Origin of the sequence: Microvirga sp. GCM10011540, from assembly GCF_042650665.1 — a bacterium.
GTDB lineage: Bacteria > Pseudomonadota > Alphaproteobacteria > Rhizobiales > Beijerinckiaceae > Microvirga > Microvirga lenta.
The window spans coordinates 159,076-208,886 of record NZ_JBHSBQ010000013.1; the positions used below are offsets into that span (position 1 = coordinate 159,076).

Genomic DNA, 49,811 nt, shown 5'->3' on the forward strand with positions numbered 1-49,811 from the left:
GGCATCCTCCACCGGCTTCACGCTGGGCGAACACGCGGTGAATGGGTTCTTCGTCGTCTCCGGCTTTCTCGTCACCATGAGCTTCGACCAGCGCGGCTGGCGGGACTATGTGATCGCCCGCGCCTTGCGCATCGCCCCGGGGCTGATCGTGGCGACGCTCGTGGTCGCGCTGCTGTTGGGCGGCGCCATGACGAGCCTGCCGCTGACCGCCTATCTGGAAAGTCCGGATCTGCGCCGCTTCATCGGCATGACGCTTTCGAGCTTCAAGAGCAACATCGCCCTGCCGGGCGTCTTCGCCGACAATCCGTTCAAGTTCCCCATGGGAACGGTGTGGACGCTGAAATACGAAGTCCTGTGCTATGCGGGCGTCCTGGCCTTCGGGCTCGTCGGCCTGCTGCGGTCCCGCGCTGTCGCCCTGGCCCTGGTCGCGGGGCTCGCCCTGTCCCTGGCCAGTCTCGATTTCTTCCGCCCCGATGCGCCGAAGGGGCTGGAAACGTCGCTGCGCCTGCCGCTGATCTTCGCCTTCGGCGGCGCGCTCTATGTCTGGCGCAACCGCGTCCGCCTCTCGGGGCCGGTGGCGTTCGCGCTCATCGCCGCCACATGGCTTGCGGGCGGCACCTTCCTGTACAAGACGCTCCTGTTCATCGCCACGTCCTACGGGATCATGTGGCTGGCCCTGGCGCCGGTGCTGACCCGCTGGTCGTACGAACCGAGGGCGGACCTGTCCTACGGCACCTATCTCTACGGCTGGCCGGTGCAGCAGACCCTGCATGCCCTGTTTCCCGCGACGGCGGCCCTGGTGCTGCTGGCGCCTTCGCTCCTCATCACCCTCGCCGCCGGAGCCCTGTCCTGGTACGCGGTCGAGAAGCCGGCGCTCGCCGTCAAGGCCCGGACGCTGGGGCGGCGGACCCTCAAGACGATTGAGCCCGCAGCACCCTGACGGCCGCAACGAGCTCGCGGATCCGGTCGCTCTGCAGGAGCGGGATCAGGGTCGCGACCTTCTCCTTCGGCAATTCCCACCAGCCGGCCTCCAGCAGGGCCTGGATCGTCGCCTCGTCGAAGCGGTAGCGGATGATCTTCGCCGGATTACCCCCGACGATGGCGTAGGGCGGCACGTCCCTGGTCACCACCGCATGGGCGGCAACGACGGCACCGTGGCCGATAGTGACCCCCGAGAGGACGATCGCGCCCGAGCCGAGCCAGACGTCGTGCCCGATCGTCACGTCACCGCGGGACGAATGGTAATCCCCGGTCTGGGGCGCCGAGGGCCAGAGCTCCCGCAGGGCCGAGAACGGATAGGTGGTGCCCCAGTCGATCCTGTGGTTGCCCCCGAGCAGGATCTCGACCTTGTCGGCGATGGAGCAGTAGCGCCCGATGGTCAGCTTCTTTCCCGATTCCGGAAAGCGTACCTTGGGGCGGCCGTAGGAGAACTCCCCGATGTCGTAGCCGTAGCGGCCGGCCATGCGGGCGAGGTGGATCCGGGTCTGGTTGTGGGGATTGCGCCAGTTCTTCAGGCGGTGGCGCAGGTTCATTGCATGCCTCCCATGCCGCGACAACGGCGTTGACGGCAGGGGGCAAGACGCGCACAAGAGCCGCTCGAAATACAGCAACGGCTAGTGACGCAGGGAGCGTTTGGGATGGCTGACAACATCTCGCAGGATCTGAAATCGGGAGCGCTCTTCTATCACCAACATCCGCGCCCCGGAAAGCTCGAGATCCAGCCGACCAAGCCCCTCGGCAACCAGCGCGACCTCGCGCTCGCCTATACGCCCGGCGTCGCCGCCCCTTGCGAAGCCATCGCGGCCGATCCGCTGGAAGCCGCCAACTACACCTCCCGGCAGAACCTCGTCGCGGTCATTTCCAACGGCACCGCCGTGCTGGGCCTGGGCGATATCGGTCCCCTGGCCTCCAAGCCAGTGATGGAGGGCAAGGCCGTCCTGTTCAAGAAATTCTCCGGCATCGACGTGTTCGACATCGAGGTGACCGAAAAGAACGTCGATAAGCTCGTCGAGGTCATCGCTGCCCTGGAGCCCACCTTCGGCGGCATCAACCTGGAGGACATCAAGGCCCCGGAATGCTTCGAGGTCGAGGAGCGCCTGAAGGCCCGGATGAGCATTCCGGTCTTCCATGACGATCAGCACGGCACCGCCATCATCGTCGGCGCGGCCGTCACCAACGCCCTGGAGCTCGCTGGCAAGCGCATCGAGGACGTGAAGATCGTCACCTCCGGCGCCGGCGCGGCGGCGCTCGCCTGCCTCAACCTGCTGGTCTCCCTCGGCGCGCGGCGCGAGAACATCTGGATCACGGACATCGAGGGCGTGGTCTACGAGGGGCGCGAGAAGCTCATGGACCGGTGGAAGTCGGTCTATGCGCAGAAGACCGACGCCCGGACCCTCAACGACGTCATCGCCGATGCGGACGTGTTCCTCGGCCTCTCGGCCGGCGGCATCCTCAAGCCCGCCCTTCTCGCCAAGATGGCGCCGCGGCCCCTCATCATGGCGCTCGCCAACCCCTATCCGGAGATCATGCCGGAGGAGGCGGAGGCGGCCCGTCCCGACGCCATGATCTGCACCGGGCGCTCCGACTTTCCGAACCAGGTCAACAACGTCCTGTGCTTCCCCTACATCTTCCGCGGCGCGCTCGACGTCGGCGCGACGCAGATCAACGAGGAGATGAAGGCGGCGGCCGTGAAGGCCATCGCCGGCCTCGCCCGCGAGGCTCCCTCGGAGGTCGTGGCCCGCGCCTATGGCGGCGAGGCCCATCCCTTCGGGCGCAAGTCCCTGATCCCGAGCCCGTTCGATCCGCGCCTGATCCTGCGCATCGCCCCCGCCGTGGCCAAGGCCGCCATGGACACGGGCGTGGCGACGCGGCCCCTGGAGAATCTGGAGGCCTACGCGGATTCCCTGACCCGCTTCGTGTTCCGCTCCGGTTTCATCATGAAGCCGCTCTTCTCCCAGGCGAAGGCCAACCCCAAGCGGGTGATCTATGCCGAGGGCGAGGACGAGCGCGTGCTGCGCGCGGTCCAGGTCATCGTGGAGGAGGGCATCGCCAAGCCGATCCTGATCGGCCGCCCCAGCGTGGTCGAGGCCCGCATCAAGCGCTTTGGCCTGTCCATGGAGATCGGGCGCCATTTCGAGCTGGTGAACCCGGAGGACGATCCGCGCTACCGCGAATACGTGGCCTGCTACGTGGAGGCCGCCGGCCGCAAGGGCATCACCCCCGACGCGGCCAAGACCCTCGTTCGCACCAACACCACGGTGATCGGAGCGGTCGCGGTCAAGCGCGGCGACGCCGATGCCCTGATCTGCGGCCTTGAAGGACGGTTCCAGTCGCGCCTGAAGCACATCAAGGACATCATCGGCCTTGCGCCCGGCGTTCACGAGATGGCGGCCCTGTCCCTGGTGATCTCGTCCAAGGGCGCCTACTTCCTGGCCGACACCCACGTGCAGGCGGACCCGAGCGCCGAGGAAATCGCCGAGATGACGGTGGCCTGCGCCAGCCACGTGCGGCGCTTCGGCATCGAGCCCAAGATCGCGCTCCTGTCCCACAGCGATTTCGGGGCGGCGGACACGCGCTCGGCGGTGAAGATGCGCACGGCCCTGGAGATGATCCGCGAGCGCGCGCCGGACCTGGAGGTCGAGGGCGAGATGCAGGCGGATTCCGCCCTGTCGGAGATCGTTCGCGAAAGGGTCTATCCGGCATCGCGCCTGAAGGGCGAGGCGAACGTGCTCATCATGCCGAACCTGGACGCGGCCAACATCGCCTTCCAGTTCACCAAGATGCTGGCGGATTCCCTGCCCGTGGGACCGATCCTCATCGGCCCGGCCCAGCCGGCCCACATCCTGACCCCGTCCGTGACGGCCCGCGGCATCGTCAATCTGACGGCCATCGCCGTGGTCGAGGCCCAGGCCGCCGAGCAGGACCAGCCCACGCTGATCTGAGGCGTCTCCGGAGTGAGCTGGAGCCTCCTTCGACGCGGCTCCTCAGGATGAGGTTGGGAGTTGGCGAGAGGCCGTCGTGGATGTGGCTGTGATGGCACACCGCCGTTTCCCTCCCCCTTGTGGGGAGGGCCAGGGTGGGGGTGTGAGCGATAGCCTATGAAGGTGTGACGCCCACACCCCCACCTCCACCTCCTCCCCACAAGGGGGAGGAGAGCAGGTCGGCGTTTCCGGCGAGGCCCGAGACCTGTGAGGAGGAGAGCAACGCGGCGCTTCCGGCGCCAGCCTTCCGATGCAGAATCGCGGCGGGGAAGCCGGGCGAAGGCCCGTTCTCGCGCTACTCCACCTTGGCGGTGATGTTGAGCTTCTCGAGCGCGGCGGCCGGCTCCGTCAGGCCGATGAGGTCGGCGACGCCGAGGCCTCCCGGCTCCTTGGCCTCGGCGCTGATCGTCAGGCGTCCGGGCTTGGCGATGAAGCGGGCGACGGCCTGGCTCAGGGTCTTGGCCTGTTCGGAATTGCCGAGCATCGAGGGAATGGCGACGGCCGCAATGGTGCCGTAGCTCCGGCGCAACGCCTCGGGTGTCGTCTTCTGTTCCTCGGCGGTCTGGGCCAGGAATCGGTCGAACAGGCCCGTGTTCTGAACCGTCAGTTCGAGGGATTTCGCCCGCGCATCCACCAGGGCCACGGTGGCGACGGCCGTGTCCGGGTCGAAGACGTCCTTGCCGACATTGCCGAGGACCCCGGTGAGGGAGAAGCTTCCCATGTCCTCGGCCTTGGCCGAGACCTCGCGCAGGGTGAGCTGGCTCGTCGTCTCGTCCCATCCGGCCGAGAGCATGAAGGACAGGTCCAGGGTGGCGTAGCCGAGGGCGAGCAGATCCTTGATCCCGTCCTCCTGGCTGTTCGCCGGCAGGGCGATGGCGAAGTTCTGGAGCCCGACACGAATGTTGGTCGGCACGGAATTGAACGGATCGTCCGCCGTGAACTCGAATTCCTTGAGGGTCGCCTTGATGCGCTCCGGCGACTTGGCGTCGGAGTCCTTGTCCAGGGTATCGATGTCGACCCCCGAAATGCGCAGGGTTCCCAGGGTGGGCAGGAGTGCGCGCATGGCGGCCGGGTCGAGGTCCCGCAGGGCATCGGGGCTCGTGGTCCTGAGGGCCTCGATGGTCGGTTTCAGGGAAAAGCCCGTGAGGCTCATGGTCTCGATCTTGACCGAACCGTCCTTGTCCGTGACCTCGAAGCCCTCGGCGCGGGCGTCGGCGGGCTGGGTGCCCGTGGCGCCGGTATAGGCGAGGCGGCGGATGCGGCCGGTCGCGCCATCGTTCGACGGGTCCTTGAGCTCGAACCCGGTCGCCTCGATGAAGCCGATGTCGAAGGCGCCGAGGAAGTCCCCGAGGGTCGAGAGGAGCCGGGCCTGCTCGTCCTCGGTCAGGTCGTCGCTCCTGTTGCCGAGCGTGACGAACTGCTCGGTCGTTCCGGTCCAGGATTCCCGGGTCGGGCGCGCCAGGAAGTCCCGTCCGGCCAGGCGGGCGATCTTGATCGAGAGGCCCTGCTCGTCGACCATGTCGATGTCGTCGATGGAGAATGCGCCGTGGATCCGGGTCAGCGGGGCCGAGGCGGCGTCGACGGCCTTGGTCTCGTAGAGACGGGCGAAGGCCGGCATGTCGACATCGCTGATCGCCATCCGCCCGTAACTGATGGTAAGGCTGGTCTTCTCGTCGGATATCTCCACACCGGTCGCGCCGACCGTGGCCTGTCCGATGCGGCCCTGGAGCACGTCGGCGAGAAAGACGTTTTTGTAAACGGTCGCCTGGGTTTCCGGGCCGACCTTCTGGCGGACCTTGAGCTCCGGGATTCTGATCTCCCGCGCGCTGATGCGGGCCAATCGCTCGGCCAGCGGCTGGGACGACGCGGAGAGGAGGGCGTCAACCTCCGCCCGGGACGAGGCGACGCCGGAGAAATCGACCCGCTGCGCCTCGTAGGTCGTGGAACCGAAGGTCAGGCGGACGTTTTCCAGGCTGAAGGTCTCGGGCGACTGGGCCCGGGCGGCGGCCCAGAGCGGCACCCTGACGGCGCCGACGGCCATGCGATGACTGCCGTTGTCGAAGACCAGATCGCGCAGCACGGCGGGCTCGAACTGCAGGGCCGCGGTGCCGGCCACGAGGGCCAGGGCGCAGACGCCCGAACGCTGAAGTAGCCGCATGTCATCCCCCAAGGCCGAAAAGCCCTGGTGTCATAGCCGCTTTGGCGGGGCGAAGGAATATCGGTCGAAACGAAATCTCAGAGCGAGAACGACGTGCCGCAGCCGCAGGAGGCGGTGGCGTGGGGGTTCTCGATCTTGAAGGATTGGCCGATGAGATCGTCCACGAAGTCGATCACCGAGCCGTCCATGTACTGGATCGAGACCTCGTCCACGAGAACGGCGGCGCCGTCCCGCTCGATCACCAGGTCGTCGTCCTGCCGGGTCCTGTCCACGTCGAAGGCGTATTGGAAGCCCGAACAGCCGCCTCCGTTGACGCTGATTCTCAGCATCGAGCCTTCAGGCTCCGAGGCCATGATCTCGTTGATGCGGCGCGCAGCGCGTTCGGTCAGGGTGATTCCAGGCATTCGTCCATCCAGTCCGTGGTAGTCTTGGACAACCGTACAAGAGCAAGGTAAGTGCGCACCGACAAGGCTTCAACCCGAGGATGACCCGTGCGGCCCTTTGGCGAACGATGGCGTGCCCCTTATGCCTGCGATCCGTGGGGAAGCCGCGGTCGGCTCTATCCGGAGGCGGTCTCCCCGACCCGCAGCGAGTTCCAGCGCGACCGGGACCGGATCATCCATTCATCCGCCTTCCGCCGCCTGAAGCACAAGACGCAGGTCTTCGTCTACCACGAGGGCGACCATTTCCGCACCCGGCTGACCCACACCATCGAGGTCAGCCAGATCGCCCGGGCCCTGGCCCGGTCGCTCGGCCTCGACGAGGATCTGGCCGAGGCGCTGGCGCTCTCCCACGACCTCGGCCATACGCCCTTCGGCCACACGGGCGAGGACACCCTCGACGAGTGCATGGCGGAGTTCGGCGGCTTCGACCACAACGCCCAGGCCCTGCGGGTCGTGACCCGGCTGGAGCGGCGCTACGCCGAATACGACGGACTCAACCTCGCCTGGGAGTCCCTGGAGGGGCTGGTCAAGCACAACGGCCCGCTTCTGGACGCCGACGGCCGGCCGACCCTGCGCTATGCCGAACGCGGCGTGCCCCTCGCGATCCTCGAATACAATGCCCAGCAGGATCTGGAGCTCGCGACCTTCGCCAGCGGAGAGGCCCAGGCGGCGGCCATCGCCGACGACATCGCCTATGACGCCCACGACATCGACGATGGCCTGAGGGCGGGGCTCTTCAACATCGAGGACCTGCGGGAGGTCCCGTTCCTGGACGGGCTTCTGCGGGAGATCGACGCCCGCTATCCGGGGCTGGAGCTGTCCCGGCGCATCCACGAGCTGACCCGGCGGGTCATCACCCGGTTCGTGGAGGACGTGGTGGCGGAAGGGGAGCGGAGAATCGCAGCCCTCGCTCCGGAAAGCGCCGAAGCGGTAAGGCGCGCCGGCGAGACCGTCATCTGCTTCTCCAGGGACATGACCCAGGCGGACGCCGCGATCAAGCGCTTCCTCTATGCCCACATGTACCGGCACCCGAAGGTCATGAAGGTGCGGGCCGAGGCCGACGACGTGCTACGCGATCTGTTCCGCCGCTTCAGGGCCGAGCCGGAATCCATGCCGGAGGAATGGCAGGCGGACCTGCCGAGGGACGACGAGGCGCGTCTGGCGCGGCGGGTCGCCGATTATATTGCGGGGATGACGGACCGGTATGCGCTCCTCGAACACCGCCGCCTGTTTGACGTAACGCCAGACTTGCGTTAGGCGCGCCGAGGCCTTGGAGCGCCCCGGCGGCACGGTCCCTCATCCTGAGGAGCCGCGAAGCGGCGTCTCGAAGGATGGTCCAGCGCGCTCTGGAAACGCCCTCATCCTTCGAGACGGACCTTGCGGTCCTCCTCAGGAGGAGGGCTTCTGTTGCTATTGAGATGAAGTCGATGAACATCTTCGGTCTGTTTGAGAAGCGAGTGGCGGATGCGCTTGGCCGTCTGGCCGAGGCGGGCAAGATCCCACCGGGGCTGGACGCGAGCCGCGTCGTGGTGGAGCCGCCGCGGGATCCGTCCCACGGCGATCTCGCCACCAATGCCGCCATGGTGCTGGCCAAGGAGGCGCGCATGAACCCGCGCGCCCTGGCCGATCTGCTCGTGGGCGACCTCCAGGACGATCCGCGCGTCACCAAGGTCGAGGTGGCGGGCCCCGGCTTCATCAACATCCGGCTCGCCCCGGAAGTGCTGCATCAGGTCCTGCGCGCCGTCGTGATCGACAGCGAAGGCTTCGGCCGGAGCGGGCAGGGGGCAGGCGCCGCCGTCAACGTGGAATACGTCTCGGCCAACCCGACCGGCCCCATGCATGTGGGCCACGGCCGCGGCGCGGTCTTCGGCGACGCCTTGGCGGCCCTCCTGGCCTATGCGGGCTACAAGGTGGCCCGCGAGTACTACATCAACGACGCGGGCGCCCAGGTCGACGTGCTCGCCCGGTCCGCCTATCTCCGCTACAAGGAAGCCCTGGGCCAGGACATTGGCGCCATTCCGGAAGGGCTCTATCCGGGCGACTACCTCAAGCCCGTGGGCGAGAAGCTGGCGCGGGAGCACGGGAAGGGCCTTCTCGACAAGCCCGAGGCCGAGTGGCTGCCGCTGGTCCGCGAGCTGTCCATCAACGCCATGATGGACATGATCCGCACCGATCTGGCCGCGCTCAACATCCACCACGACGTGTTCTTCTCCGAGCGCTCCCTCCAGCAGGACAACGGCGGCGAAGTCGCCAAGACCATCGAGGAGCTTCGCTCGCGCGACCTGGTCTATATGGGCCGCCTGCCGCCCCCCAAGGGCCAGAAGGACGAGGACTGGGAGGACCGGGAGCAGCTCCTGTTCCGGGCCACCTCCTTCGGCGACGAGGTCGACCGGCCGCTCCTGAAGTCGGACGGCTCCTTCACCTATTTCGCCTCGGACATCGCCTATCACCGCTCCAAGTTCGAGCGCGGCTTCGGCCTGATGATCGACGTGTGGGGCGCCGACCACGGCGGCTACGTGAAGCGCATGCAGGCGGCCGTGAAGGCGGTCACCGACAACAAGGGCGAGCTGGACGTGAAGCTCTGCCAGCTGGTCAAGCTTCTGCGCGGCGGCGAGCCGGTGAAGATGTCGAAGCGGGCCGGCGACTTTGTGACGCTGCGTGATGTTGTCGACGAGGTGGGCCGGGACGCGGTCCGCTTCATGATGATTTTCCGCAAGAACGACGCCACCTTGGACTTCGATCTTGCCAAGGTCGTGGAACAGTCCAAGGACAATCCGGTCTTCTACGTGCAGTACGCACACGCCCGCTGCGCGTCGGTGTTCCGGCAGGCAGCGGAGGCGTTCCCGGATGCGAATTTCTCGCCCGAAGAGCTTGAAAAAGCTGACCTTTCGATCCTATCTGATGAAGCGGAGATGGACCTCATCCACCGGATCGCGCAGTATCCGCGGATGATCGAGGCGGCGGCGGAAGCGCACGAGCCGCACCGGGTGGCGTTCTATCTCTACGACGTGGCCAGCGCCTTCCACTCGCTGTGGAACAAGGGCAAAGACTTGCCGCAATTACGCTTTGTTAATCAAACTGATAAAGAGTCAACGAAAGCGAGGCTCGCTCTCGTGCATGCCCTGAAGGGCGTGCTCGCATCTGGCCTCGCCATCCTGGGCGTCACGGCTCCCAACGAGATGCGCTGACGGTTTTTGAGGCGGGGCGACCTGTTTCGAACCGCATGCGCCGGGTGCCGTAACGTCGTGCCGATGGAGCGATGGGCGTTCTGTCGGGTTACCGGAGGTCCGGCGCAATGAGCGAATCAGTAAAGCCCCGTTTTGCCGTCGATCTTGATGAGATCGAACGGCAACTCGCCCAGGCGCAAGGCGTCCCCTCGCAAGCGGCCCCTGCCACGCGGAACGACCCGCTGGCGGAGCTGGCGCGCATTGTGGGACAAGACGATCCTTTCCAATCCCTGCTGGCCGGCGACCAGCCTGCCCGTCCGCGCAACCAGGCCAATGCCGGCCTGGACGACCTTTTCGCCGTGCGCGAACCGGCCGCCGCCGCGCCCGCGCCCAGAGCCGCCCAGCCTCAGACCCCGCGGGGAGGGCAGGCCGCCGCGCCGGCCTACCACTACGACCAGTACCCGCAGGCCGAAGCCCGGCCCGACCAGTACGCCTATCATCAGGCTCCGGCACAGGGTCACGACGCCCACGATGCCTATGACCACACGGCCTATGGCCAGGATTACTACGATCCGAACGCGGCCCACCACGCGGATTCCGGCTACGATCAGGACGCGGACATGGGCTATGCGCCCGTGGAGAAGCCCCGGTCGCGCAAGGGCCTGATCCTCGCCGGAGCCGTTCTCGGCGCCGTCGTGATCGGCGGCGGCGGGGCCTATCTCCTGGGCGGCGGATCCTCGTCGCTGTCGGGCGGCGAGCCCCCGCTGATCGAAGCCTCGAACGAGCCGATCAAGGTCCAGCCGCAGAATCCGGGCGGGGTCGAGATCCCGAACCAGAACAAGCAGATCTACGAGCGCGCCAACACCGAGACCAAGGTGGTGAACCGCGAGGAGCAGCCGGTCGACGTGGCTCAGGCCGTCCGGATGAATTCCGGCGGCGCAGGCGACGCCACCGGAGCGACCTCGGCCGGACGTCCGGCGGGCGGTCTCGACCTCGGCGAACCGCGCAAGGTCCGCACCGTCACCATCCGTCCCGACGGCAGCGTGGTCCAGCCCGGGGGCGCTGCGGCGCCCCGGGCGGCGGGCTCGCCGCTGCCGACCATGTCGCTGCCCCCGGCGGCGCAGGGCAACGCCGCGCCTCCGCCCCCCGCCCAGGTGGCCGCGGCCGCTCCGCAGCCGGCGCCGAGCACTCCGGCACCCGCGCAGCCGGCTCCGGCTCCGGCTCCGGAGCCTGTCCAGGCGGCTCCTGCCCCCACGCCGGCGGCCTCGACACCCGCCAGCGGCTCTTCGCCGCAGCGCGTGGCCTCGGCCCAGCCGGTGGCGGTCGCCCCTGCGGAAACGCCGCCGCTCGTGACGCCGACCGGCGACTTCTCGGTCCAGCTGGGCGTCAGCAGCTCCGAAAGCGACGCGCAGGCCGCGTTCGAGCGCTTCCAGAAGAAGTATCCCGAGCTGGAAGGCCTGCCCTCGATCATCCGGAAGGCCGAGGTGAACGGCAACACGCTCTATCGCGTCCGGGTCGGACCGATGGCGCGGGACGAGGCTTCCTCCCTCTGCTCCCGGCTTCAGGGACAGGGCGGCCAGTGCTTCGTGGCGAAGAACTAAGCCTGGGCACGGCGCTCAAGACTTCTTGACCCTGCCGGACAGGGGACGTAAGGCGCGGGCATGACCCGCGCCTTTATTGCTGGCTGCTCCGGCCACGAACTCACCCCCGACGAGGCTGCCTTCTTCCGGGAGGCCGCTCCCTGGGGATTCATCCTGTTCAAGCGCAACATCGACAATCCGGCGCAGGTAAAGGCCCTCTGCGACGCCCTGCGCGAGACCGTCGGCGGCGCGGACGCCCCCATCCTCATCGACCAGGAGGGCGGCCGGGTGCAGCGTATGGGGCCGCCCCATTGGCCCAAATACCCGTCCGGCCGCACCTATGGCCTCGTCCATGCCAACGATCCGCTCGTGCGGCGCGAGATCACCCGGCTCGGCGCCCGGTTGATCGCCCATGACCTCCGGTCGGCGGGCGTCACGGTCGATTGCCTTCCCGTCCTCGACGTGCCGTCCCCAGGCGCCCACGACGTGATCGGCGACCGGGCCTACGGGCGCTCCGCCGAACAGGTGGCCGTGCTCGGCCGTGCGGCGGCCGAGGGGCTCCTTGCCGGTGGGGTCCTGCCGGTGGTCAAGCACATGCCGGGCCACGGCCGGGCAGGGGCCGACAGCCATCTCGCCCTGCCGGTGGTCGATGCCTCCCGCGAGGAGTTGGAGGCCCACGATTTCAAGCCTTTCCGGATGCTGACCGACATGCCGCTCGCGATGACCGCCCACGTGGTCTACACGGCGATCGACCCGGAGCGGCCGGCCACGACCTCTCCCACCGTCATCGGCGAGATCATCCGTGGCCATATCGGCTATGACGGCCTGGTCATGACCGACGATCTGTCCATGCACGCCCTGTCCGGCTCCTTCCGGGGCAGGACCGAGGCCGCCTTCGCGGCGGGGTGCGACATGGCTCTCCACTGCAACGGACAGATGGAGGAAATGACCGCCGTGGCCGAGGCCGCGCCCTCCCTGGAAGGGGAGGCCCTGCGCCGGGCCGAGGCGGCGCTGCAGCGCATCCGCCACGAGCCGGAGCCGCTGGATCCTGTGGATGCCCGAGCGAGGCTGGATGCCGCGCTTGCGATGGTGGCCTAGGCAGTGGAAGCTGCACGCCCACCGAGTTGAGTTCACCCATGGCACAGGCTCTCCCCTTCGAAGATGTCGCGCCCCCCGAGCGTGCGGAAAGCGAGCCCGCGCTCCTGGTCGACGTGGACGGCTTCGAGGGGCCGCTCGACCTGCTGCTGGAGCTGGCCCGGCGCCAGAAGGTGGATCTCCACCGCATCTCGATCCTGGCCCTGGCGGAGCAGTACCTGGTCTTCATCGAGGAGGCCCGCCGCATGCGCCTGGAGCTGGCGGCGGACTATCTCGTCATGGCGGCATGGCTTGCCTATCTGAAGTCCCGCCTCCTGCTCCCCGAGCCGCCGAAGGGCGAGGGGCCGAGCGCCGAGGATCTGGCGACCGCCCTGGCCCTGCGCCTGCGCCGGCTGGAGGCCATCCGCGAGGCCGCCAAGAAGATGGGTGAGCGCAACTGGCTCGGCCGCGACGTGTTCGCCCGGGGCGCGCCGGAGCCCGTGGTGGTCCGCAGGGATTCCCGCTATGAGGCGACCCTGTACGACCTGCTCTCGGCCTATGCCCGGCAGAGGCAGATCCAGTTCAATGCGAGGGTCTCCCTCCACAAGCGGACCGTCTGGTCCCTGGTGGAGGCGCGGGAGGCGCTGGAGCGCCTGGTCGGCCATCTGAACGACTGGGTCACATTGGATACCTATCTCGTGGAGTACATGGTCGAGCCCGCCATGCGCCCGACGGTGCTGGCATCGGCCCTTTCCGCCACCCTGGAGATGGTGCGCGAGGGCAAGCTGACCGTTCGGCAGGACGAGGCCTTCGCACCGGTCTGGGTGAAGCCCGTCACGGATCCGGCCGAGGCAGGAGCCTGATATGGAACCAAGCAACGACGACACCCTGGAAGCGCCGGCCCCCGACGAGAGCCGCGTGCCCGACCACGGCGAAGCCGTCCGCATCGCCGAGGCGCTTCTCTTCGCCTCGGCCGAGCCCCTGAGCGCGGAGGATCTGGCCGGACGCCTGCCCGAGGGCGCCGATGTGGAAAAGATCCTTGAGGACCTGAGCGCCTTCTATGCCAGCCGGGGCGTCAATCTCGTCCGGGTCGCCGGGAAATGGGCCTTCCGCACCGCCAGCGACCTCTCCTTCGTGCTGGCCCGCAACGTGGTCGAGCAGCGCAAGCTCTCCCGCGCCGCCATGGAGACCCTGGCCATCGTGGCCTATCACCAGCCGGTGACCAGGGCCGAGATCGAGGAAATCCGCGGCGTCGCCACTTCGAAGGGCACTCTCGATACCCTGATGGAGACCGGCTGGATCCGGCTGCGCGGCCGTCGCAAGGCGCCGGGGCGGCCGGTCACCTACGGCACGACCTCCCATTTCCTGGAGCATTTCGGCCTCGACGCCATCGACGACCTGCCGGGCCTGGAAGAGCTCAAGGGCGCCGGGTTCATCGAGGGCCGCGTTCCGTCCGACTTCTCCGTGCCGGTGCCCTCCGACGATCAGGCCCTGCGCGAGGACGAGGATCCGCTCGAGGGCGACGATCTCTTCCAGCCGCTGGAGATGGACCAGACCGAGACGGGCGAGGAATGATCCGCAAACCTGCGCCCGCGCATGACCGTTTCCGCCTGCCCCGCTGGGGCCAGCGCGGAACGGCCGGTGCGTCCATCCCGGCCCAGCTCGCCTTCGAGAACATCGGCCAGACCTACGGCGACACCACCGTGCTCGACGGGGTGTCCCTGACCGTCGAGCCGGGGGAGCTCGTGTGCCTGCTCGGCCATTCCGGCTGCGGCAAGACCACGCTGCTGCGCATCGCGGCCGGGGTCGAGGAGCCCACCTCCGGCCGGGTGCTGATGGACCGGTTCGAGGTCAGCGGCCCCTCCGTCTTCGTGGAGCCCGAACGGCGGGGCGTCGGGCTCATGTTCCAGGACTATGCCCTCTTTCCCCACATGACGATTCGCCAGAACGTCATGTTCGGCCTCAAGGACCTTTCGGCCAAGGAGGCGGATGTGGCCGCCCGCCGCGCATTGTCGCGGGTCGGGCTGGAGCACATGGTCGACGAGTATCCGCACACGCTGTCCGGAGGCGAGCAGCAGCGGGTGGCGCTGGCGCGTTCCATCGCGCCGCGGCCGGGCGTTCTCCTCATGGACGAGCCCTTTTCCAACCTCGACAAGCGGATGCGCGACGCGATCCGCGACGAGACCGTCGCGATCCTGCGGGAGACGGGCGCCACCACCATCGTGGTGACGCACGATCCCGAAGAGGCCATGCGCATCGCGGACAGGATCGTGCTCATGCGCTCGGGAACGATCATCCAGGAGGGGCGCTCCGAGGAGATCTACCGCCGCCCGGCCAACCTGTTCGCGGCCCGTTTCTTCTGCGATTTCAACGAGATCCGGGGCGAGGTCAGGAACGGCGTCGCCACCTGTCCGGTCGGAGTGTTTCCCGCGCCGCATCTCAGCGACGGGCCGGCCGTCATCTGCGTGCGGCCGCAGGGCCTGAAGCTCAAGCCGGCGGGCCTGTGCCTGCCCGGGCGGGTGGTCTCGCGCCGCTTCCTGGGGGAGGTCGAACTCGTCCATATCGGCGTGGAGGGTGTGGACAGACCGCTCCAGGCGCGCGTTCACGATCCGGTGGGCGCCAAGGAGGGCCAGGATGTGGGGATCGAGATCAACCCGAAGGATGTCCTTGTTTTCGCCGCCGCGGATGCATAGGTTGGCCGCAAGTCTAAGATTGAAGATCGTGCCATAACAGGCGCAGGAGGATTGCCGTGGGTAGCACTAGTATTTGGCACTGGATCGTCGTGGGTCTGATCGTCGTCCTGCTCTTCGGACGCGGCAAGATCTCCGACATGATGGGCGACGTCGCCAAGGGCATCAAAGCCTTCAAGAAGGGCATGGCCGAGGACGACACGCAGACGAAGCCTGTCCAGCCTTCGGAGCCTGTCAGGACGCTCGACCACCAGAACGGCACGCCGACGTCGAACGCGACGAGCGATCACAAGGTCGGCTGACCGGCAGCACGCCGCAGCGGTTGCGGCTTCAGGGTTGATGTAGGGGCAGGGTCAGGACCACGCCATGTTGGACATGAGCTGGGGCGAGGTGATGGTGATCGGCGCCGTCGCGTTGATCATTATCGGCCCGAAGGACCTGCCACGGGCGCTTCGGACGGTGGGAAACATCACCGGCAAGGTCCGCCGCATGGCGGCGGAGTTCCAGGGGCAATTCCAGGAAGCGATCCGGGAGGCCGAGCTTGACGACGTCAAGAAGCAGCTTCAGGGCGTGAACGATTCCGTTTCGTCGCTGAACAACACCAATTTCAACCCCATCCAGAGCATTCGGGACGAGTTGAAGGGCGCGGTGGAAGCCCCCGTGAAGCCCCAGGATCCGGCTATCCCCGCCGAGCCGGTGCGCGACGTCGCGATGGGCCGGGAAGAGGTCGATCCGCCTCCCGCCGCCGACATCGCCGTGCCCCTGCCGCCTCCGCCGATGGACGATCCGGCGGAAGCCATTGCCGAGTCCCTGAAGCGCGAGGCCGAAGCCGAGAGGCAGAAGGCCGCCGCAGCGGCGCCATCCCAAGAGAAATCGGACGCGAAAGCCGGATGACCACCACCGTAGACGACGATGAGGTCGAGGCATCGCGCGCTCCTCTGATCGAGCACCTCACCGAGTTGCGCTCCCGCCTGATCCGGGCGCTCATCGCCTTCGTGGTGATGTTCTTCTTCTGCTTCGCCGTGGCGAAGTACATCTACAACGCCCTCGTCTGGCCCTATGTCGTCGCGGTGGGTTCGCCGGAGAAGGCGCATCTCGTCTATACCCACGGCCTGGAATACCTGTTCACGCAGATCCAGGTCGCGGCCTTCGGGGCCGGCTTCCTGGCCTTCCCGATCATCGCCACGCAGATCTACAAGTTCGTGGCGCCGGGCCTCTACAAGAACGAGCGGCGGGCGTTCCTGCCGTATCTCGTGGCGACTCCCGTCCTGTTCACCGTCGGCGCGGCCTGCGTCTACTTCATCGCGATGCCGCTGCTGATGCGGTTCTCCGTCGGAATGCAGCAGCTCGCCACCGACAATGCCCCGGCCATCGAGTTCCTGCCCAAGGTCAGCGAGTACCTGTCGCTGATCATGACCCTGATCTTCGCCTTCGGCATCTGCTTCCAGCTTCCCGTCATCCTGACGCTGCTGGCCCGGGCCGGGATCATCGATTCGCAGTTCCTGAAGGACAAGCGCCGCTACGCCATCGTCATCGTGTTCGTGGCCGCCGCCATCCTGACGCCGCCCGACGTGATCAGCCAGTTCGCCCTTGCGGTCCCAACTCTGCTTCTTTACGAGGCGTCCATCTTCTCCGTCCGCATGGTCGAGAGGAAGCGCGCGGAAGCCGAGGCTGCGCGCGCGGCAGCCGGCTAGGGCAGGAGCCTTCCGGGCTGACCGCTTCCTTCGGCATGGTAAAGGAGGCGGTCGTGTTCTAAGGACAAGGCCGCATCTTCGCAGAACGGTCTTGATCCATGCATGACATCCGCTCCATCCGCGACAATCCCGCGGCATTCGACCAGGGCCTCCGGAACCGGGGCATGGAGCCCTTGTCCGAGCGCCTGATCGCCCTCGACGACCGCCGCAAGAGCGCCGTGTCCGCGCTCCAGAGCGCTCTCGAACGCCGCAACGCCATGTCCAAGGAGATCGGCCAGGCCAAGGCCAAGAAGGACGAGGCGCGGGCGCAGGAGCTGATGGCGGAGGTCGCCCGGCTCAAGGAAAGCGTGCCGCAGCTCGAGCAGGAGGAGCGCGAGGCGAACCGGGAGCTGGAAGCGCTCCTTGCCGCGATCCCGAACATTCCGAACGAGGAGGTGCCGGTCGGCCCCGACGAGACCGGCAACGTGGAGCGCCACCGCTTCGGCACGCCCAAGACCCTGAACAGCGCCAAACAGCATTTCGAACTCGGCGAAGAGCTCGGGCTGATGGATTTCGAGACGGCTGCGAAGCTGTCCGGTTCGCGCTTCGTGGTGCTCAAGGGCGGGCTCGCCCGTTTGGAGCGGGCGCTGGGTCAGTTCATGATCGACCTGCACACCTGCGAGCACGGCTACACGGAAGTGAGCCCGCCGTTGCTTGTGAAGGACGCTGCCATGTTCGGCACGGCGCAGCTGCCGAAGTTCGAGGAGGACCAGTTCTGGGCCTTCCCGGGCTCCGTCCTCGAGACGCTCGTGGCCTCGGCCACCGGCGGGGACGCGACGCGTGAAGCGCTGCAGCAGATCGTCAAGGAAAACCGCTACGGGCTCATCCCCACCGCCGAGGTGACGCTGACCAATCTGGTGCGGGAGCAGATCGTCTCCGAGGAAGAGCTGCCCATGCGTCTCACTGCGCTCACCCCCAGCTTCCGCGCGGAGGCGGGGTCGGCCGGGCGCGACACGCGCGGCATGATCCGCCAGCACCAGTTCGTGAAATGCGAGCTGGTCTCGATCACCACGCCCGAGACCTCGGCCGAGGAGCACGAGCGCATGCTCTCCAGCGCCGAGAACGTACTGAAGAAGCTCGACCTGCCGTTCCGCACCATGACGCTCTGCACCGGCGACATGGGCTTCGCCTCGGCCAAGACCTACGACATCGAGGTCTGGCTGCCGGGGCAGGGGATGTATCGCGAGATTTCGAGCTGCTCGGTCTGCACGGACTTCCAGGCCCGGCGCATGAACGCCCGCTACCGCCCCGCGGACGGCAAGGGCCCGCGCTTCGTCCACACCCTCAACGGCTCGGGCCTCGCGGTCGGCCGCACCATGGTGGCGGTGCTGGAGAACTACCAGAATGAGGACGGCAGCGTCACGGTCCCGGCCGTGCTCCAGCCCTATATGGGCGGGCTGACCCGCATCGAGCGGCAGGCTTAGACCATGCGCATCCTCTGCACCAACGACGACGGCATTCATGCTCCGGGCCTGAAGACCCTGGAGACCATCGCCCGCGCCCTGTCGGACGACGTGTGGATCGTGGCGCCGGAGACGGACCAGAGCGGCGTGTCCCACTCGCTCTCCCTCAACGATCCCCTGCGCCTGCGCGAGATCTCCGACCGGCATTTCGCCGTGAAGGGCACCCCGACCGATTGCGTCATCATGGGCATCCGCCAGCTCATGCGCGACCATAAGCCGGACCTCGTGCTCTCCGGCGTCAACCGGGGCCAGAACGTCGCCGAGGACGTGAGCTATTCCGGCACCGTCGCCGGGGCCATCGAGGGTACGCTGCTCGGCGTGCCATCCATCGCGCTGTCGCAGGCCTACGGCGCCGGCAGCCGCAACGCGCTGAAATGGCACTGCGCCGAGCATCACGGTCCCAAGGTGGTGCGCAGGATCCTCGAAGCCGGCATCGAGCCGGGCATCCTCGTCAACGTGAATTTTCCGGACTGCGAACCGGAGGACGTGGAGGGCGCCGCCGTGGTCAACCAGGGGCAGCGCACCCAGGAGCTGCTGCGCCTCGACGAGCGGCAGGACGGGCGCGGCAATCCCTATTACTGGATCGCCTTCGAGCGGAAGCCCTTCATCCCCGGCAACGGCACCGATCTCTGGGCCATCGCCAACCGGCGCATCGCCATCACGCCGCTCCGGCTCGACATGACGGACGAACCGACCCTGACGCGTTACGCGCAGGCTTTCGCCTGAGGACGGGCTGGAGAGATGAGCGACCGCGATCCCCGCGAAGGACAGTTCGGTCTGCCGCCTCTCCCCGACGAGGACCGGCGCGACGAGCAGGAGGCCGTGGGCGTCGCGTCCTTCCTCCTGTCCCTGCGCTCGCGCGGCATCCGCGACACGGCGCTCCTGCGGGCGATGGAGCTGATCCCGCGCGACGTGTTCGCGCCGCGCCGCTTCTCGGATCTGTCGCGGACCGACGTGTCCCTGCCGCTTCCCTGCGGGCAGACCATGACCGCGCCGCGCACGGTGGCCGCGATGCTCGTGGAGCTCGGCGTCCGCGAGGGGCAGCGGATCCTGGAGGTCGGCACCGGGACCGGCTATGTGAGCGCGCTGCTGGCGCGGCTCGGGGCCGAGGTCCATTCGGTGGAACGGTTCAATACCCTTGCGGAAAGCGCGGGCCAGCACCTGAAGATCGTGGAGGCGCGCGGCGTCCGCATCGAGGTCGGCGACGGCCTCGCTCCCCGGCCCCGGGAGCGTTTCGACCGGATCCTCCTCAACGGGGCGGCGGCTTCCATCCCGCCCGCGGTAACGTCCCTGCTGGCGCCGGGCGGACGGCTCGTCGGAGCGCTGGCGGTCGAGGGGGCGCCGCGTCTCGTCCGGATCGAGCGGCTGGAAGACGGGGAATTGCGGCAGGAGCTGGGGATCGGACTGCGCATTTCCCCGCTCGTGTCCGGGGTCGCCCAGACCCTGTGACCCGCCGCGAAAAAAACATCATCAAGGTTACGGGAAACCCAGCAACAGCAACGGTTGCTTAACCTGAATCGGTTTTTAATCACCTCATCAAGTTGCGTTCGGTTGGGGTTGAGTCATGCGTTTGCAAGTGTGTTCTGGGCATTGGATCGCGGTATCGCGGATCGCTCTGGTGAGCTTGATCGGCAGTGCTGCGGCGGCCTGTGGTACGGACACCATGCGCTTTGCGGAGAATCCGTTCTCGAACCCCTTCGCGGCGAGCGACCGGTTCGACACGGGCGCGGCTCCGGCCTCCGACCAGACCCAGGTTGCGGCCGTGACCCCTGCCGTTCCGACCCCCTCCGTCCAGGCTCAGTCGCTCCCGCCGGTCCAGTCTCAGCCCCTGGCCCAGCCCTCGCAGGTCGCTTCCGCTCCCGTCGCCCCCGTCGTCGGCAGCGCGAACGGCTGGTCCGCGGCCGGCGGCACCCAGATCACGGTCGGCGGCAACGACAACCTGAACACGATTTCCCAGCGCTACGGCGTGCCGGCCAGCGCGATCCTCGCGGCGAGCGGCCTCTCGAACGCCAGCCAGGTGAAGCCCGGCCAGCGCGTCGTGATCCCGGTCTACAACGCAGGCGGCAACACCCGGGTGGCATCCGCTTCGGCTCCGGCCCCGGTCCGCTCGACTCCTGCCGCCCAGCCTGCCGCTCAGCCCAAGTTCCGGCTGGTCGAGAATTCCAAGGCTGCGGCCACGCCGATCGAGCCGGTCAACAACTCCGGCCGCGCCCGCCCGGGCATCGCGACGGCGCAGGTCCAGCCCGTTGCGGCCAAGCCGGTGCCCGTCCAGGTGGCCTCCGCCACCGCCGAGCCTCTGGTCTCCGCTCCCAAGCCGCTCGTCGAGCAGCCCAAGGTCGCGGCGATTTCCGAGCCGCAGCCGGTGAAACCTGCCGTGGCCGCCCAGCCGGTTGCCCCGGCGCCCGCGCCGCAGCCGGTCGAGGCCGCCAAGGCTCCGGCTCCGGAGCCCGAGCAGACGGCAAGCATCTCCGGCGACTTCCGCTGGCCCGCCCGCGGTCGCGTCATCGCCGGCTTCGGTGCCAATGGCGGCAACGAGGGCATCAACATCGCGGTCCCCGAAGGCACCCCCGTGAAGGCCGCCGAGGCCGGAACGGTGACCTACGCCGGCAGCGAGGTGAAGGGCTACGGCAACCTCGTGCTCATCCGCCACGAGAACGGCTACGTCTCGGCCTACGCCCATAACGGATCGCTCAACGTGAAACGCGGCGAGCAGGTCAAGCGCGGCCAGGTGATCGCCACCTCCGGCCAGACCGGCAACGTGACCTCGCCGCAGCTCCACTTCGAGATCCGCAAGGGTGCGACCCCGGTCGATCCGATGAAGTATCTCGGCGGCTAAAATTCAGAAATTCCCGGTTCGATCAGCCCTCGAGACCCGTTGCTGATCAAGGAAGGGGACGGCGGAGCTCAGCCGCCGTCCCTTTGCCGTTTTGGATGCGTGCCACCCCCGGGTGTCGGCAGGGGCCAGGGTCCTAGATCGGCCGTCCCAGACGTCCCGCCAGATCCTGGATGAACTGCCAGGCCGTGCGGCCGGAGCGCGCGCCGCGCGTCGTCGCCCATTCCAGGGCCTCGGCGCGGAAGGCGTCCCGGTCTCCCTCGATCCCGAGGTGGTCGATGTAGCCGAAGACCATGTCGAGATATTCGTCCTGGCTGCATTTGTGGAAGCCGAGCCAGAGACCGAACCGGTCCGACAGGGACACCTTCTCCTCCACCGCCTCGCCCGGATTGATGGCCGTCGAGCGCTCGTTCTCCATCATGTCCCGCGGCAGCAGGTGGCGGCGGTTCGAGGTGGCGTAGAAGATCACGTTGTCGGGACGTCCCTCGATCCCGCCTTCCAGCACCGCCTTGAGCGACTTATACGAGGTATCGTCGGCATCGAAGGAGAGATCGTCGCAGAAGATGATGAACCGGTGCGGGTCGGACCGGAGCAGCGCCATCAGGTCCGGGAGGGTCTCGATGTCCTCGCGGTGGATCTCGATGAGCTTGAGGGGGCGCGATTCGGCAGGGCGCGTGGCGTTGATCTCCGCATGGACCGCCTTCACGAGGGACGACTTGCCCATGCCGCGCGCGCCCCAGAGCAGGGCGTTGTTGGCAGGCAGCCCCTTGGCGAAGCGCTGGGTGTTCTCGGCCAGGGTGTCCCGGACCCGGTCGATCCCGCGCAGCAGGCTCATCTCGACGCGGCTGACCTTGGGGACCGGAGACAGCCGTCGGGCCGCCGCCTGCCAGACGAAGGCGTCCGCGGCCCCGAAATCGGCCTGCGGCATAGCAGCCGGGGCCATGCGCTCCAGCGCATCGGCGATGCGTTTCAGAAGGCTCAAGGTCTCAGGCGGGGAGAGGGGAGGAAGGGAGTCCGAAGGCGTATGTGGCATGTCGATCTGCAACCCGTGACAGGGCTGCTTAGCGCGGAAGCGAGGGGGCGTCCATCGACGCAGCCTCTGGAAATCCCCGCAACTTCATTGATTTCGTGGAGTCGATGGGTATATTCCGCCCCGCTTCTAGTCCCCTATGGCGCGGGTGGGCGCTGCTTGCGCCCGCCACGCGCCTTTATCCATGGAGAGCCGCTTGTTCATCACACCCGCCTTCGCGCAAGGGGCCCCCGCCGGGGGCGGAACGGAGATGATTCTCCAGTTCGTTCCGTTCATCCTCATTTTCGTCATCATGTGGTTTCTCATCATCCGGCCTCAGCAGCGCCGGGTGCGCGAGCACCAGGAGATGATCAAGAACGTCCGTCGCGGCGACACGGTGGTCACCTCGGGCGGCATCATCGGCAAGGTGACGAAGGTTCTGGAGGATTCGGCCGATATCGAGGTCGAGATCGCCGAGGGCGTGAAGGTCAAGGTGGCCCGCTCCATGATCGCCGAGGTTCGCACCAAGAGCGAGCCGGTCAAGGCCTGATGACATGGCCTGCCCTCCGAGACTTCCGTCCGGAGGGCCGGTCCGCCGCAGCACGATGCGGCGAAGAGTTTGGGAAAGGTTGAGCTGCCGATGCTGCGCTTCTCGAAGTTGAAGGTTTTCACTATCATTGCGGCCGTCCTCATCGGCATGTACCTCGCCGTGCCGAGCCTGATGACGCAGGAGCAGCGCCAAGCCTTCCAGAACTCCATCCCCGGCTGGGTGCCGTCCTGGCTCGTCCCGACCCACGCCATCTCTCTCGGCCTCGACCTGCAGGGCGGCTCCCACGTCCTGCTGGAAGTGGACGCACAGGACCTCCTGCGGACCCAGGTCGCGCTGATGCGCGACGACGTCCGCCGCATCCTGCGCGAAGCCCGCGTCGCTCCTCAGGGCGGCATCCAGCTCACGCCGCGCGGAGTGCAGGTGCGCGTGCCCGATCCCGCCGACCGCGAGCGCCTCCTGCCGCGCCTGCGCGAGCTGGCACAGCCGACCGGCAACGCGGTTCTGGGGCAGACCGGCGGCACGGATATCGAGATTTCCACCACCCCCGAGGGCGTGATCGCGCTGACCTATACGGAAGCCGGCTTCAACGAGCGGATCCGCCGCGCCGTCGACCAGTCCATCGAGGTCGTCCGTCGTCGTGTCGACGTCACCGGCACCACCGAGCCCAACATCCAGCGCCAGGGCGCGGACCGCATCCTCGTGCAGGTGCCCGGCCTGCAGGATCCGCAGCGGCTCAAGGAACTCCTGGGCCGCACCGCGAAGCTCGAGTTCCGCCTTCTCGCCCAGCAGAGCACGGGCGATGTCGACATGCTTCCCATGCGTGAGGAGGGCGGCCAGCGAGTTCCGGTCGAGCGCCGGGTCATCGCCGAGGGCGCGGACCTGACGGATGCCCAACCGGCCTTCGACAGCCGCACCAACGAACCCATCGTGAATTTCCGCTTCAACATCCGCGGCGCCCAGCGCTTCGGACAGGCCACCTCCGAGAACGTGGGCCGGCCCCTGGCCATCGTGCTCGACAACGAGGTGATTTCCGCGCCCACGATCCAGTCGCCGATCACGGGCGGCCAGGGCCAGATCTCCGGCCGCTTCACGGTTCAGCAGGTCAACGATCTCGCCGTCCTGCTCCGTGCGGGCGCACTGCCTGCCAAGCTCACGATCATCGAGGAGCGGACGGTCGGGCCGGGCCTCGGGCAGGATTCGATCGAGGCCGGCCGGACCGCCGTCATCATCGGCTCCGTCCTCGTCGCGGCCTTCATGATCGCGAGCTACGGCCTTCTCGGCATCATCGCGGTGGCGGCCGTCGCCATCAACGTGGCGCTCATCCTCGGCGTCATGTCCGTCATGGGCGCGACGCTGACGCTGCCGGGCATCGCGGGCATCCTGCTGACCATCGGCATGGCGGTGGATTCGAACGTGCTCATCTACGAGCGCATCCGCGAGGAGGCGCGGCTCGGGCGCTCCGCCGTGTCGTCGCTCGACCAGGGCTTCGGCCGCGCACTCGGGACCATTCTCGACGCGAACTTCACCACCCTGCTTGCGGCAGGCATTCTCTTCTTCCTCGGCACGGGCCCCGTGCGCGGCTTCGCGGTCACCCTGTCCATCGGCGTGATCACCACCGTCTTCACGGCCTATACGGTCACGCGCCTCATGATTGCCGGCTGGTATCACTTCACCCGGCCCAAGGCGATCAACTTTTAAAGGATGGGCTCTCCCATGCTGATCCGCTATTTCCCGACCAATACCAAGTACGAGTTCATGCGCTACCGGCGCGTGAGCTTTCCGCTGTCCGCTATCCTGTCGCTTCTCACCGTCGTCCTGTTCTTCGCTGTCGGGATGAGCTTCGGCATCGACTTCAAGGGCGGAACGCTCATCGAGATGCGCGCCGTGAACGGCATGGCCGATGTGGGCTCCATCCGCGAGCGTGCGGGCGCTCTCGGGTTCGGCTCTGCCGAGGTTCAGGGCTTCGGCGACGGACGCGAAGTGTCCGTCCGGATCGAGCTGCAGCCCGGCGGCGAGCAGGGGCAGCAGATGGTGGTTTCGCGGATGCGCGAGACCTTCGGAAACGAGTACGAGTTCCGCCGCATCGAAGTCGTCGGCCCCCGCGTCTCAGGCGAGCTGGTTCAGTCGGGCACGCTCGGCGTCATTCTCGCGCTGCTCGCGATCCTGGCCTATCTCTGGTTCCGCTTCGAGTGGCAATACGCCATCGGCGCCGTGGTGGCGACGCTGCACGACATCGTCCTCACCATCGGCTTCTTCGCCGTCACGCAGATCCAGTTCGACATGACCTCGATCGCCGCGATCCTGACCATCATGGGCTACTCGCTCAACGACACGGTGGTCGTGTACGACCGCATCCGCGAGACGATGCGCAAGTACAAGAAGGTGCCGGTCGGAGTGCTGCTCGACCAGGCGATCAACGAAACGCTGACGCGCACCATCATCACGGGCTTCTCCACCGCCCTGGCCGTCATTGCTCTCGCGGTGTTCGGCGGCGAGGTGCTGAGGGGCTTCTCCTACACGATCCTCTTCGGCCTCATCGTCGGCACCTATTCGTCCGTCTTCATCGCCGCGCCGATCCTGGTCTATTTCGGGCTCAGGGAGGGCGCGGAGATCGAGGCTCCGGCCGCCAGCACGAAAGCCGCCGCGGAGTGAGGCCATGAGCGGCGGCCGCCTCTACGATGGGTTCGTGCCGGGGCGCTTCCCCATCGATGCCTACGGCAATGGCGGCTTCCGCTTCGCGGACATGTCCCATCGCGGCTCGATCCTGGTGCTGCCCTCCGGCGTCAGGGCTTGGCCCATCGACGCCATTACGGAGCTGACGACCGAGTCGCTCGCTCCCATCTTCGCGGAAGGAGACGCCCTCGAACTGCTCCTCCTCGGCACAGGCGCGGACATCGCCGCCATTCCGGAGCGGTTCCGCCTGCGTTTCCGCGAGGCCCGGATCGGTCTCGACGTCATGCAGACGGGTGCGGCCGCGCGGACCTACAACATCCTGCTCGCGGAGAACCGCCGGGTCGGCGCCGCCCTGATCGCGGTGCCGTGACATGGCGGAAAACGGCGGCGATTTCGCCTTCACCCATTGCGAATCCCTCGTGCGCGAGGGCGATCCCGACCGCTACTGGGCCAGCCTGTTCGCCCCGCCCGACAAACGTCCGCATCTTCATGCGCTCTATGCCTTCAACTTCGAGATCGCGCGCGTGCGGGACTCGGTGCGGGAAGCGATGTTCGGCGAGATCCGGCTGCAATGGTGGCGCGATGCCCTGCAGGGCGAGAGCCGGGGCGATGTCCGCGCCAATCCCGTGGCAGCGGCTCTGGACGACACCATCGTCAAGTTCCGCCTGCCGCGCCACGCCCTCGTCACGCTCATCGACGCGCGGATCTTCGATCTCTACGACGACCCCATGCCGAGCCTGAACGACCTGGAAGGCTATGGCGGGGAGACCTCGTCGAGCCTGATTCAGCTCGCGAGCATCATCCTCACGGACGGCTCCGATCCCGGAACGGCCGATGCTGCGGGCCATGCGGGCGTGGCCTATGCGATCACGGGTCTCCTGAGGGCGTTTCCCTGGCACGCCCGGCAGGGACAGCTCTTTGTTCCCGAGGAAGTTCTCGCCCGTCACGGGGTGGTTCGGGAAGACGTGGTGTCGGGGCGCGGCGGCCCTGGGCTGAACAGCGCCCTGGCCGACATGCGGGCCGTCGCCCGGCGGCATCTGGCGCAGGTCAGGACCCTGCGCCCGACGATTCCGGCCGCGGCCCTGCCGGCCTTCCGCCATCTGGCGCTGGTGGAGCCTTATCTGAAGGCCATGGAGCGGAAGGATTACGACCCGCTGCACAGCCAGATCGATCTTCCGCAATGGCGCCGGATTCTGGCGCTGTGGCGGGGAACGTTCTGACGGATCGCGATGGGAGAGACGCCGCTTTCAGCCGCTCTCCGCCGTCGTCACTCTGCCGCCTGCGGCATCGCAGTCCCGGCCAGCCATTCCGCTAGGTCAGCCCGCGCCCGGTCGGTCAACGCCTTCTTCTTGGCAATGGCCTTGGCCGGTCCGCGCAGGCGCTTGCCGTCCTCGGACTTGGGAGCGGTGGCGAGAGGCGGGAACAGGCCGAAATTGACGTTCATCGGCTGGAAGGAGCGCGGCCCCTCGTCGATGGTCTCGATGTGACCGCCCGTGATGTGGTTGATGAGTGCGCCCAGCGCCGTCGTGGAAGGCAGGGGCGGAACCGTGCGGCCGAGCCGCTCGGCGGCGGCGAAGCGACCGGTCATGAGCCCGACGGCAGCGCTCTCCACATAGCCCTCGCAGCCGGTGATCTGCCCGGCGAAGCGCAGGCGCGGCATCGCCTTCAGGCGCAGCGTCGGGTCGAGCAGCTTCGGCGAGTTGAGGTAGGTGTTGCGGTGAATGCCTCCGAGACGGGCGAACTCGGCATTCTCCAGTCCCGGGATCATGCGGAAGACCTGGGCCTGTTCGCCGTATTTCAGCTTGGTCTGGAAGCCGACCATGTTGAACAGGGTGCCGAGGGCGTTGTCCTGGCGCAGCTGCACGATGGCATAGGGCTTCACCGTGGGATTGTTGGGGTCGGTGAGGCCGACGGGCTTCATGGGGCCGTGGCGCAGGGTCTCGCGGCCCCGGGCGGCCATGACCTCGATGGGCAGGCAGCCGTCGAAATAGGGGGTGTTGGCCTCCCATTCCTTGAACTCGGTCTTGTCGCCCGCGAGCAACGCGTCGATGAAGGCCTCGTACTGCTCCTTGTTCATCGGGCAGTTGATGTAATCGGCGCCGGTGCCCCCCGGGCCCGCCTTGTCGTAGCGGGACTGGAACCAGGCCACGTCCATGTTGATGGATTCGCGGTAGACGATGGGCGCAATGGCGTCGAAGAAGGCCAGCTCCTTCTCACCGGTCAGGCCGAGAACCGCCTCGGCGAGGGCCGGAGAAGTAAGAGGGCCGGTGGCGACGATTACCGACGACCAATCCTCCGGCGGAAGCCCGGCCACCTCGCCGCGTTCGATGGTGATGAGGGGATGAGCCTCCAGCGCAGCCGTCACCGCCTCGGAGAACCCGTCCCGGTCCACCGCCAGCGCACCGCCGGCCGGAACCTGGTTGGCATCGCCCTTGGCCATGATGAGGGAGCCGAGCGTGCGCATCTCCTGGTGCAGAAGGCCGACCGCGTTGGTCTCGGCGTCGTCCGAGCGGAAAGAATTGGAGCAGACCAGCTCCGCAAGGCCGTCGGTCTTATGGGCATCGGTGCCGCGCACGGGGCGCATCTCGTGCAGGATCACGGGAACGCCGGCCTGGGCGATCTGCCAGGCGGCCTCGGATCCGGCAAGGCCGCCGCCGATGACGTGGATGGGGTCGATGGTGCTTGGATTTACGGTGCTCATGGGGACGGGTTATGCCAGAGCACGCCCTGCAATCAACAGGCTTTGGTGAAGCAGGGGCCGGACCGGGCCGGAAGACCTTTAAGGAGATCGCGCGGCTCCCGCCATGGCCTAGACATGCAAACGCCCGCCGAAAGGGCGGGCGAGGCATATGCTGCAATGCAGCAATTATTTACGCGGCAGCGTGCTCGCGGGCGATGTTCTCGATCTGGAAGCGCGAGATGCCGAGATCGTCGAGCTCGCGGTCGGAGAGCAGCGAAAGCTCACGGACCGTCTCCCGATAACGCAGGTAAGCGCGGACTTTAGACAGGATGTAAGACACGAACATGAGGAGCTCCTAACAGTTAACCGGCCCGGTCTGGCCGGTGGCCTTTGTTCTTGCGTGTGCAATGCAGCATATAAGTGCGGATATCGCCTGCGAGGAGCGGTAATAATGTAAGCCTGTTATGCTTTAGTAGCATGGCAGGCTAAGGCCGCGTTAACTCTGTTGCGGTGAGGACATGCTGGGGAGCAGGGTCGTCGTGGCCTTCTCCATTTCCAGGCGGGTCCGCGGCAGGGCGTGAGGGTAGGTCTCCTGGAGCCATGCGATCAGCTTCTCCCGGATCTCGCAGCGGAGGTCCCATGAGGTTCCGGCCGAGCGGGCGCTCATGAGACCGCGCAGCTCGATAGTGCGGTCGTTGGCGTCGGAAACGTGCATGACGGCGACCTCGCCGTCCCAGAGATGCGATTCCTTCAGCAGGTCCAGGAATTTCGCCCGCACCGCCTCGACGGGGGTGGAATAATCGACGTACCAGAAGACCGTGCCGATCACCGAGGCCGACTGGCGGGTCCAGTTCTGGAACGGCTTTTCCATGAAGTAGGAGAGGGGCACCACGAGCCTGCGCCAGTCCCAGAGGCGGATGACCACGTAGGTCGTCTGAATGTCCTCGACATTGCCGAACTCGCCTTCGACCAGGACCGCGTCCCCGAGCCGGATCGGCTGCGTGATGGCGATCTGGACGCCCGCGATGAGGTTGGACAGGACGGGACGGGCCGCCAAGCCCACGGCCAGACCCGCGACGCCTGCGGAGGCGAAAAGACTGACGCCGTACTGCCGCACGGACGGGATGGTCATCAGCATTGCGGAGAGGGTCAGGAACCCGATGACGATCACGACGACTCTCCGCAGCAGACGCACCTGCGTCAGGAGCTTGCGTGTGAGCACGCTGTCCTCGGAATCCTGCTTCGCCTGCCGCAGGTAAAGGTCCGCCGCGGTGTTCACGATGGTGATGGCGCTCCATCCCAGGAAGATGATGAAGCCGAAGAGCAGTCCCCATTCGACCAGGTCATAGCTGCTGCCACGGTTCGGCAGCGCCTGAATGATCAGGCCGAGCCCCACCACAAGGAGGCCGAGACGCGAGGGCGGACCGATTCGCCGCAGCAGTTTTCGCCCGAATTCCGACAGGCGGCCCTGCACGGCGAAGCGGACCAGGTGGAGGAGAACCGAATGGAGAAAGAGCAGCAGGAGGCCCGAGACCAGAAGGAAAACGAGGTTGACCAGCCAGTCGGGCCAAAGATCCTGCCACCGCGCCAATGCGTCGGTTATCGTCACCGTAATGTTCTGCATGGAGGCGCAACGCAACGTCGCGGCAGGTGTTCCGGCGGGCCGTCCGTGCCGGGAATGCCCCGTCGCGAGCGGGATTCCTTGCTCGGCGACGGGTCCGGGCATCAGGAAGCGTAGCGAGGCGGTGCTCTGCGGCGTCACGACGCAGACATGAGAACAGCCCTGGAGGCCAGGGCTGTTCGGGACCCGGAGTCGGGCGACAGGTCAGACGATGTAGAAGTTGTCGCTTGCCAGGGAGAGCCCGGCCTTGAGCTGGGCGAAGCGCACCGCCGAGGCGCCTCCGGCCCCGTCCGGATCGTAGAGCAGGGCGCCGGTCTGCTTGTTGTAGATGATCCGGTCGGAGGAATCCCGGGCCGCCGACCCGGTTGCGAAGGCGGCATCCGAAAGCCACCCGTCGGCCCCTGCCCGGGAGAACACGCGGCTGTCGAGCATGATGGTGTCGTCGCGAACGGAGAAATCGGTGATTTTGTCCACGCTTCCCGTCCGCGGCCGAACGTCGAAGACGAAATAGTCTTCTCCTGCGCCGCCCGTGAGGCTGTCGCTGTCGGCGCCCCCGCTCAGATAGTCCTTGCCGGAGCCGCCGCTGAGCGTGTCGCGTCCGCTGCCGCCGTAGAGATCGTCGTCTCCGAAAAGGCCGTAGAGCTTGTCCTTGCCGGAATCGCCATAAACGGTGTCGTCGCCGCCATAGGCCCTGACGATATCGTTGCCTCGTCCCGCCCGGATGAGATCGGCATAGTCGTTGCCGTAGAACCGGTCGTTGCCGCCGTTGAGCCTGATGAACCAGGCGTTGGCTTCCAGATCCGCGATCGTGGTCTGGAGATCCAGGTCCCGGATCGACAGAACCTGATAGCCGTCATCCTCGTAGATCAGGTCGTCGACGACGATATCGTAGCCGTCGCTCCAGTACCGGGCGCTGAAACGGTCGATGTAGTCGCTGCCGAAGACGTCGAAAATCGCGAGTTCGCCGTCGTCGAAGACCAGATCTGTCGTGACGTAGGGATCGGGTTTCATGAAGGCCCATCCGGAACTGCTCGTCGTCGACATGTCGAAGCCGATGCCGGCGGTATTGAAAGCCTGAAAAATGGCCATTGCAGCGCTCTTCTGAGGGGAACTGAAGTAACGCTATTCTATGAAGGTAAACGTGAACTCAATCTGTACACAGCCAAGTTCGCCTGTTCAGGATCGCCGCTTGGGAATCGGGCGGTGCTTGGCCGGGGCTAACCATGTCGCCGCCCGCCCCATTGCAGGAAGCGCGGCAAGGCTTCACAGTCCCCGCGAATAGCAGGCCGCATGACGGGAGGGGTGCACATGCAGCAGGTCATGACGTTTCTTTTCAGCAATTTCACGCTGACGCTCTTCGTCGTCGGCCTCATCGCTGCGACGGTGTCGCTCATGCGCCATCCGCGCCCCTGGAGCCGTGGCGTCGTGGTCGAGGCGCTGCTGTCGTGGTTCCTGTTCTTCTCCCTCGGCGTCAGCTTCCTCTACAACTTCATCATGCACGTCTTCTTCTCCGAGATGGCGGCCTCCTTCATCGGGTGGCAGACCAGTCCGTTCCAGAAGGAAGTCGGCTTCGCCAGCCTCGGATTTTCCGTGGTCGGGTTCCTTGCCTTCAAGGGGAGCTTCGGAGCGCGGCTCGCGGCGATCCTGGGGCCGGCCTGCTTCCTCTGGGGAGCCGCCGTGGGCCACGCGGTGCAGATGGTCGAGGCGCACAACTATGCGCCCGGCAATGCAGGGGTGATCTTCTATACGGATATCTTCATCCCGCTCATCGGCCTGGCGCTGCTCTGGATGCGGCGGGAGCACGGTCTCTCGCCCGCCGTCAGCGCATACCGATAGCCTCGCGGCAGCCTCTGGAAGGGCCGGCGTCCGGCCCTTCTCCGGTGGTCGGAGTCCGGCTCAGGCCATGCTGTCCATGGCCTGCCGGCAGGCCTGCTCGCAGCGGCGGCAGGCTTCGGCGCAGATGCGGCAATGCTCGTGCATCTCGGCATGGCGCTGGCATTCCTCGCCGCAGACGCGGCAGGCGGTCATGCAGGCATTGAGCATCAGACGGATGACCTCCTCGTTGGAGCCGGTCCGCCGGGTCGCGATCGTGCCGGTCGCGTTGCAGACATCCGCGCAATCCAGGTTCAGACGGATGCACTGGGTCAGGTTCTGGACCATCGACTCGCCCAGGCACGCATCGGCGCAGGACGTGCAGATCTGTGCGCAGTCGAAGCACTCTTCGATGCAGCGGATCAGCACGTCGTTCGTGCTGCCCTTCACGTGGGGATGCGTGCTGATCATCTCGTGAGCATGCATGAAAGTCTCCTATGTTGGCGGGGAAGGCTGCTCCGGCGCAAAGGACCCGCAGCCCTTGGACGCCAACCATGCGGCCTAGGGATGGTTCCTGGAGCCGCCGTTCGGGGAAAGCACGCCACTCGCCAGGGCGACCCCCATCGCCGCCGCCGCAATGCCCGCGACCGCCACCGCATCCGGTCTTTCTCCCAGCACGGGAATGGCGATCAGGGCGGCCAGGACCGGACCCAGCGGCGAGACGGCCGCGGCGCGGGAGGCGCCGAGCCGGTCGACGGCAAAACCGTAGAGCACGATCCCGAGCACTCCCGACATGAACCCCTGCAGGAGGGCCTGCAGCAGCACCGGGCCCGCGAGGCCGTTCGCGAGGGCAGTCGCCAGTTTCGGTGCTCCGAACGGCACGAGCAGCAGCAACGACCAGGTTCCGATCAGCGCGGCGGCCTGGAGGACCGACAATCCGCAGCGGCGATAGGCATGGGTGTAGATGCCCCACAGGCAGGCCCCGCTCAGAAGCAGCAGATGGCCGCGCCATGCGCCTCCCGCTGGGTCGAGCAGCCCGCGTCCGCCGATCAGGGCGACGCCGACGAGGATCAGCCCGAAGCCCACGATCCGCAGCCGCCCCAGGCGTTCCCCGAAGACGAGCCAGCCGATCAGGGCCACGAAGAGCGGCATGGTGCCCGGCAGGAGCGGGCCGATTTCCGCCGCCGGGGCGAATTGCATTCCCAGGGCGACGACCAGGAAGAACGGTGCCCCCGAGCCGAGGAGCGCAAGCCCTACGAGCGGTGGGAGCCCCTTGGGGAACAGGCCCGTGCGCCAGACGATGGGGGCGAGCACGAGAGCCGGTACGGCAAAGCGCAGCAGACCGACGACGACAGGCGGAAGGTCGTTGGTCACCGCGTGACGCGTGCCGACCATCCAGACGGCCCAGATGGTCACGGTGGCGAAGGCCGCGAGCCAACCGGGGAGGGAACTGCGGTCCCGGCCGGCGCGACCGGGGACGGCATGGACGGATGCGGATTCGGACATGGCAGACCTCCATTGCGGATGCTCCGAGCATACGATTGCAGGCCGGGGCATGTCCTTGCGAAGTCGTGCCTCATCGTGCTTCGATATTGGCAGGAAATTGCGCCTGATAGCCCCCGGACGAGCCGATGCCCTACATCAATCTCGATGCCATCGATCTGAAGATCCTGCGCGCCCTCCAGTCGGACGGGCGCCTTACCAACAATGAGCTGGCGGACCAGGTCGGCCTGTCGCCGTCCCCCTGCCTGCGCCGTGTCCGACGCCTGGAGCGGGACGGATTCATCCGCACCTACCGCGCCGTGCTCGACCGGGATTCGGTCGGACTCGGGCTGACGGTCTTCGTCGAGATCAAGGTGGAGAAGCACTCGCGCGACAACGCCAGGGCCTTGCAGGAGGCGCTGGAGGCCATGCCGGAGGTGGTGGCCTGCCACATGGTTTCCGGCACGGCGGATTTCATCGCCGAGATCGTGGTTCCGAACCTGAAGGTCTACGAGCGCCTGCTGACGGAAAGACTCCTGACGCTGCCCATGATCGGCGACATCCGCTCCAACTTCGCGCTCACGCGCGTGAAGTCGGACGGCCCCCTGCCGCTGACCCACCTCAAGCGCGAGGCGGGGGGCAGGGAAGCCGTGGTGGATTGCGACTGATCGGGCGGCCCGTCACAGGCGGCGGACGGTGGAATGTCCGGCGGTGTCGGCTCTGCCGACACGGTCCCGCTCGACCTCCACGTGGAACTGCTCGACCTTCGGGCTCTCGTCGCGGATTGCGCCGATCCGGTAGCGGTAGGCGAGCTCGCCTCCGAGCCAGCCGCTGAAGAACAGCAGCGCGGTCGTAACCCCGGAGATCGTCAGGCCCCAGTTCTGGATGCCTGCCGCGGGATCGTCCCAGCGAAGCCAAAGGTTGAGCGCGGCAAGGCCCACGACCACCAGGTTCGCGATCATGTGCGTCCAGGAAACCCAGATGTTGCGGACGCGGTCGATGGACATGAAGTCGATGAAGCCCGGAATGGCCGCGACCAGGGCGGTGAAGATGCCCGACAGGAGGAGCCAGAAGGACGCTCGTGCCCAGAACGTATCCGCCGTGCTGCGGAAGGCGATGTCGCTCGCAAAGGCGCCGATCAGGAAAGCGATGGGGAAGACGACGAGCATGTGATGGAGCGGATGCTTGGCGATGGACGCCGTGCTTTCAACCCCATGCCGATGAAACTGACCCATAGGAGCCTCCGTCTGCGATTTCCTGTGAAAATGCGGCGGTGAAGCTTTCGTTCCGGGTGGCATTCGGAGCACTCCCCACGGCGGGATTTCGACCATGGGGAGTGGCATGAGACATGCGTCAGTTGGCGTTCCTGCGCCTGATTCCCCGCAGATGACGCGCCCTGATCGAGGCGGCGGCCGAGAGGTATTCGCCCGCTGCGCAGGGATCGAAACGGGACAGGGCCTCGATGACGTCGTCGATCCGGGACCTCGGCGTCAGATCCGGGGCCGCGCCCTTGGACACCTGCTCGATGACCAGCTCGTCACGGACCCAGGAGAGCAGGATCGTGCGCTTCTCCTCGTCTGTGAACCAGGGGTGATCCACCACGTCGACCGGGTGACGGAAGACGGCCGCGGGGTCCAGGAGCGCGTCCAGGACCGAGGGACGGCAGAGGTCCTCCGGATGGCCGTGCCCGGTCATGTCAGGTCTTGCGTCGATGGTGCTCCCGATCTGTTCCAAATCATCCCTCCTCGTCGCGCAAGGTTCGTGCCCCGGGCGGCGTCTCCGCCCGGGGCCTGCAGCGGTTTCCTTAGTGCTTGGTCCGCTCGCCCCTATTGATGGCGATGCGCTTCACGTTCGCGCCGGCCTCGGCCGGTTTCGGCAGCTTCACGGTGAGGACGCCGTTCTTGAACGAGGCTTCGACCTTGTCCTCCTCCACATCCCAGCCCAGCGGGATGCGGCGCTCGAAATGGCCATAATACCGCTCGCTGAAGGTGTGGTCCTTGTCCTCCGTCTCGGACCGCTTCTCGCCCCGGATGATCAGGGTGCCGTCGGACATCAGAACCTCGACATCCTTCTCGTCCAGTCCCGGAAGCTCCGCCGAGATGCGCATGTCGCGCTCGGTCTCCGTCACCTCCAGGCTGGGCCAGTGGGCCATGCGGCCGAAGGGGCTCATGTCGAAGCCGCGGAAGACGTCGTCGAAGAGCCGGTTCATCTCGCGATGCAGGGTCATGAAGGGATCGCCCTCATCGCGATAGCGGGTCGGGGTCTGCTGGTTGCGACCCCACGGAATGAGATCGCGCATGTTCATGGTGTTCTCCTCCTTTCGTTCATGCGGATGCGCTCGGCGTCGGCCATGGGCCGGCGCCGTTCGGCATGGCAATGCCGCTGCGTGTTATGCCGCCTTGTTCTGCTCGGACTTGTCGTGCTCGATCACCTTCTGGCCGCTCGTGCCGTTGGTGATCGGGATGCGGCGCGGCTTCATCTCTTCGGGCACCTCGCGCACGAGATCGACGATCAGCAGGCCGTTCTCGAGGTGCGCCCCCGTGACGTTCACGTAGTCGGCCAGGCTGAAGGTCTGCTTGAAGGCACGGGTGGCGATGCCGCGATGCAGGAACTGGACGTTCTCCTGCTCGGCATGCTTCTGGCCCGACACCAGCAGCAGGTTCTCTTTTTGGGTGATCTCGATCTCGTCAGGGCCGAAGCCCGCGACCGCCATGGTGATGCGGTAGTGGTCGTCGCCGCTCTTCTCGACATTGTAGGGCGGCCAGTTCGGCAGGGGCTCCACCCGGGCCGTCTGGTCGATCATGTCGAAGAGGCGGTCGAAGCCGACCGTCGATCGGTAGAGAGGGGAGAGGTCGAAGGTTCTCATCGCCATATCCTCCAATGAGCAACATGGATCCGAGAGCGCCGGACACCCGCCGGCGCCCGCCTCGCCAAGCTCAATGAGCCTTGGCGAGCGCTGATATGGGAATCGACCCGGCGTTTTTCAAGGGGTGGTCGCGTTCCGGAAACCTCACTCGGAGAGCGGCGTGCCCACGCCGAGCAGGGCCTCGCCCTTGTTCACCGAGAGGCTCGTCAGGCGGTAGAGAACGAAGCCCTCCTTCTCCGAGCGCACCGTGGCGAGCACGGTGCCGAACACGTCCCTGATCTCGCCGAGAACGTCGTCGACGCAGACGATCTCCGACAGGTCCTTGGCCGGGTACCACAGGCCGTCGGCGGGCGCCGTCGGCACCCACATGGTGACGTAGGCCGGCACCTGCGGCGGCGGCGATACCGGCTCGTCGACCATGCCCAGGTAGTGCATGACGCGCCGGATGCCCGCCATCATCTCGCCCACAGTGTCCTCGCCCCAGAGGCCGTTGCCGCTCACCTCCGGCAGCACGCTCGGCACGCCCACCCGGTAGGCCGCGTTGATGGTGTAGCCCTCGCCGCCGGCCGCGACCGCCACGGGCAGCCCGAAGACGGTGGCGAGGTTCTTCGAGACCTCGCAGTCCTTGGGATAGAGCGTGAAGGGCGCGAGGCTCTCGTCCAGGTCGCCGCCATGGAGGTCGAGATAGGCGTCGGCCTGCGGATAGACCTCGGTCACGAGCCAGTGGGCGAGGCGCTCGCTGGTCGTCCCGTCGGGCTTGCCCGGAAACATGCGGTTCAGGTTCTCCCCGTCCTCCGGCATCACGTAGATGCTGCGCTTGCGGAAGCCTTGAACGTTGAGGATCGGTAGAACGAGAAGCGTTCCCTTGATCTCCTCCGGCGACATGCGCATGAGCCGCGCGGCGGACTCGATCGAGCAATATTCGGAGCCGTGCACTCCCGCGGTCACCAGCAGGAGCGGCCCTGGTTCCGCGCCCTCGACGAGGCCGAACGGAATCTCGACGCCCTCGAACGGGCGGATGTGGCCATGTTCGGTGCGGAGCTTACCCGTGCGCAGCGGGGGAAGTGTGTTCATCGGCGGAAATCCGTTCAGGGGCGTGAGTGCGGGGCTTGCCGAATAGGCAGCGTCCGACATTCGCAGATCGCGGCCACGATTCGAAGGCCCAAAGGGAGGGCTCTAGCGCCGGCGGGCCGGGTCAGCGCCGCACACCCTCGGCGCGGATGACCGCCCGCAACGGACCGTATTCCGTCTGCGTCCGGACATCGAGCTGAACGCGCCCGCTCGTCTGGGTTCCGACCGCATCGAGCGCGCGGATTCGGTTCGAGGCGACCAGCGCATCGGCCCGCACCCGGCCGCTGATGCGCACGCAGGTGGTCGAGTCCTGGAGCGCCGCGAAACCGGGCGGGCAGAGGGAGGCCTTCGGCGCCGGTCCGCGTGCGCTCTCGCGCGGGCCCGCATGGGCGGGAGCGACGAGGACGAGACCCGAAAGGGCGAGGGCGAGAGGCAGCGGCTTCATGGCTTTCCGGTCTCCGTTGCGGCGATGATAGCGCAAGTCGGCGCCGCTTGAGGAGAGGGGGGCGGCGCAGCGGGGCCCGGCGATCATACGTTCCCCGCGAGGGAGCGGGCCGAGAGCGAGCGGCGGATGCTGTCGTCGAGATCCGCCGCGTCGTAGGGCTTGCGCAGGATCGGGAAACCTTCGTCCATCGCCGTCTGGGCCATGCTGCTGTAGCCCGTCGTCAGGAGGATCGGCAGGCCGGGATACCGGTCGCGGATGGTCCGCGCGAGATCGACGCCGTTCGAGTCTCCCGGCATGACGATGTCGCTGAAGACGAGGTCGAACCGGGCGCCGCTGCCCAGCACGTCCAGGGCGCTGCGGGGATCCGCCGCCTGGGTCACCCGGTAGCCCAGTTCCTCCAGGTTGCTGCGGGTGACCTCGGCGATGTCCGCATTGTCCTCCACCAGGAGAATGTGGCCCTGTCCGTCCGGGCGCGGCGCGGGGGCTGCGCGGTCGGCGTCTTCCGTGGCCGGTTTCATGGTGGGCGGCAGGTAGAGCGTGATGGTCGTGCCGCGCCCCGGCTCACTCGTCGCAACCGCCGTGCCGCCCGACTGGCGGGCGAAGCCGTAGACCTGGCTCAGGCCGAGGCCGGTTCCCTTGCCGACCTCCTTCGTGGTGAAGAACGGCTCGAACACGTGCGGCAGCAGATCGGCCGGGATGCCGCTGCCCGTATCGGACAGGCTCAGGGCCACGAAGGAGCCGCCGATGTCGAGCGGATCGGCTCCGGACAGGGAGACGTTGCGAGCCTCGATGCGCAGGCTGCCGCCGTTGGGCATCGCGTCCCGCGCATTGACGGCGATGTTGAGGATCGCGAGTTCCAGCTCGCTCGGATCCACCTTCACGTTCCAGGTCTCGTCCGGCACCCGGACCTCGACCGCGATGTCGCCGCGCAGGGACGAGCGCAGCATGTCCTGCAGGCCGGAGAGATAGCGCGGCAGGTTCACGACGGCCGGTTCGTGCGTCTGCTTGCGCGAGAAGGAGAGCAGCTGGCGCGTCAGCCCGGCGCCGCGCAGGGCGGCATTCTCGATGGCGTCGAGGGAGCGTTTCTGCCGCTCGTCTGCCGGGAAGCGCCGGAGGCGGTCGACACTGCCCTTCACGACCATCAGGAGGTTGTTGAAATCGTGCGCCACGCCGCCGGTGAGATGGCCCAGAGCTTCGAGGCGCTGGGCCTGCTTGAGGGCGGCCTCCGCATTCTGGCGCCGTTCGATCTCGGCATGGAAGCTCTTCGTCTGCGCCAGCGCATAGAGGCTGAGGCCGAACAGGACCAGGGTGGTGGGAACGCCGAAGGCCAGGAGCCCCGCCATGGCGGAGCGGAGTTCGCGCCAGATGGCGGCGGTCTCGATGCCGACCTGCGCGTAGACCGGGAAGCCCGGCACCTTGCGGTAGCCGATCCGCCGCTCGATGCCGTCGATCTGCGACAGGGCCGTGAACTGGCCGCCCTCCGGCGCATCCCGGATTGCCTGGGCGAAGGTGCTCTGGGCGTTGAGCCGCATCGTCTCCGTACCGCGCGACGGATAGCGGGCGAGGAACTCGCCGTCGGCCCGGATCAGCCCGAAGGAATCCGCGATTCCCTGGGACATGCGGGCATAGAAATCGCGAAAATGCTCCGGCCGCACCGAAATCGCGATGATGCCGTCGAAGGCGCCGTCGGGGCTCGGCCTCCGCTGGCTGACCACGAAGAACTGGATGCCCCCGATCTTCGCCGTGATCGTCCGGCCGATGAAGGTCCCGGCGTCCTGCTCGGCCTGGGCCCTGAAGTAATCCCGGTCGGAATTGTCGAGATTGCGCGGGACGGGAAAGACCGTGCTCGAGACCAGCGGACGCCCCGAGCGGTCGAAGACCCAGATCGCCTCGATCTGGGGCAGGTGGTCCTGCGTCTGCCTGAGGCGGCGTTGAAGCCGCTCCTCCCCGGCGCGGATGTCCTCCGGCGGGAGATCGCGCAGGATCTCGTTGGTCTCGGCGATGGTCCGTTCGATGGTCTGGAAGGCCTTGAGGGTGTGTTCCTGCAGCACGTCGAGCGCACGCTCGATGCGCTCCTCCGCCTGCTGCTCGATCCGGCGGTGGTTGGCCCAGGCCGAATAGGCGAAGAACAGGGCAGGGCCGATCAGGCTCGCCACGACGAGGACATGCAGGGGCCACAGAATGCTTCGGCTCTTCTGCTTCACGCGACCCACGAACAAGCCCTTCCTGGCCCCGTCTTGCGAAAACTCTCGCGGCGGACCGTTATCCGCCGTCCGCAGGACACGCAAGCTCGGCCGTAACAACGTCCCGCCTCGGGTTTTGTTCCGGCGCTACGCCTGCGCCGCCGATTGAACCGGCGCGATGCCTTTGCCGTTACCTCCGTTTCCGGGAGGCGCGAGGGCCATGTGCCCCCTGCGTCTCCGGTTCCGGCACATCGGGAGGTTTGATGAACAACGCGGTCGAGCCGACCCTTCAGAAGATCGAACTCTTCGTCGAAGGCTTCTTCTGGATGCTGCCGAATCTCGGCATTGCCCTCGTGGTGTTCCTGGCGTTCCTGGCGGCGAGCTGGGCCGCCAAGCGGGCCGTCACCGGCGCTTTCCGCCGCCGCAAGCACGACGATCTGGGATCCCTGCTCGGGGGCTTCGCCCGATGGACGTTGATCTTCCTCGGTGTTCTCGTGGTGGCGACCATCGTGTTTCCGTCCGTCAAGCCGGCCAACATCATCTCCGCCCTCGGCATCGGCTCGGTGGCGATCGGCTTCGCGTTCAAGGACATTCTGCAGAACTGGCTCTCGGGCCTGCTGATTCTCTACCGGCAGCCGTTCAAGCCCAACGATCAGATCAAGTCCGGCGAGTTCGAGGGCACCGTCGAGCACATCGATGCGCGCGCGACCCTCATCCGCACCTATGACGGCCAGCGCGTGGTCATCCCCAACGCCGACATCTACACCCGGGCCGTCACGGTGCGGACGGCCTTTCCCAAGCGGCGTTCGGAATACGAGGTGGGGATCGGCTACGGCGACGACATCGACCGCGCCTGCGAGGTCATCCTGAAAGCTCTCGGCGATGTTCCCGGCATCGAGAAGGACCCGCCGCCCGAGGCGCTGCCCTGGTCGCTCGAAGGCTCGACCGTCAACATCAAGGTGCGCTGGTGGACCGAGTCCCGCCGCTCGAGCGTGGTGGCCGCGCAGGCGCGGACGATCGCGGCGATCAAGAAGGCGCTGACAGAGAGCGGCATCGACATGCCGTTCCCGACCCAGATCGTGCTGTTCCACGACCAGACCGAGGAGACCGACGGCCACCGCACCCGCCAGCGCGAAGGCTGGCCCGCCGGTGCCAACCCGCCGAAGGCGCGCCACCTCAACGAGGTCGAGATCGACCGCAGGGCGGCCTCCGGGGAGGAGGCGCCGCAGGAGGGCCGCGAAGGCGACGCCCAATCCCCGTTCCGGCGCCGTTCCGCGCGCAACCGGTCCGACTAGCCGCCCGCAGGCCATGCCTACCCCGAGGAGGGGCGAGGGGGCGCTTTGACCATCCATGCGCCCATGCTAAGCCTGACCGCAGAGCCGGACGCATCCGGCTCCGGGGCGTGAGAACCCCTTACGCAGCGGCAAGCATCTGCCGTGATGATGCCTTCCTTGCCTTAGGGCTGGGGAGGCGCTGTCGCATGTCCAGGGCGAAAGCCTAAAGGGCAGCGCGGTCGTCTGCGTACGGCTTCTCAACTCCCCGACCACCAGGGCTCCTGGTGGTCGTTCGCATCAGGGGAGTTTTTGCGATGGACCAGCCCTATTCCGTCTGGGCCGACCTGCTCAACAAGTTCCATACCTCGTCAGACGCCATCCAGGCGCTGTGGCTCCTCACCGTAGCGGTAACTGTGCTCGGCACGACATAGATCGTGATGCGCGGCTTGCGCGATATCGTGGCGGCACGGCGTGGCGGGGCGAGCCGCGCGGTCGGTTCATCTACGGCGTGATCGAGGATGCGGACGGACAGTTGATGGTCTGGCGTGATCAGGAAGTGAGGGCGGTGAAGATGCGCCCGCCCCTCATGCCATCCACCTCGTCATCCCCGGACACGTTCCGGGGTCCCATGTCTTAAGCCGCAAGGCACTCAAAAGACGTGGATCGCTAGGACAAGCTCGGCCATGACGGTACTTTGCCGTACTTGCAGGCCCTTTGACGACGGCTGAGAACGATCTCTAATCTTCGCCACCTGACTGACCTATTTTCTCAACAGCCACCGGAACGCCCGCCGCATTTGTTCCGTCCCGTCCCGGTCGAACCATTTTCCGTGGCTGAAGATGACCCGGGTGGGGGCGCGGGAGACGAGGTGGGAGATGGCATAGCGTGCGCCGCGGCGGCGGCGGCGGACGAGGAGGCGGAGATAGGCCGGGGCCTTTCCGTCCGGGGCCTGCACGCCGGTGAGCTTGGCGAAGAGGCGGGTGCCGAAGGGGAGCTTTTCCGGCTCCAGGTTCTGGATCAGGTCGGCGAGGATCAGCGTGCTCGTGGGCCTGTGGAAGAAGGCGATCTCGTGGAAGCCGGCGGCGCCGGTGATGACGGTCTGCTCGATTTCGTCGGCCCATTCCTCCGGCGGGGTCTGGCCGAGATCCCTGTCGAGGCGCAGGCCGGACGACTTCACCTGCGGCCGCTCGCGCAGGCCCGGCGCGGCGGTAACGACGGCCCCGGGGCAGGCCTGCTGCCAGTCCTTCACATGGGTCCAGTGCGCCACATTGGGGGCCACGAGGTGGCGGATGGGACCCTGAGCCTCGATCTCCCGCTGCAGTTCCGGATTGAACCGGGTCGGCGAGTGGAGCCACATGTCGCCCGAGTTCAGGCGGATCACGGTCATCCGCACCGGCAGGGAGAGACCCATCGCCTGCTGCGGCCCGCTGTCGACGATCCAGACGTTCTCGGCCACGGGCTTGAGCACGTCGATGGGAGGGTAGGTCACGTCCGGATCCGCTGCCATCTTCGTCTGTCCCTCCCGGCTCGATGAGGCGGCCCGCTATTCCGCCGCCTCTCTGGTAACCTTCTTGTCCTTCTTTGGTGCCGTCTTCTTGAGCGGACGCCGCTCCAGCACCTCTTTGAGGAAGCGGCCGGTATAGCTCTCCTTGACCTTCACCACGTCCTCGGGCGTGCCCTGCGCCACGATCTGACCGCCGCCGTCGCCGCCCTCGGGGCCCATGTCGATGATCCAGTCGGCGGTCTTGATGACCTCGAGGTTGTGCTCGATCACCACCACCGAGTTGCCCTGTTCCACCAGCTCGTGGAGCACTTCGAGCAGCTTCGCCACGTCGTGGAAATGCAGGCCCGTGGTCGGCTCGTCGAGGATGTAGAGCGTGCGGCCGGTGGCGCGCTTGGAGAGCTCCTTGGAGAGCTTCACGCGCTGGGCCTCGCCGCCCGAGAGGGTGGTGGCCTGCTGGCCCACATGCACGTAGTCGAGGCCGACGCGGGCGAGCGTCTGCATCTTCTCGCGGATCGACGGCACGGCCTTGAACAGCTCGCGCGCCTCCTCCACCGTCATGTCGAGCACGTCGGCGATGGACTTCTCGCGATACTTCACCTCCAGGGTCTCGCGGTCGTAGCGCTTGCCCTTGCACACGTCGCAGGTGACGTAGACGTCGGGGAGGAAGTGCATCTCGATCTTGATCACGCCGTCGCCCGAGCAGGCCTCGCAGCGCCCGCCCTTCACGTTGAACGAGAAGCGGCCGGCCTGGTAGCCGCGCGCCTTCGCCTCGGGGAGCCCGGCGAACCATTCGCGGATCGGCGTGAAGGCGCCCACATAGGTGGCCGGGTTCGAGCGCGGCGTGCGGCCGATGGGCGACTGGTCGATGTCGATGACCTTGTCGAGATGCTCCAGGCCCTCGATGCGCTCGTGCGGGGCCGGATGCTCCAGGGCGCCGTTGAGCTTGCGCGCCACCGCCTTGTAGAGCGTGTCGATCACGAGGGTGGACTTGCCGCCGCCGGACACCCCGGTGATGCAGGTGAACGTCCCGAGCGGGATCTCCGCCGTCACGTCCTTGAGGTTGTTGCCCTTGGCGCCGACGACCTTGAGCATCCGCTTCCTGTCGGGCTTGCGGCGCTTGGCCGGCACCTTCACGTTCATCTCGCCCGTCAGGTACTTGCCGGTGAGGGATTTCGGGTTCGCCATGATCTCGTCCGGCGTGCCCTCGGCGACGATCTGGCCGCCGTGAATGCCGGCGCCCGGACCGATGTCGAACACGTAATCGGCCTGCAGGATCGCATCCTCGTCGTGCTCCACCACGATGACCGTGTTGCCGAGGTCGCGCAGGCGCTTCAGGGTCACGAGCAGGCGCTCGTTGTCGCGCTGGTGCAGGCCGATAGACGGCTCGTCGAGCACGTAGAGAACGCCCGTGAGGCCGGAGCCGATCTGGGAGGCGAGGCGGATGCGCTGGCTCTCGCCGCCGGACAGGGTGCCGGAGGAGCGGGCGAGGGTGAGGTATTCCAGGCCCACATCCACCAGGAAGGTGAGGCGCTCGCGGATTTCCTTGAGGATGCGCCCGGCGATTTCGTTCTGCTTGGCGGTGAGCTTGTCGGAGAGCGCGCCGAACCACTCGTGCGCGTCCTTCACGGACAGCGCCGTGGCGTCGCCGATGTCGGAGCCGGCGATCTTCACCGCCAGGGCCTCGGGCTTGAGGCGCTTGCCGCCGCAGGCCTCGCACGGGGTCTCGCCCATGAAGCGGCCGATCTCGTCGCGGGCCCAGTCGCTCTCGGTCTCCTTGTAGCGGCGCTCCAGATTGGGGATCACGCCCTCGAACGGCTTCTTCACCTCGTAGGCGCGAAGCCCGTCGTCGTAGGACATGCGGATCGCCTCGGTGCCGGAGCCGTAGAGGATCGTGTCGCGCATCTCTTGCGGCAGTTCGGACCAGGGCTTGGTCATGGAGCCCTTGAAGTGCCGGGCGATGGCTTCCAGCGTCTGGCCGTAATAGGGCGAGGTCGACTTCGCCCACGGCATGACGGCGCCGCGCTTGAGCGACAGGGTCTCGTCCACGACCAGGTCGGGATCGATGCGCATCTCGTGGCCGATGCCGCCGCAGGTGGGGCAGGCGCCGAACGGGTTGTTGAACGAGAACAGGCGCGGCTCGATCTCCGGGATCGTGAAACCGGAGACCGGGCAGGCGAACTTGGACGAGAACACGATGCGCTTCGGCTGGCCCTTCTCGTCCTTCTCGTCGGCATATTCGATCACCGCGATGCCGTCGGCGAGGTCGAGGGCGGTCTCCAGCGAATCCGCCAAGCGCGCGGCGATGTCGCCCCGCACCACGATGCGGTCCACCACCACGTCGATATCGTGCTTGAACTTCTTGTCGAGGGCAGGGGCCTCGTCGATGGCGTAGTACTCGCCGTCGATCTTCAGGCGCTGGAAGCCCTTCTTCTGGAACTCGGCGATCTCCTTGCGGTACTCGCCCTTCCGGCCGCGCACCACGGGCGCCAGCAGGTACAGCCTCGTCTTCTCCGGCAGTTCCAGCACCCGGTCCACCATCTGGCTCACGGTCTGGCTCTCGATGGGCAGACCCGTGGCGGGGGAATAGGGGATGCCGACCCGGGCCCAGAGCAGGCGCATGTAGTCGTAGATCTCGGTGACGGTGCCGACCGTGGAGCGCGGGTTCTTGGAGGTGGTCTTCTGCTCGATGGAGATGGCGGGCGAGAGGCCGTCGATCTGGTCCACGTCCGGCTTCTGCATCATTTCCAGGAACTGGCGGGCATAGGCCGAGAGCGATTCCACGTAGCGGCGCTGGCCCTCGGCATAGATCGTGTCGAAGGCGAGCGACGACTTGCCCGAGCCCGACAACCCCGTGAACACCACGAACTTGTCCCGCGGGACCATGAGGTCGACGTTCTTGAGATTGTGCTCCCGCGCCCCGCGCACGGAAATCACGCGCGCATCCGGATCACCCGCCTTGGCGCGGTTGAAGAGTTCGTCGAGTTTGGCCATGGCCCGCCTAAGCCCTGAAGTGAGGAATTCCGGCCTCGTCAGACCGGCTCCGGGATATGTGATGCCTCACCCGCCCAGACAACATGCGGCAGATGATTCCAGGGATGTGACCTTAGAACAAAAAGGGTACGTTGGGCAATGGGGGCGGTTTATGAAACAGCGGGGAATAGCGCTACCGGCGCGAACGTTCATGGTCGCCGGCTTGCGAGGATATGGGTTATTTGATACTAAATATCATTGCAAAAAAGGGGTCCCGCCTTGCCGTCGCTTGTCATCCAGTCTTTCAGCCGTCCCGGAGCGTCGGCCTATATCGACCGTGTCTCGACGGGGGTGGGCGGCACGCAGGCCGACGGCGCGAGCCTCGGTTCCAGGCTCAGCGGAGACGGTCGATATCTGGTCTTCACGAGCGAGGCGACCAACTTGGTCGCGGACGACCGCAATGACGTGCAGGATGTGTTCCGGAAGGATCTCGTTACCGGCGAGGTGATCAGGGTATCTATCGGCCACGATGCCCACGGTAATGTCATTGACGGTAATATGGAAGTCTGCGGGGTCAGTGCAAATGGTCGCTATATCCTGATGAGCGGATGGGCGAGCAATCTGTCGGTCAATGATATCTTTCGCAAGGACCTCGTCACCGGGGAGTTGATCCGAATAACCACGGGACGCGACAGCCAAGGTAATCCGGTCTCGGCCGACCGCAGCACCTTCGATGCGGCGATCAGCGCGGATGGCCAGACGGTGGTCTTCTCGAGCAAAGCGACCAATCTTGTCGAGAACGACACCAATTCATCCAGCGACGTTTTCCGGTGGAGCGCGAGCACCGGTGCGATCACCCGCCTCTCCGTCGCGAAGGATGCCGCAGGAAACGACGTCGAATTCTTGCTCAACAGTTTTGACCCGACGCTGTCGGGCGACGGGCGTTATGTCTTTTTCCTGAGTGAGGCAAATATCCTCGGACCTGGCTACGTATGGGACATTAATCTCTATCGGATCGACCTGAATACAGGTGCTATTACGGACGTATCCTCACCCAAGGATGCACAGGGCAATTTGATCCGAGCATCGGACGACGTGTTCAGCCCTGCCGGCGTCTCGGAGAACGGCCGTTACATCGTATTCAGGAGCAAGGCGAACAACCTTGTTCCGAACGACACGAACAACGGGGGCGACGTCTTCTGGAAGGACCTGGAGACCGGCGAGACGCGTCTTGCTTCGACATCGTCCGCCGGCGTTCATTCAAGTGAGGATCTAGTTTCAGCGCCAACCGTCAGCAACGATGGCCGCTTCGTCTATTTTAACAGCACATCGGCCAATCTCGTCGACGGGGATACGAACGGCAGCGTTGACATCTTTCGAAAGGATATGGTGACGGGCGAGACGATCCGCCTGTCCGCTGCAGTGAATGGCGTCGAAGCGAATCGCAACAGCTCCGAACCGTTCCTGAGTGCGGATGGTCGCAAGCTTATCTTCAGCAGTTCGGCTATCAACCTCGTGACTGGCGATACGAACGAGACCAGCGACATCTTCGTGGTCAGTATGGACTATCTCCCGCACCGCCAAGCTCTCGTTGATGGCCGTCACGTGGAGGCGACCTTCGCAGTCGGAGCGGCTTCTAAAATGAGCATCGCCTGGGGCGGCGGAACCGTGGACTTGGTTACGCCCGCTGCAGGCAGTGCTGCTGTTCGCCATACCTACGCCTCCGCCGGCACCAAAGATGTGGTGATCACCGTCACCGAGGGGGAACAGACCTGGGCTGTTCCCCACACGATCGACATGGCGGCGGGCCGGATGGTGCGCAACACGGCCCTGTTCGACACGCTCTCCGGACTGTCAGGCCCGGACCGGCTGACAGGCGACGGCTTCGCCAACCGCCTCATGGGGCAAAAGGGGAAGGATGTGCTCAAGGGCTTGGCGGGGCACGATGTGCTGTGGGGTGGGGCGGACAAGGACACCCTCTATGGCGGCTCAGGCAAGGACGTGTTCGTGTTCGATACCAAGTCGAGCAAGAAGAAGAACCTGGACACGATCAAGGACTTCTCGGTGGCCGACGATACGATCTGGCTCGACAACAAGGTGTTCAAGAAGCTGGGCAAGAAGGGCTCGGAAGCCAAGCCGGCCAAGCTGAACAAGAAGTTCTTCAGCCTGGAGAAGGCCAAGGGCAAGGACGACTACCTGGTCTACAGCAAGAAGAAGGGCATCCTGTATTACGATGCCGACGGATCGGGTGCCGGCAAGGCGGTGGAGATCGCCAAGATGGCCAAGAAGCTCAAGCTCACCGCAAACGACTTCTTCGTCGTCTGAGAGTCGTTCAGAGCTGGCATTGGCGATGGCTTTACATGATTGCCGATGCCTTCTGATTCCAGCGAGCGGCCTAGCCCCGCCGAAGGCTGGGAAGGACCCTCAAACACGAGAGATTTGGGGCGCTTGCGCGCCAAGTCCGTTCATTGATCACCGATATAAATTGTTATAATATAACTTAAAATCGATCTGCTGATGCCGGTCAGACGAGGGGTGCGTTAACATGACTGTATCGAGTTCCACTTTGCTCCAGGGCCAGAACGCCAATCAGACGAGTGCTTCCTCGGGGGGCGCGGCCTCAACCCTGCAGATCACCGGATTGCATGGCGAGACTGTCCTTTTCAATTCCAGCGAACCAGTTCTTCTCGACAATGGTGGGAATGCGACAGTGGCGGCCGGTACGACCTTGAGCAGGCTCCATGTAAGCATCACCATAAATACGCCAAACGAGAAACTTGGAATCTCGACGTCAGGTGGTGTCGGACTTCCCGATGGAATGACCAATGGCGGCCAAGTTAGAGTTCAGGGAACCACGATCGGCACGCTTTCTATTTCTGAACAAGGCACACTGACGTTTTACTTCAACGACGAAGCCACAGCCGTACGCGTGCAGGAACTCATTCGCGCGCTGACCTTCTCGAACACGGCCCCAGCAAACGGGTTCGGCTCCCAAGGAGTCATCGAACTTCGTCTGTATGACAAGAACGGAACTCTGGCCCAAGCCAATGTCGCTATCATCGACCACATTACTGGCACAAACAGTGGCGACACATTCTCATGCACCAGCAGCAATCTGTCGACAGGCGACATCATCCATGGCGCGGACGGCAACGATACCCTGCTTCTGACCGGCGGTCGCACGTTCCAGATATCTGAGGTAGGAGCGATCACCAGCGTCGAGACGTTGCAGGGCTCGGCGGCCGACGACCTGATCCGGATCCATGGAAGTCAGTTGAGCGATGTGAGGACGATCGACGGCGGGGGACACGAAAACTGGAATGTTCTTGAAATTCTGGGGACCTCCATCGACTTGACCGGCAAAACCATCATCGACTTCGCTGTCATCCGCCCCTTGGATGACAACGCCACCTTCACGTTCGACGACAAGGAGGCGGCCAAGCTCCTCGAAGGAATCTCGACCGAGAACGATACGCTTATTCTGACGAGCGGCACCCTGTCGGACGCAGAGCGGCAGGCTCTGCACCGCAAGGGCGTAGACACGATCATCAATAACGGGGTCACCACCCGCTACGAAGCTCCCGTAATGATGGGTCTGAACGGTGATCGGATAGAAGCTTCCTTAGGGCACTCCGTCTTCATCGATGCCGGCAGAGACATGACAATCTCCGCCGATGACGCCCTGACATCGCTTACCGTTAGTCTATTGAACGATAACGATCATCTTGGGATCGACACGTCCGGTACCGTATCGCTTTCAAATGGCCCCAATAACGGCAGCAAGGTCAAAGTCGGTACAGTCGAGATCGGCGCGATTCAGACAGACTTCCCTTCTACCTCTTATCTCCGAATTGCGTTCAACGGGAATGCGACAGCGGATCTCGTACAGGAACTCGCTCGAGCCCTGACCTACACACACCATGGATCCATGGGCTCCCTTACTCCACCGTATGAGATCCGATTGTCTCTGCGAGATGGAGGAGGGCGCGAAGCAGTGGCCGTTGTTGTCGCCGAAGTGACTGACACTCCGGCTAACGCTCCAACCGGCATCTCGCTGAGCGGCAACAAGGCGGCGGAATATGCGGTGGCCGGCACGCTGGTCGGCACCCTCTCGGCGACCGATCCGAATGCGGGCGACGCGTTCACCTATACGCTACTCGACAATGCCGGCGGCCGCTTCAAGATCGAGGGCGACAAGCTTCTGGTGGCGAACGGCTTCAAGCTCGACTTCGAGCAGGCCGCCTCGCACACCGTCAAGGTGCAGGTGACGGACCGGGCCGGAAATACCGTCGCGAAGGACTTCGCGATTACGGTCTCGGACGTCAACCCGGAGGTCACCGCCGGTTCGGCCGATCACGACGTGTTCTTCGGCGGCGCCCTCAACGACCGGCTCTCCGGCGGCGGCGGCCACGACACCATCGGCGGCGGCGCGGGCAAGGACAAGCTCTACGGCGGCAAGGGCAAGACCAGCAAGGATGCCTTCGTGTTCGACACCAAGCTCACCAGCAAGAGCGTGGCCAACCGGAACAAGGACAAGATCTACGACTTCG

Annotated in this window: 44 protein-coding genes and 1 pseudogene (1 of these 45 running past the window's edge); 26 read left to right on the forward strand and 19 right to left on the reverse strand. The window is 66.2% G+C overall.

The annotated features are described in order from the left end of the window. Nucleotides 1–940, forward strand: partial view of an acyltransferase family protein gene (locus tag ACFOYU_RS06350; protein WP_377032908.1) — the 3' portion only. 155 nt of this gene lie to the left of the window's left edge; only the last 940 of its 1,095 coding nucleotides appear in the window; its start codon lies beyond the left edge, outside the window; it ends in the stop codon at nt 938–940. On the opposite strand, the gene ACFOYU_RS06355 is transcribed toward ACFOYU_RS06350, so the two are convergent. Next, on the reverse strand, nt 912–1,532 hold the full coding sequence (locus tag ACFOYU_RS06355) for a CatB-related O-acetyltransferase (protein WP_377032909.1): 621 nt from the start codon (nt 1,530–1,532) through the stop codon (nt 912–914). The two genes, ACFOYU_RS06350 and ACFOYU_RS06355, sit on opposite strands and share 29 nt — an antisense overlap. 105 nt (nt 1,533–1,637) lie before the next feature. Between ACFOYU_RS06355 and ACFOYU_RS06360 the strand changes: the two genes are divergently transcribed. Further along, a complete protein-coding gene (locus ACFOYU_RS06360; RefSeq protein WP_377032910.1) occupies nt 1,638–3,941 on the forward strand; it encodes an NADP-dependent malic enzyme in 2,304 nt (767 codons plus the stop codon). 334 nt (nt 3,942–4,275) lie between these two features. Here ACFOYU_RS06360 and ACFOYU_RS06365 read toward each other — a convergent pair whose 3' ends face one another. After that, nucleotides 4,276–6,138, reverse strand: coding sequence for a hypothetical protein (locus ACFOYU_RS06365; RefSeq protein WP_377032911.1), 1,863 nt, complete (start codon nt 6,136–6,138; stop codon nt 4,276–4,278). A gap of 77 nt (nt 6,139–6,215) precedes the next feature. Then, nucleotides 6,216–6,542 carry an iron-sulfur cluster insertion protein ErpA gene (gene erpA / locus ACFOYU_RS06370; RefSeq protein WP_226742030.1) on the reverse strand — a complete coding sequence of 109 codons (327 nt, stop codon included), beginning with the start codon at nt 6,540–6,542 and terminating at the stop codon, nt 6,216–6,218. Between the two features lie 87 nt (nt 6,543–6,629). Between erpA and ACFOYU_RS06375 the strand changes: the two genes are divergently transcribed. The 14 genes from ACFOYU_RS06375 to ACFOYU_RS06440 all read left to right on the forward strand — a co-directional run bounded on the left by ACFOYU_RS06375 (nt 6,630) and on the right by ACFOYU_RS06440 (nt 21,124). Beyond that, the gene (locus ACFOYU_RS06375) at nt 6,630–7,838 is read left to right on the forward strand and encodes a deoxyguanosinetriphosphate triphosphohydrolase (RefSeq protein ID WP_377032912.1); all 1,209 of its coding nucleotides are present in this window, start codon (nt 6,630–6,632) and stop codon (nt 7,836–7,838) included. 170 nt (nt 7,839–8,008) lie between these two features. Next, nucleotides 8,009–9,769: an arginine--tRNA ligase gene (gene argS, locus ACFOYU_RS06380; protein WP_226742028.1), complete on the forward strand. Its 1,761-nt coding sequence runs from the start codon at nt 8,009–8,011 to the stop codon at nt 9,767–9,769. Nucleotides 9,770–9,876: 107 nt separating this feature from the next. Next, nucleotides 9,877–11,349 (forward strand): SPOR domain-containing protein, encoded by a 1,473-nt coding sequence (locus ACFOYU_RS06385; protein WP_377032913.1) that lies wholly within the window; start codon nt 9,877–9,879, stop codon nt 11,347–11,349. 60 nt (nt 11,350–11,409) lie between these two features. Next, the gene (gene nagZ, locus ACFOYU_RS06390; RefSeq protein ID WP_377032914.1) at nt 11,410–12,426 is read left to right on the forward strand and encodes a beta-N-acetylhexosaminidase; all 1,017 of its coding nucleotides are present in this window, start codon (nt 11,410–11,412) and stop codon (nt 12,424–12,426) included. Between the two features lie 38 nt (nt 12,427–12,464). Further along, the gene (locus tag ACFOYU_RS06395; RefSeq protein ID WP_226742025.1) at nt 12,465–13,265 is read left to right on the forward strand and encodes a ScpA family protein; all 801 of its coding nucleotides are present in this window, start codon (nt 12,465–12,467) and stop codon (nt 13,263–13,265) included. 1 nt (nt 13,266) lies between these two features. Continuing rightward, on the forward strand, nt 13,267–13,977 hold the full coding sequence (scpB, locus tag ACFOYU_RS06400) for an SMC-Scp complex subunit ScpB (protein ID WP_226742024.1): 711 nt from the start codon (nt 13,267–13,269) through the stop codon (nt 13,975–13,977). Next, on the forward strand, nt 13,974–15,095 hold the full coding sequence (locus ACFOYU_RS06405) for an ABC transporter ATP-binding protein (protein ID WP_226742023.1): 1,122 nt from the start codon (nt 13,974–13,976) through the stop codon (nt 15,093–15,095). Before scpB ends, ACFOYU_RS06405 begins: the two co-directional genes overlap by 4 nt. Nucleotides 15,096–15,151: 56 nt before the next feature. Further along, the gene (locus ACFOYU_RS06410) at nt 15,152–15,394 is read left to right on the forward strand and encodes a twin-arginine translocase TatA/TatE family subunit (RefSeq protein ID WP_226742022.1); all 243 of its coding nucleotides are present in this window, start codon (nt 15,152–15,154) and stop codon (nt 15,392–15,394) included. 64 nt (nt 15,395–15,458) lie between these two features. Continuing rightward, complete coding sequence (tatB, locus tag ACFOYU_RS06415) at nt 15,459–15,986, forward strand: Sec-independent protein translocase protein TatB (RefSeq protein WP_377032915.1); 528 nt, start codon at nt 15,459–15,461, stop codon at nt 15,984–15,986. After that, the gene (tatC, locus tag ACFOYU_RS06420) at nt 15,983–16,786 is read left to right on the forward strand and encodes a twin-arginine translocase subunit TatC (RefSeq protein ID WP_226742020.1); all 804 of its coding nucleotides are present in this window, start codon (nt 15,983–15,985) and stop codon (nt 16,784–16,786) included. Before tatB ends, tatC begins: the two co-directional genes overlap by 4 nt. A gap of 98 nt (nt 16,787–16,884) precedes the next feature. After that, nucleotides 16,885–18,249, forward strand: a complete 1,365-nt coding sequence (serS, locus tag ACFOYU_RS06425) for a serine--tRNA ligase (protein ID WP_377032916.1) — start codon at nt 16,885–16,887, stop codon at nt 18,247–18,249. 3 nt (nt 18,250–18,252) lie between these two features. Continuing rightward, a complete protein-coding gene (surE, locus tag ACFOYU_RS06430; protein WP_226742018.1) occupies nt 18,253–19,014 on the forward strand; it encodes a 5'/3'-nucleotidase SurE in 762 nt (253 codons plus the stop codon). A 15-nt stretch (nt 19,015–19,029) separates the two neighbouring features. Further along, nucleotides 19,030–19,737 (forward strand): protein-L-isoaspartate O-methyltransferase, encoded by a 708-nt coding sequence (locus ACFOYU_RS06435; RefSeq protein ID WP_377032917.1) that lies wholly within the window; start codon nt 19,030–19,032, stop codon nt 19,735–19,737. 169 nt (nt 19,738–19,906) lie between these two features. Continuing rightward, nucleotides 19,907–21,124: a peptidoglycan DD-metalloendopeptidase family protein gene (locus ACFOYU_RS06440; protein ID WP_377032918.1), complete on the forward strand. Its 1,218-nt coding sequence runs from the start codon at nt 19,907–19,909 to the stop codon at nt 21,122–21,124. 133 nt (nt 21,125–21,257) lie between these two features. Here ACFOYU_RS06440 and ACFOYU_RS06445 read toward each other — a convergent pair whose 3' ends face one another. After that, entirely contained in the window at nt 21,258–22,154 is an 897-nt protein-coding gene (locus ACFOYU_RS06445; RefSeq protein ID WP_377032919.1) for an ATP-binding protein, read from the reverse strand. Between the two features lie 247 nt (nt 22,155–22,401). On the opposite strand from ACFOYU_RS06445, the gene yajC reads away from it, so the two are divergent. The 5 genes from yajC (at nt 22,402) to ACFOYU_RS06470 (ending at nt 26,573) form a co-directional block, all read left to right on the forward strand. Then, nucleotides 22,402–22,680 (forward strand): preprotein translocase subunit YajC, encoded by a 279-nt coding sequence (yajC, locus tag ACFOYU_RS06450; RefSeq protein ID WP_226742089.1) that lies wholly within the window; start codon nt 22,402–22,404, stop codon nt 22,678–22,680. A 90-nt stretch (nt 22,681–22,770) separates the two neighbouring features. Then, nucleotides 22,771–24,378, forward strand: a complete 1,608-nt coding sequence (gene secD / locus ACFOYU_RS06455) for a protein translocase subunit SecD (protein ID WP_226742014.1) — start codon at nt 22,771–22,773, stop codon at nt 24,376–24,378. A gap of 15 nt (nt 24,379–24,393) precedes the next feature. Next, on the forward strand, nt 24,394–25,332 hold the full coding sequence (gene secF, locus ACFOYU_RS06460) for a protein translocase subunit SecF (protein WP_377032920.1): 939 nt from the start codon (nt 24,394–24,396) through the stop codon (nt 25,330–25,332). Nucleotides 25,333–25,336: 4 nt separating this feature from the next. Then, complete coding sequence (locus tag ACFOYU_RS06465; RefSeq protein WP_377032921.1) at nt 25,337–25,723, forward strand: Mth938-like domain-containing protein; 387 nt, start codon at nt 25,337–25,339, stop codon at nt 25,721–25,723. A gap of 1 nt (nt 25,724) precedes the next feature. Further along, the gene (locus ACFOYU_RS06470; protein WP_377032922.1) at nt 25,725–26,573 is read left to right on the forward strand and encodes a phytoene/squalene synthase family protein; all 849 of its coding nucleotides are present in this window, start codon (nt 25,725–25,727) and stop codon (nt 26,571–26,573) included. Nucleotides 26,574–26,620: 47 nt separating this feature from the next. Here ACFOYU_RS06470 and trmFO read toward each other — a convergent pair whose 3' ends face one another. The 4 genes from trmFO to ACFOYU_RS06490 form a co-directional block, all read right to left on the reverse strand. Beyond that, entirely contained in the window at nt 26,621–28,054 is a 1,434-nt protein-coding gene (gene trmFO, locus ACFOYU_RS06475) for a methylenetetrahydrofolate--tRNA-(uracil(54)-C(5))-methyltransferase (FADH(2)-oxidizing) TrmFO (protein WP_377032923.1), read from the reverse strand. Between the two features lie 169 nt (nt 28,055–28,223). After that, nucleotides 28,224–28,379 carry a DUF1127 domain-containing protein gene (locus tag ACFOYU_RS06480; RefSeq protein WP_226742008.1) on the reverse strand — a complete coding sequence of 52 codons (156 nt, stop codon included), beginning with the start codon at nt 28,377–28,379 and terminating at the stop codon, nt 28,224–28,226. Between the two features lie 150 nt (nt 28,380–28,529). After that, nucleotides 28,530–29,642: a mechanosensitive ion channel family protein gene (locus ACFOYU_RS06485; protein ID WP_226742007.1), complete on the reverse strand. Its 1,113-nt coding sequence runs from the start codon at nt 29,640–29,642 to the stop codon at nt 28,530–28,532. A gap of 216 nt (nt 29,643–29,858) precedes the next feature. Continuing rightward, on the reverse strand, nt 29,859–30,743 hold the full coding sequence (locus tag ACFOYU_RS06490; RefSeq protein WP_377032924.1) for a calcium-binding protein: 885 nt from the start codon (nt 30,741–30,743) through the stop codon (nt 29,859–29,861). 219 nt (nt 30,744–30,962) lie between these two features. Between ACFOYU_RS06490 and ACFOYU_RS06495 the strand changes: the two genes are divergently transcribed. Beyond that, entirely contained in the window at nt 30,963–31,490 is a 528-nt protein-coding gene (locus ACFOYU_RS06495) for a DUF6790 family protein (RefSeq protein ID WP_226742005.1), read from the forward strand. 60 nt (nt 31,491–31,550) lie between these two features. Here the strand turns inward: ACFOYU_RS06495 and ACFOYU_RS06500 are convergent, their stop codons facing one another. Beyond that, nucleotides 31,551–31,952, reverse strand: a complete 402-nt coding sequence (locus ACFOYU_RS06500; protein ID WP_226742004.1) for a four-helix bundle copper-binding protein — start codon at nt 31,950–31,952, stop codon at nt 31,551–31,553. 75 nt (nt 31,953–32,027) lie between these two features. Further along, nucleotides 32,028–32,972 (reverse strand): DMT family transporter, encoded by a 945-nt coding sequence (locus ACFOYU_RS06505; protein WP_377032925.1) that lies wholly within the window; start codon nt 32,970–32,972, stop codon nt 32,028–32,030. Nucleotides 32,973–33,097: 125 nt separating this feature from the next. On the opposite strand from ACFOYU_RS06505, the gene ACFOYU_RS06510 reads away from it, so the two are divergent. Continuing rightward, nucleotides 33,098–33,616 carry an Lrp/AsnC family transcriptional regulator gene (locus ACFOYU_RS06510; protein WP_377032926.1) on the forward strand — a complete coding sequence of 173 codons (519 nt, stop codon included), beginning with the start codon at nt 33,098–33,100 and terminating at the stop codon, nt 33,614–33,616. Between the two features lie 12 nt (nt 33,617–33,628). On the opposite strand, the gene ACFOYU_RS06515 is transcribed toward ACFOYU_RS06510, so the two are convergent. The 7 genes from ACFOYU_RS06515 to ACFOYU_RS06545 all read right to left on the reverse strand — a co-directional run bounded on the left by ACFOYU_RS06515 (nt 33,629) and on the right by ACFOYU_RS06545 (nt 39,543). Further along, nucleotides 33,629–34,183, reverse strand: a complete 555-nt coding sequence (locus ACFOYU_RS06515; RefSeq protein WP_377032927.1) for a DUF2231 domain-containing protein — start codon at nt 34,181–34,183, stop codon at nt 33,629–33,631. Between the two features lie 118 nt (nt 34,184–34,301). After that, complete coding sequence (locus ACFOYU_RS06520; RefSeq protein ID WP_377032928.1) at nt 34,302–34,682, reverse strand: hypothetical protein; 381 nt, start codon at nt 34,680–34,682, stop codon at nt 34,302–34,304. Between the two features lie 70 nt (nt 34,683–34,752). Next, the gene (locus ACFOYU_RS06525; RefSeq protein WP_377032929.1) at nt 34,753–35,253 is read right to left on the reverse strand and encodes an Hsp20/alpha crystallin family protein; all 501 of its coding nucleotides are present in this window, start codon (nt 35,251–35,253) and stop codon (nt 34,753–34,755) included. A gap of 84 nt (nt 35,254–35,337) precedes the next feature. After that, the gene (locus tag ACFOYU_RS06530; RefSeq protein ID WP_377032930.1) at nt 35,338–35,814 is read right to left on the reverse strand and encodes an Hsp20 family protein; all 477 of its coding nucleotides are present in this window, start codon (nt 35,812–35,814) and stop codon (nt 35,338–35,340) included. A 144-nt stretch (nt 35,815–35,958) separates the two neighbouring features. Beyond that, entirely contained in the window at nt 35,959–36,888 is a 930-nt protein-coding gene (locus ACFOYU_RS06535; RefSeq protein ID WP_377032931.1) for a succinylglutamate desuccinylase/aspartoacylase family protein, read from the reverse strand. 121 nt (nt 36,889–37,009) lie between these two features. Beyond that, a complete protein-coding gene (locus ACFOYU_RS06540) occupies nt 37,010–37,330 on the reverse strand; it encodes a porin (protein WP_377032932.1) in 321 nt (106 codons plus the stop codon). Nucleotides 37,331–37,413: 83 nt separating this feature from the next. Beyond that, entirely contained in the window at nt 37,414–39,543 is a 2,130-nt protein-coding gene (locus tag ACFOYU_RS06545) for an ATP-binding protein (protein ID WP_377032933.1), read from the reverse strand. Between the two features lie 233 nt (nt 39,544–39,776). Here ACFOYU_RS06545 and ACFOYU_RS06550 point away from each other — a divergent pair, with 233 nt between their 5' ends. Further along, entirely contained in the window at nt 39,777–40,808 is a 1,032-nt protein-coding gene (locus tag ACFOYU_RS06550) for a mechanosensitive ion channel family protein (protein ID WP_377032934.1), read from the forward strand. 739 nt (nt 40,809–41,547) lie between these two features. Here the strand turns inward: ACFOYU_RS06550 and ACFOYU_RS06555 are convergent. Both ACFOYU_RS06555 and uvrA read right to left on the reverse strand, forming a co-directional pair. Further along, nucleotides 41,548–42,294, reverse strand: a complete 747-nt coding sequence (locus tag ACFOYU_RS06555) for a DUF4336 domain-containing protein (RefSeq protein ID WP_377032935.1) — start codon at nt 42,292–42,294, stop codon at nt 41,548–41,550. A 36-nt stretch (nt 42,295–42,330) separates the two neighbouring features. Next, complete coding sequence (uvrA, locus tag ACFOYU_RS06560; protein ID WP_377032936.1) at nt 42,331–45,282, reverse strand: excinuclease ABC subunit UvrA; 2,952 nt, start codon at nt 45,280–45,282, stop codon at nt 42,331–42,333. 258 nt (nt 45,283–45,540) lie between these two features. On the opposite strand from uvrA, the gene ACFOYU_RS06565 reads away from it, so the two are divergent. Both ACFOYU_RS06565 and ACFOYU_RS06570 read left to right on the forward strand, forming a co-directional pair. Next, nucleotides 45,541–47,586 (forward strand): M10 family metallopeptidase C-terminal domain-containing protein, encoded by a 2,046-nt coding sequence (locus ACFOYU_RS06565; protein ID WP_377032937.1) that lies wholly within the window; start codon nt 45,541–45,543, stop codon nt 47,584–47,586. A 220-nt stretch (nt 47,587–47,806) separates the two neighbouring features. Further along, nucleotides 47,807–49,811 (forward strand): annotated as a pseudogene (locus ACFOYU_RS06570) (hypothetical protein); the annotation flags it as partial.

Bases quoted from the DNA above. Each gene is read 5' to 3' on its own strand.
- ACFOYU_RS06355 (WP_377032909.1), bottom strand. From the start codon at position 1,532: ATGAACCTGCGCCACCGCCTGAAGAACTGGCGCAATCCCCACAACCAG.
- ACFOYU_RS06360 (WP_377032910.1), top strand. From the start codon at position 1,638: ATGGCTGACAACATCTCGCAGGATCTGAAATCGGGAGCGCTCTTCTAT.
- ACFOYU_RS06365 (WP_377032911.1), bottom strand. From the start codon at position 6,138: ATGCGGCTACTTCAGCGTTCGGGCGTCTGCGCCCTGGCCCTCGTGGCC.
- erpA (WP_226742030.1), bottom strand. From the start codon at position 6,542: ATGCCTGGAATCACCCTGACCGAACGCGCTGCGCGCCGCATCAACGAG.
- argS (WP_226742028.1), top strand. From the start codon at position 8,009: ATGAACATCTTCGGTCTGTTTGAGAAGCGAGTGGCGGATGCGCTTGGC.
- ACFOYU_RS06385 (WP_377032913.1), top strand. From the start codon at position 9,877: ATGAGCGAATCAGTAAAGCCCCGTTTTGCCGTCGATCTTGATGAGATC.
- nagZ (WP_377032914.1), top strand. From the start codon at position 11,410: ATGACCCGCGCCTTTATTGCTGGCTGCTCCGGCCACGAACTCACCCCC.
- ACFOYU_RS06395 (WP_226742025.1), top strand. From the start codon at position 12,465: ATGGCACAGGCTCTCCCCTTCGAAGATGTCGCGCCCCCCGAGCGTGCG.
- scpB (WP_226742024.1), top strand. From the start codon at position 13,267: ATGGAACCAAGCAACGACGACACCCTGGAAGCGCCGGCCCCCGACGAG.
- ACFOYU_RS06405 (WP_226742023.1), top strand. From the start codon at position 13,974: ATGATCCGCAAACCTGCGCCCGCGCATGACCGTTTCCGCCTGCCCCGC.
- tatB (WP_377032915.1), top strand. From the start codon at position 15,459: ATGTTGGACATGAGCTGGGGCGAGGTGATGGTGATCGGCGCCGTCGCG.
- tatC (WP_226742020.1), top strand. From the start codon at position 15,983: ATGACCACCACCGTAGACGACGATGAGGTCGAGGCATCGCGCGCTCCT.
- serS (WP_377032916.1), top strand. From the start codon at position 16,885: ATGCATGACATCCGCTCCATCCGCGACAATCCCGCGGCATTCGACCAG.
- surE (WP_226742018.1), top strand. From the start codon at position 18,253: ATGCGCATCCTCTGCACCAACGACGACGGCATTCATGCTCCGGGCCTG.
- ACFOYU_RS06435 (WP_377032917.1), top strand. From the start codon at position 19,030: ATGAGCGACCGCGATCCCCGCGAAGGACAGTTCGGTCTGCCGCCTCTC.
- ACFOYU_RS06445 (WP_377032919.1), bottom strand. From the start codon at position 22,154: ATGCCACATACGCCTTCGGACTCCCTTCCTCCCCTCTCCCCGCCTGAG.
- yajC (WP_226742089.1), top strand. From the start codon at position 22,402: ATGATTCTCCAGTTCGTTCCGTTCATCCTCATTTTCGTCATCATGTGG.
- secD (WP_226742014.1), top strand. From the start codon at position 22,771: ATGCTGCGCTTCTCGAAGTTGAAGGTTTTCACTATCATTGCGGCCGTC.
- secF (WP_377032920.1), top strand. From the start codon at position 24,394: ATGCTGATCCGCTATTTCCCGACCAATACCAAGTACGAGTTCATGCGC.
- ACFOYU_RS06465 (WP_377032921.1), top strand. From the start codon at position 25,337: ATGAGCGGCGGCCGCCTCTACGATGGGTTCGTGCCGGGGCGCTTCCCC.
- ACFOYU_RS06470 (WP_377032922.1), top strand. From the start codon at position 25,725: ATGGCGGAAAACGGCGGCGATTTCGCCTTCACCCATTGCGAATCCCTC.
- trmFO (WP_377032923.1), bottom strand. From the start codon at position 28,054: ATGAGCACCGTAAATCCAAGCACCATCGACCCCATCCACGTCATCGGC.
- ACFOYU_RS06480 (WP_226742008.1), bottom strand. From the start codon at position 28,379: ATGTTCGTGTCTTACATCCTGTCTAAAGTCCGCGCTTACCTGCGTTAT.
- ACFOYU_RS06490 (WP_377032924.1), bottom strand. From the start codon at position 30,743: ATGGCCATTTTTCAGGCTTTCAATACCGCCGGCATCGGCTTCGACATG.
- ACFOYU_RS06495 (WP_226742005.1), top strand. From the start codon at position 30,963: ATGCAGCAGGTCATGACGTTTCTTTTCAGCAATTTCACGCTGACGCTC.
- ACFOYU_RS06500 (WP_226742004.1), bottom strand. From the start codon at position 31,952: ATGCATGCTCACGAGATGATCAGCACGCATCCCCACGTGAAGGGCAGC.
- ACFOYU_RS06505 (WP_377032925.1), bottom strand. From the start codon at position 32,972: ATGTCCGAATCCGCATCCGTCCATGCCGTCCCCGGTCGCGCCGGCCGG.
- ACFOYU_RS06510 (WP_377032926.1), top strand. From the start codon at position 33,098: ATGCCCTACATCAATCTCGATGCCATCGATCTGAAGATCCTGCGCGCC.
- ACFOYU_RS06515 (WP_377032927.1), bottom strand. From the start codon at position 34,183: ATGGGTCAGTTTCATCGGCATGGGGTTGAAAGCACGGCGTCCATCGCC.
- ACFOYU_RS06525 (WP_377032929.1), bottom strand. From the start codon at position 35,253: ATGAACATGCGCGATCTCATTCCGTGGGGTCGCAACCAGCAGACCCCG.
- ACFOYU_RS06530 (WP_377032930.1), bottom strand. From the start codon at position 35,814: ATGAGAACCTTCGACCTCTCCCCTCTCTACCGATCGACGGTCGGCTTC.
- ACFOYU_RS06535 (WP_377032931.1), bottom strand. From the start codon at position 36,888: ATGAACACACTTCCCCCGCTGCGCACGGGTAAGCTCCGCACCGAACAT.
- ACFOYU_RS06540 (WP_377032932.1), bottom strand. From the start codon at position 37,330: ATGAAGCCGCTGCCTCTCGCCCTCGCCCTTTCGGGTCTCGTCCTCGTC.
- ACFOYU_RS06550 (WP_377032934.1), top strand. From the start codon at position 39,777: ATGAACAACGCGGTCGAGCCGACCCTTCAGAAGATCGAACTCTTCGTC.
- ACFOYU_RS06555 (WP_377032935.1), bottom strand. From the start codon at position 42,294: ATGGCAGCGGATCCGGACGTGACCTACCCTCCCATCGACGTGCTCAAG.
- uvrA (WP_377032936.1), bottom strand. From the start codon at position 45,282: ATGGCCAAACTCGACGAACTCTTCAACCGCGCCAAGGCGGGTGATCCG.